The sequence below is a fragment of the Stenotrophomonas thermophila genome (assembly GCF_001499715.1).
Lineage (GTDB): Bacteria > Pseudomonadota > Gammaproteobacteria > Xanthomonadales > Xanthomonadaceae > Stenotrophomonas > Stenotrophomonas hibiscicola.
Genome location: NZ_CVIW01000025.1, coordinates 1 through 48979, shown reverse-complemented (window position 1 = coordinate 48979; position 48979 = coordinate 1). Strand labels below are relative to the sequence as shown.

45 protein-coding genes, 1 tRNA gene and 1 pseudogene are annotated in these 48979 nt (G+C 66.4%); 33 read left to right on the top strand and 14 right to left on the bottom strand.

Going from position 1 to position 48979, the window contains the following annotated elements:
• Window positions 1-505 precede the first annotated feature (505 nt).
• Window positions 506-2116: a SulP family inorganic anion transporter gene (locus BN1263_RS12720; protein WP_058981581.1), complete on the top strand. Its 1611-nt coding sequence runs from the start codon at window positions 506-508 to the stop codon at window positions 2114-2116.
• Between the two features lie 165 nt (window positions 2117-2281).
• Here the strand turns inward: BN1263_RS12720 and BN1263_RS12715 are convergent, their stop codons facing one another.
• Window positions 2282-2992 carry a glutathione S-transferase gene (locus BN1263_RS12715; RefSeq protein WP_058981578.1) on the bottom strand — a complete coding sequence of 237 codons (711 nt, stop codon included), beginning with the start codon at window positions 2990-2992 and terminating at the stop codon, window positions 2282-2284.
• A 169-nt stretch (window positions 2993-3161) separates the two neighbouring features.
• Between BN1263_RS12715 and BN1263_RS12710 the strand changes: the two genes are divergently transcribed.
• Together BN1263_RS12710 and clpB are read left to right on the top strand one after the other, a co-directional pair.
• A complete protein-coding gene (locus tag BN1263_RS12710) occupies window positions 3162-3983 on the top strand; it encodes a DUF3014 domain-containing protein (protein WP_058981576.1) in 822 nt (273 codons plus the stop codon).
• Between the two features lie 181 nt (window positions 3984-4164).
• Complete coding sequence (gene clpB, locus BN1263_RS12705) at window positions 4165-6750, top strand: ATP-dependent chaperone ClpB (protein ID WP_058981575.1); 2586 nt, start codon at window positions 4165-4167, stop codon at window positions 6748-6750.
• Between the two features lie 72 nt (window positions 6751-6822).
• Here clpB and BN1263_RS12700 read toward each other — a convergent pair whose 3' ends face one another.
• The 3 genes from BN1263_RS12700 to BN1263_RS12690 all read right to left on the bottom strand — a co-directional run bounded on the left by BN1263_RS12700 (window position 6823) and on the right by BN1263_RS12690 (window position 9787).
• A complete protein-coding gene (locus BN1263_RS12700; RefSeq protein ID WP_058981573.1) occupies window positions 6823-7623 on the bottom strand; it encodes a MipA/OmpV family protein in 801 nt (266 codons plus the stop codon).
• Window positions 7624-7763: 140 nt separating this feature from the next.
• A complete protein-coding gene (locus tag BN1263_RS12695; protein ID WP_058981571.1) occupies window positions 7764-9053 on the bottom strand; it encodes an ATP-binding protein in 1290 nt (429 codons plus the stop codon).
• Complete coding sequence (locus tag BN1263_RS12690; protein WP_058981569.1) at window positions 9050-9787, bottom strand: winged helix-turn-helix domain-containing protein; 738 nt, start codon at window positions 9785-9787, stop codon at window positions 9050-9052. Before BN1263_RS12690 ends, BN1263_RS12695 begins: the two co-directional genes overlap by 4 nt.
• Before the next feature lie 182 nt (window positions 9788-9969).
• Here BN1263_RS12690 and BN1263_RS12685 point away from each other — a divergent pair, with 182 nt between their 5' ends.
• Window positions 9970-11256, top strand: a complete 1287-nt coding sequence (locus BN1263_RS12685; RefSeq protein ID WP_058981568.1) for an O-acetylhomoserine aminocarboxypropyltransferase/cysteine synthase family protein — start codon at window positions 9970-9972, stop codon at window positions 11254-11256.
• Window positions 11257-11658: 402 nt separating this feature from the next.
• Here BN1263_RS12685 and ybaL read toward each other — a convergent pair whose 3' ends face one another.
• Window positions 11659-13356, bottom strand: coding sequence for a YbaL family putative K(+) efflux transporter (gene ybaL, locus BN1263_RS12680; RefSeq protein WP_058981566.1), 1698 nt, complete (start codon window positions 13354-13356; stop codon window positions 11659-11661).
• Between the two features lie 209 nt (window positions 13357-13565).
• Window positions 13566-15953: a TonB-dependent receptor plug domain-containing protein gene (locus BN1263_RS12675; RefSeq protein ID WP_058981564.1), complete on the bottom strand. Its 2388-nt coding sequence runs from the start codon at window positions 15951-15953 to the stop codon at window positions 13566-13568.
• A gap of 335 nt (window positions 15954-16288) precedes the next feature.
• On the opposite strand from BN1263_RS12675, the gene BN1263_RS12670 reads away from it, so the two are divergent.
• A complete protein-coding gene (locus tag BN1263_RS12670) occupies window positions 16289-18154 on the top strand; it encodes an ABC-F family ATP-binding cassette domain-containing protein (RefSeq protein WP_058981562.1) in 1866 nt (621 codons plus the stop codon).
• Between the two features lie 77 nt (window positions 18155-18231).
• Here the strand turns inward: BN1263_RS12670 and ampR are convergent, their stop codons facing one another.
• Complete coding sequence (ampR, locus tag BN1263_RS12665) at window positions 18232-19098, bottom strand: LysR family transcriptional regulator AmpR (protein WP_058981560.1); 867 nt, start codon at window positions 19096-19098, stop codon at window positions 18232-18234.
• A 175-nt stretch (window positions 19099-19273) separates the two neighbouring features.
• Here ampR and blaL2 point away from each other — a divergent pair, with 175 nt between their 5' ends.
• The 3 genes from blaL2 (at window position 19274) to BN1263_RS12650 (ending at window position 22180) form a co-directional block, all read left to right on the top strand.
• Window positions 19274-20185 (top strand): L2 family extended-spectrum class A beta-lactamase, encoded by a 912-nt coding sequence (gene blaL2, locus BN1263_RS12660; RefSeq protein WP_058981558.1) that lies wholly within the window; start codon window positions 19274-19276, stop codon window positions 20183-20185.
• A gap of 85 nt (window positions 20186-20270) precedes the next feature.
• Complete coding sequence (locus tag BN1263_RS12655) at window positions 20271-21485, top strand: cation:proton antiporter (RefSeq protein ID WP_058981556.1); 1215 nt, start codon at window positions 20271-20273, stop codon at window positions 21483-21485.
• A 53-nt stretch (window positions 21486-21538) separates the two neighbouring features.
• Window positions 21539-22180 (top strand): hypothetical protein, encoded by a 642-nt coding sequence (locus BN1263_RS12650; RefSeq protein WP_058981554.1) that lies wholly within the window; start codon window positions 21539-21541, stop codon window positions 22178-22180.
• 49 nt (window positions 22181-22229) lie between these two features.
• Here the strand turns inward: BN1263_RS12650 and BN1263_RS12645 are convergent, their stop codons facing one another.
• Entirely contained in the window at window positions 22230-22970 is a 741-nt protein-coding gene (locus tag BN1263_RS12645) for a DUF3011 domain-containing protein (protein WP_058981553.1), read from the bottom strand.
• 157 nt (window positions 22971-23127) lie between these two features.
• Here BN1263_RS12645 and aspS point away from each other — a divergent pair, with 157 nt between their 5' ends.
• The 18 genes from aspS (at window position 23128) to queC (ending at window position 39291) form a co-directional block, all read left to right on the top strand.
• Window positions 23128-24879, top strand: coding sequence for an aspartate--tRNA ligase (gene aspS, locus BN1263_RS12640; protein ID WP_058981551.1), 1752 nt, complete (start codon window positions 23128-23130; stop codon window positions 24877-24879).
• 16 nt (window positions 24880-24895) lie between these two features.
• Entirely contained in the window at window positions 24896-25216 is a 321-nt protein-coding gene (locus tag BN1263_RS12635) for a hypothetical protein (RefSeq protein WP_049441305.1), read from the top strand.
• Between the two features lie 31 nt (window positions 25217-25247).
• Window positions 25248-25769 (top strand): GNAT family N-acetyltransferase, encoded by a 522-nt coding sequence (locus BN1263_RS12630; protein WP_058981549.1) that lies wholly within the window; start codon window positions 25248-25250, stop codon window positions 25767-25769.
• 75 nt (window positions 25770-25844) lie between these two features.
• Window positions 25845-26477, top strand: coding sequence for an esterase/lipase family protein (locus BN1263_RS12625; RefSeq protein WP_019660134.1), 633 nt, complete (start codon window positions 25845-25847; stop codon window positions 26475-26477).
• 247 nt (window positions 26478-26724) lie between these two features.
• Window positions 26725-27456, top strand: a complete 732-nt coding sequence (locus BN1263_RS12620) for a YebC/PmpR family DNA-binding transcriptional regulator (protein WP_019660133.1) — start codon at window positions 26725-26727, stop codon at window positions 27454-27456.
• Window positions 27457-27561: 105 nt separating this feature from the next.
• Entirely contained in the window at window positions 27562-28083 is a 522-nt protein-coding gene (gene ruvC, locus BN1263_RS12615; RefSeq protein WP_019660132.1) for a crossover junction endodeoxyribonuclease RuvC, read from the top strand.
• Between the two features lie 13 nt (window positions 28084-28096).
• Complete coding sequence (gene ruvA, locus BN1263_RS12610) at window positions 28097-28690, top strand: Holliday junction branch migration protein RuvA (RefSeq protein WP_019660131.1); 594 nt, start codon at window positions 28097-28099, stop codon at window positions 28688-28690.
• A 49-nt stretch (window positions 28691-28739) separates the two neighbouring features.
• A complete protein-coding gene (locus BN1263_RS12605; protein WP_058981547.1) occupies window positions 28740-30659 on the top strand; it encodes a potassium transporter Kup in 1920 nt (639 codons plus the stop codon).
• A gap of 126 nt (window positions 30660-30785) precedes the next feature.
• Window positions 30786-31826 (top strand): Holliday junction branch migration DNA helicase RuvB, encoded by a 1041-nt coding sequence (gene ruvB / locus BN1263_RS12600; protein WP_019660129.1) that lies wholly within the window; start codon window positions 30786-30788, stop codon window positions 31824-31826.
• Window positions 31816-32247 (top strand): tol-pal system-associated acyl-CoA thioesterase, encoded by a 432-nt coding sequence (ybgC, locus tag BN1263_RS12595; RefSeq protein ID WP_058981545.1) that lies wholly within the window; start codon window positions 31816-31818, stop codon window positions 32245-32247. Before ruvB ends, ybgC begins: the two co-directional genes overlap by 11 nt.
• A 10-nt stretch (window positions 32248-32257) precedes the next feature.
• Window positions 32258-33037 carry a protein TolQ gene (gene tolQ / locus BN1263_RS12590; RefSeq protein WP_005410752.1) on the top strand — a complete coding sequence of 260 codons (780 nt, stop codon included), beginning with the start codon at window positions 32258-32260 and terminating at the stop codon, window positions 33035-33037.
• Between the two features lie 24 nt (window positions 33038-33061).
• Window positions 33062-33490 (top strand): protein TolR, encoded by a 429-nt coding sequence (tolR, locus tag BN1263_RS12585; protein ID WP_006438804.1) that lies wholly within the window; start codon window positions 33062-33064, stop codon window positions 33488-33490.
• Window positions 33480-34535, top strand: coding sequence for a cell envelope integrity protein TolA (gene tolA / locus BN1263_RS12580; RefSeq protein WP_058981543.1), 1056 nt, complete (start codon window positions 33480-33482; stop codon window positions 34533-34535). Before tolR ends, tolA begins: the two co-directional genes overlap by 11 nt.
• A 282-nt stretch (window positions 34536-34817) precedes the next feature.
• A complete protein-coding gene (tolB, locus tag BN1263_RS12575; RefSeq protein WP_019660126.1) occupies window positions 34818-36137 on the top strand; it encodes a Tol-Pal system beta propeller repeat protein TolB in 1320 nt (439 codons plus the stop codon).
• A 64-nt stretch (window positions 36138-36201) separates the two neighbouring features.
• The gene (gene pal / locus BN1263_RS12570) at window positions 36202-36720 is read left to right on the top strand and encodes a peptidoglycan-associated lipoprotein Pal (RefSeq protein ID WP_005418510.1); all 519 of its coding nucleotides are present in this window, start codon (window positions 36202-36204) and stop codon (window positions 36718-36720) included.
• A 3-nt stretch (window positions 36721-36723) separates the two neighbouring features.
• Complete coding sequence (ybgF, locus tag BN1263_RS12565) at window positions 36724-37542, top strand: tol-pal system protein YbgF (protein ID WP_019660125.1); 819 nt, start codon at window positions 36724-36726, stop codon at window positions 37540-37542.
• Between the two features lie 303 nt (window positions 37543-37845).
• Entirely contained in the window at window positions 37846-38547 is a 702-nt protein-coding gene (queE, locus tag BN1263_RS12560; protein WP_005410746.1) for a 7-carboxy-7-deazaguanine synthase QueE, read from the top strand.
• Between the two features lie 78 nt (window positions 38548-38625).
• Window positions 38626-39291 (top strand): 7-cyano-7-deazaguanine synthase QueC, encoded by a 666-nt coding sequence (gene queC / locus BN1263_RS12555; RefSeq protein WP_058981542.1) that lies wholly within the window; start codon window positions 38626-38628, stop codon window positions 39289-39291.
• A gap of 63 nt (window positions 39292-39354) precedes the next feature.
• On the opposite strand, the gene BN1263_RS12550 is transcribed toward queC, so the two are convergent.
• Entirely contained in the window at window positions 39355-40353 is a 999-nt protein-coding gene (locus tag BN1263_RS12550) for a DUF2268 domain-containing putative Zn-dependent protease (protein ID WP_058981540.1), read from the bottom strand.
• Window positions 40354-40531: 178 nt separating this feature from the next.
• Between BN1263_RS12550 and BN1263_RS12545 the strand changes: the two genes are divergently transcribed.
• From BN1263_RS12545 to BN1263_RS12535, 3 genes are all read left to right on the top strand, one after another.
• A tRNA-Lys gene (locus BN1263_RS12545) sits at window positions 40532-40607 on the top strand.
• Window positions 40608-40747: 140 nt separating this feature from the next.
• Window positions 40748-41227 (top strand): Pycsar system effector family protein, encoded by a 480-nt coding sequence (locus tag BN1263_RS12540; protein WP_527059171.1) that lies wholly within the window; start codon window positions 40748-40750, stop codon window positions 41225-41227.
• Between the two features lie 17 nt (window positions 41228-41244).
• Complete coding sequence (locus BN1263_RS12535; RefSeq protein ID WP_058981536.1) at window positions 41245-41982, top strand: adenylate/guanylate cyclase domain-containing protein; 738 nt, start codon at window positions 41245-41247, stop codon at window positions 41980-41982.
• On the opposite strand, the gene BN1263_RS20485 is transcribed toward BN1263_RS12535, so the two are convergent.
• Window positions 41943-42275 carry a site-specific integrase gene (locus BN1263_RS20485; RefSeq protein ID WP_144435355.1) on the bottom strand — a complete coding sequence of 111 codons (333 nt, stop codon included), beginning with the start codon at window positions 42273-42275 and terminating at the stop codon, window positions 41943-41945. The two genes, BN1263_RS12535 and BN1263_RS20485, sit on opposite strands and share 40 nt — an antisense overlap.
• A 104-nt stretch (window positions 42276-42379) precedes the next feature.
• Here BN1263_RS20485 and BN1263_RS12530 point away from each other — a divergent pair.
• Window positions 42380-43066: pseudogene (locus tag BN1263_RS12530) on the top strand (DNA-methyltransferase).
• A 268-nt stretch (window positions 43067-43334) separates the two neighbouring features.
• Here the strand turns inward: BN1263_RS12530 and BN1263_RS20480 are convergent.
• Window positions 43335-44105, bottom strand: a complete 771-nt coding sequence (locus tag BN1263_RS20480; protein ID WP_144435354.1) for a glycosyltransferase family protein — start codon at window positions 44103-44105, stop codon at window positions 43335-43337.
• Between the two features lie 237 nt (window positions 44106-44342).
• Window positions 44343-44660 carry a hypothetical protein gene (locus BN1263_RS12520; protein ID WP_058981532.1) on the bottom strand — a complete coding sequence of 106 codons (318 nt, stop codon included), beginning with the start codon at window positions 44658-44660 and terminating at the stop codon, window positions 44343-44345.
• 597 nt (window positions 44661-45257) lie between these two features.
• Between BN1263_RS12520 and BN1263_RS12510 the strand changes: the two genes are divergently transcribed.
• The gene (locus tag BN1263_RS12510; protein ID WP_058981528.1) at window positions 45258-46097 is read left to right on the top strand and encodes an alpha/beta hydrolase; all 840 of its coding nucleotides are present in this window, start codon (window positions 45258-45260) and stop codon (window positions 46095-46097) included.
• Window positions 46098-46179: 82 nt separating this feature from the next.
• Window positions 46180-47118, top strand: coding sequence for an alpha/beta hydrolase (locus BN1263_RS12505; RefSeq protein ID WP_058981526.1), 939 nt, complete (start codon window positions 46180-46182; stop codon window positions 47116-47118).
• A gap of 76 nt (window positions 47119-47194) precedes the next feature.
• On the opposite strand, the gene BN1263_RS12500 is transcribed toward BN1263_RS12505, so the two are convergent.
• Together BN1263_RS12500 and BN1263_RS12495 are read right to left on the bottom strand one after the other, a co-directional pair.
• Entirely contained in the window at window positions 47195-47617 is a 423-nt protein-coding gene (locus tag BN1263_RS12500; protein WP_021203157.1) for a response regulator, read from the bottom strand.
• A gap of 92 nt (window positions 47618-47709) precedes the next feature.
• On the bottom strand, window positions 47710-48477 hold the full coding sequence (locus BN1263_RS12495) for a CPBP family glutamic-type intramembrane protease (protein WP_058981524.1): 768 nt from the start codon (window positions 48475-48477) through the stop codon (window positions 47710-47712).
• A 150-nt stretch (window positions 48478-48627) separates the two neighbouring features.
• On the opposite strand from BN1263_RS12495, the gene BN1263_RS12490 reads away from it, so the two are divergent.
• Complete coding sequence (locus tag BN1263_RS12490) at window positions 48628-48936, top strand: TFIIB-type zinc ribbon-containing protein (RefSeq protein ID WP_058981523.1); 309 nt, start codon at window positions 48628-48630, stop codon at window positions 48934-48936.
• Window positions 48937-48979: the final 43 nt, after the last annotated feature.

Below are 48979 nucleotides of genomic sequence, written 5' to 3'. Positions count from 1 at the left end.
ATGGGCTCACGCCCCCGCAACCGGACCCACCCCGCCTTAGACAGATCATCGCGATCTGCCGGTAGATCCACGCCATGCGTGGATTGCGTGGAAATGGTCGAATCGTTCTTGTAGAGCCGAGCCATGCTCGGCTCAGAGGCTTGGCGTACAGCAGCCGAGCATGCGCTCGGCGCTACAACGAGAGCCTGCCTTTATTTTTGATCTTTTGATTCTCTTCCGTGGCTGGTACGCGCAGGAAATTGTCAGGGGCCGGTCGGGTAGGCTGCGCAGGGGCGTGAGCCGCAAGGATGCGGCGATCGAGCTTACAGGGACGTACTTGCAGCGCCCCCTGCGTAGCCTACCCGACCGGCCCAACTGGCAATGCCAGTCGACTAACAGTCGACTCTACCCGCGCCCAGCCACGAGGGGCCCCGCCGTTGGCTGGAACCCATCATTCCACGACGGAATTGGCGCGCCGGCCCCGCTGGGCCTACCATCGGCGGTCCCCACCCCCACCGCCCCTTCCATGTCCGCTCCCGCTTCCGCCGCACCGCGTCGCTGGTTCGTCGCCGGTGACTTCAACGGCTTCTTCGGCCTGGTCGTCGACAACCTCTCCATCCTCGGCTTCATCGCCATGGCCCTGGTCGGGATCTTCCAGTTCCCCGCCGACGTGGTGTTTGGCCGCATGTTCCCCGGCACCGCCTTCGGCGTGCTGGTCGGCAACCTGCTGTACACCCTGATGGCACGCCGGCTGGCCGCGCGTACCGGCCGCGACGACGTCACCGCCATGCCGCTCGGTCTGGATGCACCGACCAGCATCGGCATGGCGCTGCTGGTGCTCGGCCCGGCCTTCATCGCTTTCAAGCAGCAGGGCATGGACCCGCACGCGGCGGGCATCGCCACCTGGCAGCTGGGCATGGCGGCGCTGGTCATCATGGGCGTGCTCAAGTTCGTGCTGTCGTTCTTCGGTGAAGCGGTCACCCGCGCCCTGCCGCGTGCCGCGCTGCTGGGTTCCATCGCCGGCATCGCGCTGGTGCTGATGGGCCTGCTGCCGCTGCTGGAAACGCTGCGCTCGCCGCTGGTCGGCTTCACCACGCTGGGCCTGCTGCTGTATGTGCTGATCGCCAAGGGCAAGTTGCCGGTGCGTGGCCCGGGCGTGCTGCTGGCCTTCGTGTTCGGTACCGTGCTGTATTACGGCCTCGGTCTGGCCGGGCTGGGTGCGCCGGGCTTTCATGTGCCGGCGTGGGTGCCGCCGCAGGTGGTGCTGCCGCTGCCGACGCTGGGCTTCCTCGACGGCCTGCCCACCGCGATGACCTACCTGCCGCTGCTGCTGCCGTTCGGCCTGCTGATGGTGGTCGGTGGCATCAACGTATCCGAAAGCGCGCGTGCGGCCGGCGATGACTACCGCACCCGCGACATCCTGCTGGTGGAAGCGGTGGCCACGCTGGTGGCCGGTGTGTGTGGCGGCGTCGCGCAGACCACGCCGTACATCGGCCAGCCCGCCTACAAGCACATGGGCGCGCGCAGCGGCTATACGCTGCTGACCGGCCTGTTCGTCGGCATCGGCGGCATGCTCGGCATCATCTCCGGGCTGGTGCAGTGGCTGCCGCTGGCGGTGCTGGCACCGATCATCGTGTACGTGGCCATCGACATCACCACCCAGGCGTTCCAGGCCACGCCGCGCCACCATACCGGCGCGATGGTGTTCGGTTTCCTGCCGTCTGTGGCCTACCTGCTGGCGATCAAGGCACCCGGCTGGATCGCACCGGATCAGCTGCCGCAACTGCTGACGAAGCTCGACGGCCACGGCCTGCCGGAGCTGGCGGTGATCTTCACCCTGGGCAATGGCTTCATCATCACCTCGATGCTGTGGATCTCGGCCGTGGCGGCGATGGTCGATGGCCGCCTGCGCCGGGCCTGCGGGTTCCTGCTGGTGGCGGCGTTGCTGACGCTGTTCGGGCTGATCCACTCGGTGGATCCGCGCGGTGGCATCTATCTGCCGTGGGAGCTGGAAGGATTGGCGCGCATCATCAGCTGGCAGTTCGCGGGCGCCTACGTGGCGCTGGCGGTGCTGCTGGGATTGTTGTCACTGCAGAAACAGCCGGTGAAGCCGCTGGGCGATCGCACCGATCATTGACCGGTGACGCCGGGCATGGCCCGGCGCTACCGCTCCTTCCACTTCTGGTGCTCTGTAGAGCCGAGCCTGCGCTCGGCTGCTCTGAGCCGAGCATGGCTCGGCCCTACAGGGGCGTGTTGCAGGCGGCGAATGATCACAGCGCGCTCTGCCGGCCAGCGGCTGGCACTACCGTTCGGCGTCCAGTTCCGGGTAGTGGCGGAAGATGCCGTTGGTGTTGAACGGCAACCGCCGCTCCGAGGCCAGATAGGCGGCGATGTTCGGCCGCTTCGCCACCCGCGCCTGCAGCGCACGCAGCAGGGGCACGGTGTGGGCAAGTGCCTGCATGCGGCGTGGAAACATGTAGTCCAGCCCGCTCAACAGCTGGAACAGCGACAGATCCACATACGAATGCTCGCGCAGTGCGTGGCGGCCACCGTTGGCGGCCAGCACCTGTTCGAAGTAGCCCAGGAACTTCGGCAGCCGCTCGCCGCGCAGGGACGCAGCGCGCGCCTTGGCTTCGGTCTTCTGTTCTTCGTAGTACTTCGACGCGGCGATCGGATGGTGGGTGTCGTGCACCTCGGCCACCAGATCGGCGATGGTCAGCTGCAGTTGCAGCGCCTGCATCCGCCGCGAGGCCGCCTGTGGCACCAGGTCCAGCGTCGGGCCGAGGAAATCCAGGATCGCCGCGACCTGCGCGATGACCTGGCGGCCGGCCTTCAGGAACGGCGGTGCAAAGGGCTGTGGCCCGTCACTGCTGCCATCCAGGAATGGCTGCATCACCGCATCGCCGTGCACCCGCGCCATGTCGATGTAGTTGGCGCCGGCATCCTCCAGCGCCAGGCGCACGAACTCGCCGCGGCCCTGGATGCCGGTCCAGTAATACAGCGCGTACTGCATGGCAGTGCCTCCACATGAAAAGACCCACAGCGTCGCGCGGGACATGCAAAGCAGGCGTGAGCGCGGTTCTGGTGCAGGCCGAACCCGAACGGCAGCGGAACAGGTGGGGAACCCGCTGGAATCAGTGGGGTCCCACCTTGTCCATGCGTGTGAAACGAGGTGCTGCATCATGCAGAGTGGAAAGGCGGTATGGCCCAGGGTGTTGGGCGTGGTGGTGATCGGTTGCGCGGGCGGTTGGTTGTTCCGCGATCAGCTGAAGCGCCTGGCCGACGGTGTTTCGGTGCCGGTTCAATCAACCCCCGCCAGTACCAGCGCACCGCCACAACCGCAGGCAGCCGTAGAACCCGCGCCAGCACCGCCGTCGATCAGGCACCCGCTGGATACCGAGGCCGCCGCCGACCCGGCGCTGCCGAAACTGGCTGACAGCGATGCCGCGGCCTGGGGCGCACTGAGCCAACTGTTCCAGGGCGAGGGGCCGATGACCCTGCTGCTGCGCGATCACCTGATCCAGCGCCTGGTCACCCAGGTCGACAACCTGGACAAGCCAAGCGTGCCGCCGACGGCGCTGGCCGCACGGCCGCTGCCGGGCAACCTGCAGGTCGAGCCTGGCGAGGGCGGGGAACGCATCGCGGCAAGCAACTCGGCACGTTATGCGCCCTATGTGCAGGCTTTCACTGCGCTGGATCCGGCGGCAATGGCTACCGCGTACAAGCGCTTCTATCCGTTGATCCAGCAGGCCTACGTCGACCTGGGCCGGCCCGACGGATATTTCAATGATCGCCTGGTCGCGGTGATCGACCATCTGCTGGACACCCCGGAACTGGACCAGGCGCCTGCGGTACAGCGCGATGAGCGCGGCCGCTATCGCTTCGTCGATCCCACCCTGCAGTCACGCTCGATCGGGCAGAAGGCCCTGCTACGCATGGATCCTGCACAGGCGCGGGCGATCAAGCAGCAACTGCGGGCGATCCGCAGCGCGATCACCCGCTGAGCCCGTCCACCGTGCGGAACTGATCGGGATCAACGCGCCGACCACACGCGCTCCGGCATGCTGGCCGCAGGCTGACTGGCCCCGGGGTGCAGTCGCAGTCACCCTTGAAACCGGGTGGGGCAACCGCATCTTTCCAGCATTGCCGGCCCAGGCCGGCCCTGAAGACCGATGAGGATTCGCAATGCGGATGGACAAGCTCACCTCGCGTTTCCAGCAGGCGCTGGCAGACGCACAGTCGTTGGCCGTGGGCCGCGACAACAGCATCATCGAACCGGTTCACCTGTTCAGCGCGCTGCTGGACCAGCAGGGTGGCAGCACGCGCCCGCTGCTGGCCCAGGCCGGGGTGAACGTGCCCGTCCTGCGCGAGCGCCTGACCGAGGCGCTGGACGCACTGCCCAAGGTATCCGGCCAGGCCGGCAATGTCTCGATGGGCAATGATCTGGGGCGCCTGCTGAACCAGACCGACAAGCTGGCGCAGCAGCATGGTGACGCCTTCATTGCCAGCGAGTGGTTCGTGCTGGCGGCGCTGGACGATGGCGGCACGCTGGGCATGGCGCTGCGCGCCGCTGGTGCCGACAAGACGCGCCTGCAGGCGGCGATCGACAAGCTGCGTGGCGGCGAGAACGTGCAGTCGGAGAATGCCGAGGAGCAGCGGCAGGCGCTGGAGAAGTACACCATCGACCTGACCGCGCGGGCCGAGAGCGGCAAGCTCGACCCGGTGATCGGCCGTGACGAGGAAATCCGCCGCACCATCCAGGTGCTGCAGCGCCGGACCAAGAACAACCCGGTGCTGATCGGCGAACCCGGCGTGGGCAAGACCGCGATCGTGGAAGGGCTGGCCCAGCGCATCATCAACGACGAAGTACCCGAGGGCCTGCGCGGCAAGCGCGTGCTGTCGCTGGACATGGGCGCGCTGATCGCCGGCGCCAAGTTCCGCGGTGAATTCGAGGAGCGCCTGAAGGGCGTGCTCAACGACCTGGCCAAGAACGAAGGCCAGATCATCCTGTTCATCGACGAGCTGCACACCATGGTCGGCGCCGGCAAGGCTGATGGCGCGATGGATGCCGGCAACATGCTGAAGCCGGCGCTGGCACGCGGCGAGCTGCACTGCATCGGTGCGACCACGCTGGATGAGTACCGCAAATACATCGAGAAGGACGCTGCGCTGGAGCGCCGCTTCCAGAAGGTGTTCGTGGGCGAGCCGTCGGTGGAGGACACCATCGCGATCCTGCGCGGCCTGAAGGAAAAGTACGCCGTGCACCACGGTGTGGAAATCACCGACCCGGCCATCGTGGCTGCAGCCACGCTGTCCAACCGCTACATCACCGACCGCCAGCTGCCGGACAAGGCCATCGACCTGATGGACGAAGCCGCCTCACGCCTGCGCATGGAGATCGACTCCAAGCCGGAGGAGCTGGATCGCCTGGAACGCCGGGTGATCCAGCTGAAGATCCAGCGCGAGATGCTGAAAAAGGAGAAGGACGAAGCCTCGCGGCAGCGCCTGGCCGATCTGGAGAAGGACATCGATGCGCTGGAGCGCGAGTTCTCCGATCTCAATGAAATCTGGAAGTCGGAGAAGGCCGCGCTGCAGGGCGCAACCAAGATCAAGGAACAGGTCGAGCAGGCCAAGCTGGAGCTGGAAGCCGCGCAGCGCCGCCAGGATTTCGCCAAGATGAGCGAGATCCAGTACGGCCTGTTGCCACAACTGGAAAAGCAGCTGGCTGCGGCCCAGGAAGCCGAGCACAAGGACTTCAAGCTGGTGCAGGACCGCGTGACCGACGAGGAGATTGCCGAAGTCGTATCGCGCTGGACCGGCATCCCGGTCAACAAGATGCTCGAAGGCGAGCGCGACAAGCTGTTGCGCATGGAAGAGGTGCTGCACAACCGCGTGGTCGGCCAGGAGGAAGCGATCAAGGTCGTCTCCGATGCCGTGCGCCGCTCGCGTGCAGGCCTGTCCGATCCGAACCGTCCGGCCGGCTCGTTCCTGTTCCTCGGCCCGACCGGCGTCGGCAAGACCGAGCTGTGCAAGTCGCTGGCCGAATTCCTGTTCGACAGTGCCGACGCGATGATCCGCATCGACATGAGCGAGTTCATGGAGAAGCACAGCGTCGCCCGCCTGATCGGCGCGCCTCCGGGCTATGTCGGCTACGAGGAAGGTGGCTACCTGACCGAGGCCGTGCGTCGCCGTCCGTACTCGCTGATCCTGCTGGACGAAGTGGAGAAGGCGCATCCGGATGTGTTCAACATCCTGCTGCAGGTGCTGGACGATGGCCGCCTGACCGACGGCCAGGGCCGCACCGTGGACTTCCGCAACACCGTCATCGTGATGACCTCGAACCTGGGCTCGCACCAGATCCAGGACATGAGCGCCGACGACAGTCCGGAGGCCTACACGCAGATGAAGGCGGCGGTGATGGGCGTGGTGCAGGCGCACTTCCGTCCGGAGTTCATCAACCGCCTGGACGACATCGTGGTGTTCCACCCGCTGGACAAGCAGCAGATCAAGCAGATCGCGCGCATCCAGATGCGCGGGCTGGAGAAGCGCCTGGCCGAGCGCGGGTTGAAGCTGTCGGTCTCCGATGCGGCGTTCGATCTGCTCGGCAACGTCGGCTTCGATCCGGTCTATGGCGCGCGCCCGTTGAAGCGTGCAATCCAGTCGCAACTGGAAAATCCGCTGGCGCAGCAGATCCTGTCCGGCGCCTTTGTCAACGGCGACACCATCGAGGTTGGCAACGACGGCGGTCGCCTGGTGTTCGCCAAAGCGTGATTCACACGGGGCGCCGCCTGGCCGCAGCGCCCCGTTTCCTGCGAGGTATGCCGGGCCATGCCCGGCGCTCACTCAGAAGCGGTGCGTATAGCCGCTCATCAAGCCGAACTGGTTCGCCTTCTGCACGATCGGGCTGTCGGCGGCATCACCGAGCAGGCGCGTGCCTTCGGCCGAGATGTACCAGTTGCCGTTGCGGCCCACGCGGTGGCTCCACTTCAGGCCGACACCGGCACTGACCAGGCCGGCCTTTGGCTTGTGCTCGGCAAAGCCGGTACGCGCCGCCTGTTCCGGGCTGACGCCGTACCAGGTCTGCATGTAACCGCGGTTGCCGTAGTCGGTGGACACGCTGCCGCTGACCACGCCGCCGGCCAGGTCGAACAGCGGCATGCTCAGGTTCAGATGGATCTGCTGGGTGGCCAGGCCGTTCTCGGCCTTGTCCTCGTCCTTGCCGGTGAACTGCCAGGAGCCGCTCAGCACGGCTTCGCCCAGCGTATAACCAGCCGAGACGCCGACCAGGGGACGGGTATCGATATCACCCATGCCGCGCAGGAAGTCGGAACCGCCGAGCAGCGAGTCCTTTTCCTTGCGGATGCCGCTGGCGCCGACATACGCGCGCACGCGGGTGTGCTCGCCGATGGAGGTGCCCCAGCCAATGCCAGTGGTGCCCAGAAACCATCCACCCGGCGAGGTGACATCAAAGGACAACGACGGCGTCGCACGATACTCCTCGCTGCCGCTGTAGCGCGGCGCCACGCCACCGCCGGCAGCGAGCTCGAAGGTCCAGTGGTCATCCCTGGCGTGGGCGATCGGTGCGGCGAACAGCGGCAGCAGGGCCAGGCAGAGCAGGGCGGGGGAACGGCGAAGCTGGGACATGGAAACTCTCGACAATGGGAGGAAGGCAGCGCGCGCATCCGGCGAGTGCTGCAGGGTCGCTAGCGTGGCGATACGCCGGCGACCGATCCGTCCGCAGTTGTGCGGGAGTTGTAATCAACTGTAATTGCGCCCAAGGGCGTTCAGCTGGCAGCCAGCGGCCAGTGCATCTCCAGGCGCGCGCCGCCCAACGTGGCGCGGCTGATGCGAAGCTCGCCGCCGTGGCGGACGGCAATGCGGCTGACGATGGCCAGGCCCAGGCCGAAGCCTCCGGTATCGCGGCTGCGGCTGTCATCCAGGCGGGTGAACGGGCGCATCACCTTCTCCCGATCGGCTTCGGCGATGCCGGGGCCATCGTCATCCACGCGCAGGCAGGCGCGGCCGCTGACACCGACCAGCGAGACTTCCACCTGCGAGCGCGCATGGCGCAGCGCATTGCCCACCAGATTGCTGAGTGCCAGCTGCAGCAGGCGCGGCTCGGCATCCACCCGTGGCAATGCACTGGGTTGCACGCGCAGGACCACGCCGGCGCGTTCGGCATCACGGCGTGCATCGGCCAGGCAGGCCTGCAGCCAGTCGTTGGCTTCGATGCGCTGCATCGGCTCGCCTTCGCTGGGATGCTCCAGGCGCTCATAGGCCAGCAGTTCGCTGACCAGCCGGTTGAGCTCGGCCAGATCGCCGTGCAGGCCCTGTGCCAGCCGTTCGCGGCGTTCGCGGTCATCGCTGTCCTGCATCAGGTCCAGGCCGAAGGCAACGCGCGCGATCGGCGTGCGCAGCTCGTGCGAGATCGCATGGGTCAGGTCGCGCTGGCGCTGCACCAGTTCGGCCACGCGTGCCGCCATGCGGTTGGAGTGGTCGACGATGACCCGGATCTGCGAGCGTGGCGAGACCTGCGCACGTGCCTGCAGATCGCCAGCGCCGATGCGGTCGGCGTGCAGGCGCAGCGCTTCCAGGTCGCGCCAGAGCAGGCGCACCCACGCGTACAGGCTGGCGCCCACCAGCAGCAGGATGCTGAGGTAGGCGGCGATGGTCATGTACGTCGTCATCTGCACCGCGCCAGGCAGGCGCAGGTGCAGCCAGCGGCCATCGCTGCCCTCGATGGGCAGCAGGACCTGCTGGTATTGATCGCGCACGATGAAACCATCGGCCTTCACGGCCACCTCTTCCTGCGCGTCGAGTGCGGGAGGTTTGTCGAGCAGGGTCAGGGCGATGCCGTAGTGTGGCTGCCACTGCTGCAGGCGCTCACGCTGCTGGTCGGCATCCAGGCCGGCCAGGCCACTGCGCAGGGCGTACACCTGACCACGCACCTGCTGGACGAAGACGCGATCCTGCACGGGCGTGTAGATGCCGTCCAGGATGTGGTTGAGGAAGAACACCGACACCAGGAAGCAGGCACCCGTGATAAACCACAACCACAGGAACAGCCGCTTCATGCGGTCCAGGCCGACGGATTGAACTGGTAGCCACGGCCCCACACGGTCTTGATCCGCCGCGGTTCGCGCGCATCATCGCCGAGCTTGCGGCGCAGCTTGCCGATGCTGACATCGACACTGCGGTCCAGGCCGTCAAAGCCGATGCCGCGCACCGCCTGCAGGATATGGTCGCGCGACAGGATCTGCCCCGGCTGGCTGGCCAGCAGCCACAGGATCTCGAATTCCGTGGTGCCCAGCTCGACCTGCTGACCGTGCAGGTGCACTTCGCGCTGCATGCGGTCGATCAGCAGTTCGCCATGCATCAGACGGCTGGGTGTGCCGGTGTTGCTGCTGCCATGGCGGCGGCGCAGCAGGGCGCGCAGGCGGGCCAGCAGCAGGCGCGGCTCGATCGGTTTGTGCACATAGTCATCGGCGCCCGATTCCAGGCCCAGCACCTGCTCGATGTCGTCTTCGCAGGCGGTCAGCATCAGGATCGGCACGTCGGAGAAACTGCGGATCTGCCGGCACACGTCGATGCCGCCGAGGCCGGGCAGCATCAGGTCCAGTACCACCAGCTCGGGCGCATGCTGGCGGCAGGCCGCGCCGGCAAGGTCACCGCGCGCCACATGCTGCACGGCGAAACCATGTTCGTGGAGATAGTCGCTGACCAGCTCTGCCAGGCGACGGTCGTCCTCCACCAACAAGACCTGGGTCGGGGTACCGTTGGCGGTGGGTGTCCAGGGGGATGGCTGCATGCGCGTGGGGCCTCCGTGCCCGGGCAGGAGCGCCCGGCGGCGAAGCCTATCAACGCCCCGTGACCGCTGCCTGAATCGCGGCCAACCTGATAACCCCCGGTATGGGCGTCATCGCCAGCAGCTTTCAGCGGCGGGCGACGGCTGGCCTATGGTGGCGGTTTCCCCGGATGGAGCCTGGCGCAATGAGCGATCCGCAGTGGCAACTGGAAACCCTGGCCGTGCACGGCGGCTACCGTCCCGACCCGACTACCCGCGCGGTGGCGGTGCCGATCTACCAGACGGTGGCGTATGCCTTCGATGACACCCAGCACGGTGCCGATCTGTTCGACCTGAAGGTACCGGGCAATATCTATACGCGCATCATGAACCCCACCACCGACGTACTGGAGCAGCGCCTGGCTGCGCTGGAAGGCGGCATCGGTGCGCTGGCGCTGGCCTCGGGGCAGGCCGCGATCACCTATGCCCTCCAGACCATTGCAGAGGCCGGCGACAACATCGTCGCCTCCAGCGCGCTGTATGGCGGCAGCCTCAACCTGCTGGCGCACACGCTGCCGCAGTACGGCATCCAAGCGCGCTTTGCTGATCCGGCTGATCCTTCTGCGTTCGCCGCGCTGATCGACGAGCGCACCAAGGCGGTGTTCGTCGAATCCATCGGCAACCCGCGCGGCAACGTCACCGACATCGCTGCGATTGCGGAGGTCGCGCATGCCGCTGGCGTGCCCCTGATCGTCGACAACACCGTGGCCACGCCGTTCCTGCTGCGCCCATTCGAGCACGGCGCCGACATCGTGGTGCATTCGCTGACCAAGTACCTGGGCGGCCACGGCACCAGCCTCGGCGGCGCGATCATCGATTCGGGCCGCTTCGACTGGACCGCACAGCCCCAACGCTTCGCGCGGCTCAACCAGCCCGACCCCAGTTACCACGGCGTGGTCTATACCGAAGCGCTGGGGCCGGCGGCCTACATCGGCCGAGCGCGGGTGGTGCCATTGCGCAATACCGGCGCTGCGTTGTCGCCGTTCAATGCGTTCTTGATCCTGCAGGGCATCGAGACCCTGGCCCTGCGCATGGAACGCATCAACGCCAATGCACTGGCCGTCGCGCAGTACCTGAAGGCGCACGCCAAGGTAGCGTGGGTGCGCTACGCCGGACTGGCCGACGATCCCGAGCACGCCGCCGCGCAGCGCTATCTGGGTGGGCACGGCTCGGGCGTGCTGACCTTCGGCCTGCCGGGCGGGCGCGAGGCAGGCGCACGTTTCCTTGACGCGCTGAAATTGTTCACCCGCCTGGTCAACCTCGGCGATGCGAAGTCACTGGCCACCCATCCCGCCTCGACCACCCACCGCCAGTTGGATGCGGCGGAACTGGCCAAGGCCGGCGTCGGTGAGGACACCGTGCGGCTGTCGATCGGCATCGAACATATCGGCGACCTGCGTGCCGACCTGGAACAGGCCCTGGCCAGCGCCTGATAGCCACACGCTTGGTCGTCATCGCCACAGGCGATCACCACCCGCGCCGCGATGCGCTACGGTGGAACTGCCTCTCCAAGGCGTGGCAACGTGGCGATCCAGATCCCCGGTCGATGCGGGTCGACCGGGGATTTTTTTGTTTCCGGGGTCAGATCCGTTTTCCTGCGGAAAACGGATCTGACCCAATGCACCAACAGCAGCGGGGAACTGTCGAAGGCGGGGTGGGTCCGGTTGCGGGGGCGTGAGCGCCATGGATGGCGCGACCGAGCCTCCATGGACGGATTCACGGCGTCCCCTGCAACCGGACCCACCCCGCCATCCCACGGATAGTCAGCTTTTGCCTTTGCCTTTGCTGTTGCCTCGGCAGGGGCAGGGCTGCAAGCCCTGCCGCACCCACGCCCCTCACACCACCGGAATGCTGTGCTGCCCCAGATTCCGGTACGGCGGTGTGGACATGATCATCTCCGCCAGCGAGTACGCCAGCTCACGTTCGGCCATCACCGTGCCATCGGCACCGTGTTCCAGCAAATGCTTCACTTCCGCATCGCTGTGCGCGCGCGCCAGCAGGGTCAGGCCCGGGTTGATCGCACGCAGCTTGGCCAGCGCCTCACCGGCTTCCAGCGGCTGCGGAATCGCCAGCACCGCAATCTTCGCCCGCTCAGGATGGGCCTCGGCCAGCACCCGGTCGGCCGCCGCACTGCCGCGGATCGCCGCCAGGCCCTTGGCGTGCGCCGCCTCCACGTGTTCCTTGTTGTCATCGATCACCAGCACCGGCACGCCACGATCGCTCAGCACCTGCGCCAGTTCGCTGCCCACCCGGCCATAGCCGATCACGATGGCGTGGTCATGCAGGTCCCGTGACGGGCCGATGGCTTCAGGCGGCTCGGGTGCCTGCGGGGACTGCTCCTGCTTGGCCTGCCAACGGTCCAGCAGCCCGAATACCAGCGGGTTGAGCATGATCGACACCAGCGCACCGGCCAGCACCAGCGACTGGCCTTCCTTCGGCAGGATCTGCAGCGCCACGCCGAGGCCGGCGATGATGAAGGCGAACTCGCCGATCTGTGCCAAGCTGGCCGAGATGGTCAACGCGGTGCTGGTCGGGTGGCCGAACGCACGCACGATGAAAAATGCCGCCGCCGACTTGCCGAACATGATGATGGCGACGGTGGCCAGCACCTGCCACGGATGCTGGACGAGGATGTTGGGGTCAAACAGCATGCCGACCGACACAAAGAACAGCACCGCGAACGCATCGCGCAGCGGCAACGAATCATGCGCGGCCTTGTGGCTCAGCTCCGATTCGTTGAGCAGCATGCCGGCGAAGAACGCGCCCAGCGCGAACGAGACACCGAACAACATCGCCGAACCGAACGCCACGCCCAGCGCGATCGCCAGCACCGACAGAGTGAACAGCTCACGCGAACCGGTACCGGCGATGCGCTCCAGGATCCACGGGATGACCCGGCGCCCGACCACCAGCATCACCGCCACGAACAGGCCCAGCTGCACGAAGGTCCAGCCGATGTCGGCCAGCACGCTGCCGAGCGAGTGCGACTCCTTGGCCGCGTCGGGGCCGAACACGCCGGCCATCACCGGCATCATCACCAGTGCCAGCACGCAGGCCAGGTCTTCCACGATCAGCCAGCCGACCGCGATCTTGCCGCGCATCGTCTCCAGCAGGCGGCGTTCCTCCATCGCCCGCAGCAGCACCACGGTACTGGCGGTGGCCAGCGAGAAACCGAAGATGACGCCGTGGATGGCCGGCCAGCCCATCAGCGAGGCCACACCCCAGCCGAGCAGGGTGGCCACCGCGATCTGGCCGATGGCGCCGGGGATGGCGATCGCCTTGACCGCCATCAGGTCCTTCAGCGAGAAGTGCAGGCCGACGCCGAACATCAGCAGCATCACGCCCAGTTCGGCCAGCTGGTTGGCCAGCGCCTGGTCGGCGACGAAGCCGGGGGTGAACGGGCCTACGCAGATGCCAGCAATCAGGTAACCGACCAGGGGAGACAAGCGGAGCTTGTTGGCCAGCGCGCCGAAGATGAAGGCGAGCCCCAGGCCAACGGCAACGATGTTGATCAGGTCGGTGTCATGGTGCATCGGCACTCGCAGGCAAACGGGGGGATGCCCCGATTTTCACCGATGAAGCCAGATACGGCAAACCCGCCGTCCACGTGCCGTGGCCGGCGGGTTTGCCCACGCATTTCTCCTCTACCCCCGCCTTCGGCGCGCCCCTTCAACAAGAAGGGGCTCTCCTCCAGATGCGGCCCGGGGTTGCCGGCCCGCGGCCGGCACTACCAGAGCCTCGCTTACCAGGTGTACTTGATCCGCCCGTACACATACGCGCCGTTGAAGCCGAACGGCGAGTAGTTGCTGTACGGCAGCATGCCGAAGGTGGAGTTCTGCAGGTCTTCGGTGCGGTCCGGGTACTTGTCCAGCAGGTTGTCGGCGCCCACGGTCAGGGTCCAGTTGCTGCTCGGCTTGTAGCTGGCCGAGGCATCCACCACCCAGGCATCGCCGTAGGTCTGGTCACGCAGGGCGGTGGCCGAGTTGCGCACGGTGAATTTGCCGTAGCGGGTGGCGGCCAGGCCCAGCTCCCAGTGGTCCGAACGCCAGGTGCCGCTCAGGATCGCCTTGTCGCGCGGGTAGCTGTCCTCGATGCGGCCAATTTCATCGCGACCGATCAGCGACTGGGTCAGGCCCAGCGTGCCGAACACCGGCGGGGGGCCGCCGACACGGCGCACTTCGGTGTCGTTGTAGCTGTACGCAGCGGTCAGCTCCAGGCTGCTGGCGCTGAACGGCACCGTATAGCTGGACACGAAGTCGACGCCACGGGTGCGCGTATCCAGGCCGTTGGTGAAGTAGGAGAACGCGGTCACCTGCGGCAGGCCCAGGGTGCCCAGCAGCGCGCTGGTGGCCGCGTTGGTGGTGATGCTGGACGACAGCGCGATGCGGTCATCAATGTCGATCTGGTAGGCATCGACGGTGATGTACAGGCGGTCGACCGGCTGCAGCACCAGGCCCAGGCTGTAGGAGGTGGAGGTTTCGGCCTTCAACGGCGAGGCGCCCAGCGCCTGCGCGGCCGGGCTGGTGGTCGGGAAGGTGCCACGCTCGACGAACACGCCATTGAGGAACTGGCTGGTGACCGCCTGGTAGCCCTGCTGCGCCAGCGAGGGCGCGCGGAAACCGCTGGAGGCGGTCGCACGCAGCGCGACCTTGTCGGTGAACGCATAGCGCGCCGACAGCTTGCCGGAGAAGCGGTCGCCGAAGTCCGAGTAGTCCTCGTAGCGGCCGGTGATGCCGGCCGAGAACTTCTCGGTCAGGTCCGCTTCCAGGCCAGCATAGACCGCGTAGTTGTGGCGGTCGGCATGCACTTCATTGGTCGGGGTGAAGCCCGCGAAGCCCTGCGCGCCGCTGCCGGTGTACGAGTTCAGTTCGCCCGGGTTCTGGTCCCACTTCTCCTTGCGGTACTCACCGCCAAAGGACAGCGTGACCGGGTAGGCCAGGCCCCAGTCCAGCGACTTGGTCAGATCGGCATTGAAGATGTCCTGCTGGTACTTCAGCGTACCGTCGTAGAACGAGCGCGGGCTGGTCGCACCGAGGCTGTAGTTGATGCTGTTGCGGGTGTGGAAGTCGAGGGTGTTCTCGCCGTGGTTCAGGCTCAGGTCCCAGGTCCAGCCGCTGTCGGTGTTGCCCTTGACGCCGGCCACCAGCGAGCGGTCCTTGGAATACTGGTTGATCTCCGGCACGTAGCCGTCCGGGTAGGTCTGCGCCAGCAGCGCGCTCTGCCCGCTGTGGTTGCGCGAGCGGTAGAACGCAAACGAGGTGATGTCGCGGTTGCTGAGCAGCGCGCTGGCGTAGCCGGTCACGTGGTCGCTGAAGTCGAAGCTGGCGTTGGCCGAGGCGGCGGTGGCATCCACGCGCGGGTCGCCGACGATGAAGGTCTTCTGGCCGATGCTCGGGAAGTTGCCGGTGTTCGGCGTGGTGCCGCGGTACGGGCCGGCGCGGTTGCTCTCGTCCTGCTGGCTGATCTGGCCGGCCACGTGCACCCGGCCGCGGCCGTTGCCGAACTCGACGCCGGTATCGCCGGAAAGCTGGTACTTGTTGCCGTCACCGGCCGAGTACTGGCCGTAGTCCACGGCCAGGCTGCCGCCACGGCCGCTGCCCTTGAGCACGATGTTGATGACGCCGGCGATGGCGTCCGAGCCGTACTGTGCCGACGCACCGTCGCGCAGCACTTCCACGCGCTCGATGGCGGCAATCGGGATCGCATTGATGTCCACCGCCGACGAGCCACGGCCGATGCTGCCGTTGACGTTGATCATCGCCGAGGTGTGGCGGCGCTTGCCGTTGACCAGCACCAGCACCTGGTCTGGCGACAGGCCGCGCAGCTGCGCCGGGCGCACGCCACTGGTGCCGTCGGTCAAGGCCGGGCGCGGGAAGTTCAGCGAGGGCAGGGCGCGCGACAGTGCGGTGGCCAGCTCACTGGTGCCGGTGGACTGCAGCACTTCAGGGGTGATGATGTCGATCGGCGACTGCGATTCGGCGACCGTGCGGTCGGCCACGCGGGTGCCGGTGACGATCACCGTGTCCAGGGTATTGGCGGCGGTGCCGGCCTGTTGGGCGGCGGCAAGGAACGGAGAGCCACCGAGTGCGACAGCGACGGCGGCGGCGATCAGGCTGGTCTTGCGGGTCATCGGGATGGGGCTCCGGTTGGCGGGGGCGGCACCGGAATCGACATCACGGGGGTGAGGCGGACGGCGGTTGTTGCGGTGCGCAATACAGCAATTAACGGGATATTCAGTGCCTGTCAAATGCCGGTCATTGAAAAAAACGTTGCAGCAGCAACCATTTAGCCAGGACCGGCACCGGCGGGGGGGAGACCCGGGACGCGCGCGGCGAGGACGTGGGAGAGAGGAACGTCGGCCACTGCGCATCCCGGGGCGCGTCAAGTATTCGTTAACGCTAGAATTACGTCGCAGGAACAGTGCTCACCAGCACATTCCATCCGGTTATATGGACCCCTCCCCCGATGATCTCCCTTCGTAATTTCGCCTTGCGCCGCGGCGAGCGGCTGCTGTTGTCCAATGTCGACCTGACCCTGCACGCCGGTTACCGGGTAGGTGTGGTCGGCCGCAACGGTGCTGGCAAGTCCAGCCTGTTCGCGGCGGTGAAGGGCGAGCTGGAGGCCGACAAGGGTGACGTCGACCTGCCCGGCAAGGTCCGTATCGCCAGCGTGGCCCAGGAAACCCCGTCGCTGCCGGACCCGGCGCTGAGCTTTGTGCTGGGCGGCGACACCGAGGTGGCCGCGGTGCTGGCCGAAGAGGCCGAGGCGACCGCCCGCGAAGACTGGGAGGCGGTGGCCAACGCACACACCAAGATGGCCGAGATGGGGGCCTACGACGCCGAAGCGCGCGCCGGCAAGCTGCTCCACGGCCTTGGTTTCCCGGCCGAGACCCACCACCGCGCGGTCTCCTCGTTCTCCGGCGGCTGGCGCGTACGCCTGAACCTGGCCCGCGCGCTGATGATGCCCAGTGACCTGCTGCTGCTGGACGAACCGACCAACCACCTGGATCTGGACGCGGTGTACTGGCTGGAACAGTGGCTGCTGAAGTACCCCGGCACCCTGCTGTTGATCTCGCATGACCGCGAGTTCCTCGACAACGTGGCCACCCACACCCTGCACCTGCACGGCGGCGGCGCCAAGCTCTACCCGGGCGGCTACACCGATTTCGAGCGCCAGCGCGCCGAACAGCTGCGCCAGCAGCAGATCGCGCACGAGAAGGAACAGGCCGAGCGCGCCCACCTGCAGAGCTTCATCGACCGCTTCAAGGCGCAGGCCAGCAAGGCCGCGCAGGCGCAGAGCCGCATGAAGCGCCTGGCCAAGCTGGCCGGCACCGAAGCGGTGCGCGCCGAACGCGAGTTCCGGATCGAGTTCGCGCCTCCGGCCAAGCTGCCGTTCTCGCTGATCCGCCTGAACCACGTCGAGGCCGGCTATGGCAAGGACGCGGTGATCCTGCACAACGTCGGCTTCGGCCTGGAAGCGGGCCAGCGCATCGGACTGCTCGGCCCGAACGGTGCGGGCAAGACCACCCTGGTGAAGACCCTGGTGGGTGAACTGGCGCCGATCGTCGGCGAGCGCATGGCGCACCCGGACCTGAAGATCGGCTACTTCGCCCAGCACACGGTGGAGTCGCTGCACGAAGGCCAGTCGCCGATGGAGCACTTCCGCGAGATCGCCCCGGACGCACCGAACCAGTCGTTCCGCGACTTCCTCGGCAAGTGGAACTTCCCGGGTGACCGCGCGTTCGAGCCGGTCGACGGCTTCTCCGGTGGCGAGCGCGCACGCCTGGCGCTGGCGCTGATCGCCTGGCAGCAGCCGAACGTGCTGCTGCTGGACGAACCGACCAACCACCTTGATCTGGAAATGCGCGAAGCGCTGGCCGAAGCATTGGCCACCTTCGAAGGCGCGATCGTGATGGTCTCGCACGACCGCCATCTGATCGGCCTGGTCTGCGATACCTACTGGCGCGTGGCCGATGGCGTGGTCGAGCCGTTCGATGGCGACCTGGATGCCTACGCCGCGTGGCTGCGTACCCGCCCGCAGGCGCAGGGCACCAAGGCGCGCATGGAACAGGTGGAAGAGCCGGTGGTGGTCAAGACCGCCCCGGTGGCGCAGGTGGTGCAGAAGAAGCCGGTGAACCCGCACAAGCTGGCGGCCGCCGAGGCCAAGGTGGCCGAACTGGAGAGCGCGCTGGCCGAGCTCGACCGCCAGCTGGCCGATCCGGCCAACTACGCCGATGCCACGCGCATGGCCGTGCTTGGCCGCGATCGCGAAACCGCCGCCGCACAGCTGGAAAAGGCCGAAGCCGCCTGGATGGAACTGCTCGAGTCCTGACCTCGCAAAAAAGGGGACGGAGGGGATTAAGTCGTTTGTGGCGCAAACGACTTAATCCCCTCCGTCCCCTTTTTTTGTTACGCGCCCTGTGCCTGCAGCCACTCGCGGAACCGCTTTGCCGGCTCGCGCTCTGCACGCGAGCGCAGCCGCGTCAGCCAGTAGCGTCCCAGCTCCAGTGTGGTGCCGAACGGCTGCAGCAGGCGGCCTTCGGCCAGCTCCTGCTCGAACATGCGCAGCGGCAGCAAGGCCACACCGGCGCCACCGGCGGCCGCCATCGCGACCGTCAACGAGGAATCGAATACCGGCCCGCGCGCTTCCACGCCACTGACGCCTGCCGCCTGCAGCCAGCGCGGCCATTCGTCGCTGCGGTAGGAGCGCAGCAGCGGCAGCGTGCCCAGGTCGCGCGGCTGTTTCAGGCGCCGCGCCAGTGCCGGCGCGCACAGCGGCGCGAACGGCGCGTCGAGGATCGCCGTGCAGGCCTGGCCCTGCCAATCGCCATCACCAAACCGGATGGCCAGGTCCAGGCCTTCGCCGGCCAGGTCGATGCGGTTGTTGTGGGTCTGCAGGCGCAGCTCGATATCCGGGTGCGCGGCCTCGAATGCGGCCAGCCTTGGCAGCAGCCAACCGGTGGCGAAGGTGCCGACTACGCCCAGCGTGAGTACTTCGCGGGCCGGCCCGCCGGTATAGCGCGCGATGCTGGCCGAGATGCGTTCAAACGATTCGTTTAGCACCGGATACAGCGCCGCGCCTTCTTCGGTGAGCGCCACGCCGCGCGGCAGGCGATGGAACAGGCGGATGCCGAGCCGGTCCTCAAGCCCGCGGATCTGGTGGCTCAGCGCGGCCTGGCTGACACACAGCTCCAGCGCGGCACGGGTGAAGTTCTGGTGGCGGGCGGCGGCCTCGAAGGCGCGCAGCGCGTTCAGGGGCAGGGTAGGGTGCAACATCGCGCAGTCGTGAGCTGGAGTGATGGCTGATCCTAACGCTTCAACCATGGATTTCGGAAAATTAAGGGGTTGAATGCGTCAGGCATTAATTTACTTCATGCCTCCTGTTGATTTTTTGCGCTGGTCGCCCCCGATCAAGGCTTCAATAATCGAGCAGTCCCCCAGGAGAACCCGCATGCTCGCCCGTCGCCGATTCCTGCAGTTCAGTGGTGCCGCCGTGGCTTCCTCGCTTGCCTTGCCGCTGCTGGCACGTGCAGCGGGCAAGGCCACCGCCAACGCACCCATCGATGCCGCCATCACCGCCGCCAGTGATTTCGCCGCGCTGGAAAAGGCCTGCGCCGGACGCCTCGGCGTGACCCTGCTGGACACTGCCAGCGGTCGCCGTTTCGGCCATCGCCAAGACGAGCGCTTCCCGATGTGCAGCACCTTCAAGAGCATGCTGGCCGCGACCGTGCTCAGCCAGGCCGAACGCGTGCCGGCATTGCTGGACACCCGCGTGCCGGTGGGCGAGGCCGATCTGCTCTCGCATGCACCGGTCACCCGCCGCCACGCCGGCAAGGACATGACGGTGCGCGATCTGTGCCGTGCCACGATCATCACCAGCGACAACACCGCCGCCAACCTGCTGTTCGGCGTGGTCGGTGGCCCGCCCGCAGTGACCGCGTTCCTGCGCGCCAGTGGCGATACGGTGAGCCGCAGTGACCGCCTGGAGCCGGAGCTGAACAGCTTTGCCAAGGGCGACCCGCGCGACACCACCACGCCGGCGGCGATGGCCGCGACCCTGCAGCGCGTGGTGTTGGGCGAGGTACTGCAACCGGCTTCGCGGCAGCAGCTGGCCGACTGGCTGATCGACAACGAAACCGGCGACGCCTGCCTGCGTGCGGGCCTCGGCAAGCGCTGGCGCGTTGGCGACAAGACCGGCAGCAATGGTGAAGACGCGCGCAACGACATCGCCGTGCTGTGGCCACTGGCAGGCGGCGCACCGTGGGTGCTGACGGCTTATCTGCAGGCGGGCGCGATCAGCTACGAGCAACGCGCCAGCGTGCTGGCACAGGTGGGGCGGATTGCCGACCGGTTGATCGGATGAGGTAACCGGGGGCATTCAAACGTGGGTTGCCGGATCGGTTCGGCGCGCGCATCCTGCGCGCGTTCGAACCACACGGAAGTCCCCCATGAGCCATGAACTGATCTACCTGCTGCTGATCTTCGCGCTGCTGGTGATCCCGCGCGCGCTGCAGCGTTTCAGCCTGCCCGCGCCGCTGACCTGCCTGCTGTTCGGCATCATCGGCATGCTCTGGCTGGGCGACCAGGCCCACGATTCGGTGATCGGCCTGCTGGCCACGCTGGGCATTTCCTCGCTGTTCCTGTTCGCCGGCCTGGAAGTGGACTTGCAGGCGCTGCGGCGGGGCATGTGGCCGCTGCTGGCGCATCTGGTGATCCGTACCGGCACGCTGTTCGGCGTGGGCTGGCTAGCCTGGCGCTACGCGGGATTGCCCTGGCAGGCCGCCGGCCTGCTTGCACTGGCGCTGCTGACACCGTCCACCGGTTTCATCATGGATTCGCTGTCGCGGCTGGGCCTGAGCGAGGACGAGCGGTTCTGGGTGACCAGCAAGGCCATCGCCGGCGAACTGCTGGCGCTGGCGGCGTTGTTCGTCGTGCTGCAGGCCGGCGATCCGGGGCATATGGCGCTGTCCAGCCTGGCGCTGCTGGCGATGATGGTCGGCCTGCCGTTGCTGTTCATCGCGCTGGGTCGCTGGGTGGCACCGCATGCGCCCGGCTCGGAATTCTCGCTGCTGGTGATGGTCGGCATGGTGGCGGCCTACATCACCTACCTGCTGGGCGTGTACTACCTGGTTGGCGCGTTCATCGCCGGCCTGGTCGCGCGCCTGCTGCACCAGCGCATGCCGCTGCTGGCCTCGCACGAGAACCTGCACGCGCTGCGCCTGTTCGCCTCGTTCTTCGTGCCGTTCTACTTCTTCAACGCCGGCACCAAGGTGCCCGCCGAAGCGCTGAGCTTCGAGGCGCTGGGGCTGGGCATCGTGATCACCCTGGTGGTGCTGCCGCTGCGCATCGGCGTGGTCTGGCTGCAGCGCCGGGTGATGTTCGGCGAGAGCTTCCGCAGCAGCCTGCGGGTCTCGCTGGCGCTGGCACCGACGCTGATCTTCACCCTGGTGCTGGCGGCGATCATGCGCGAGCGCTTCCAGATTCCGGCGGTGCTGTTCGGTGCGCTGCTGCTGTACGCGGCGCTGACCACGCTGTTGCCGTCGCTGGTGTTCCGTACACCGTTTGACGTTGATCCGGTGGAGCAGGAGCCGGCCGGCGAGGGCGAGGCCGCACCGGTGGCGGCGACCGAAGCACTGCCGACAGCACCGTCTGCCGAGCGCTGAGCGGGACTGGCGCGCGGTTTGCGCCCATCGTCCATGGCCGTTAGGGTTGGGGCATGAGATCGATTGCCGTTGCCACTACCGCCGCCCTCCTGCTCAGCCTCGCTGCGTGCACGCAGCGCTCCGATACGGTCGCCCATGATCTGGCGACCGCACCGGCCGACGCCTTCATGGCCGCCATCGCTGCACATTGCGGCCAGGCCTACGCCGGCAAGGTGGTGGAGGACACGCCTGCACCGACCGGCAAGGATCCGTTCGCCGGGCAGCGCCTGGTCATGCATGTGCGTGGCTGCGCCGACCCGGCGCATGAGCTGCGCATCCCGTTCCACGTGGGTGATGACCACTCGCGGACCTGGGTGCTGACCCGCACCCCCAACGGCCTGCGCCTGAAGCACGACCACCGCCACGAAGATGGCAGCCCCGACGCGATCACCCTGTACGGTGGCGACAGCACGCCACCGGGCACCGCCGAGCGCCAACAGTTCCCGGCCGATGCCGATTCGGTGGCGATGTTCCGCCGTGCCGACATGCTGGCTTCCACGCATAACACCTGGGCGATGGAGATCGATCCGGACCAGACGTTCGTCTACGAACTGACGCGCCCGGACGGCCGCCGCTTCCGCGTGCAGTTCGACCTGAGCAAGCCGGTCGACCTGCCACCGCCACCGTGGGGCGACGACACAGCACCCGCGCCGTGATCCCGGGGTCGGATCCCTCCTGCGGAGGGCTCTGACCCCGGCCGTGCTCTCACCGCGTGCCGAAACGCGCCCGGCAGCCATTGCTCACCCACACCTGCCCACGCGAGTAACCCCAGCTGCGGCCTTCCTGGCAGGCGCTGCCGGACAGCTGCTGCTGCAGCACCGGGCGGCCTTGGCGCTCATCCCAGTCGCAGTTCTGCGTGCGGTTGTTGTTGCTGCTGCAGGTGATCGAGTAGTTGCTGTTGCCGCCGCCCCAGCCGCCGCCACCGCCCCAGCCGCGGGCCTCGGCGAATTCGGCACGGCAGCCGTTGCTGACCCACACCGCGCCATTGCGCACGCCCCAGGTACGACCTTCGTCGCAAGGGCTGCCGGACAGCTGGCGGACCAGGCGGGCATTGCGCCAGCCGACCGGGCAGCTGCGCTCGCGGTTGTTCTGGCTCTCGCAGCGGATGGTCTCGCCGGGCCGGCCGTTGTTGCCGCCCCAGCCGCCCCCGTTGCCTCCGCCCCAGCCGCCACGGGCCTCGACGAACTCCGCGCGGCAGCCGTTGCTGACCCAGATGCTGCCGTTACGGCTGCCCCAGGTGCGGCCTTCGTCGCAGGCGCTGCCGGACAGCTGGCGGACCAGCTGCGCATTGCGCCAACCGGTGTTGCAGACCCGTTCGCGGTTGTTCTGGCTTTCGCAGCGGACCACGCCGCTCTGCGCATGCGCGGAAGGGGTGGGCAGGGCCAGGGTGCCCAGCGCACCCAGGCTGAGGGTTACGGCCAGGCTGGCCAGGGACAGCGGTTTCATGGCGGCATCCCATACGGTGGTAGGTGCCCGACTATAGGGAGGGAGGCGATCAAGCCGGTGTGACTGGCCGGATTTGCCCCGGCCGGGGCCTCGGCCGCAGAATACGAGGCTTTCCGGCCCCCATCCGGTGCCGGCGTTCTCCAGCGGAGCTTCCCCCATGCGTACCCACTTCTGCGGCCTGGTCGATGAGACCCTGATTGGCCAGACTGTCACCCTCGCCGGCTGGACCGACGTGGCCCGTAACCAGGGCGGCGTCTGCTTCATCGATCTCCGCGATCATGAAGGCATCGTGCAGGTGACCGTGGAAGTCGACAACACCGACGTGTTCGCCGTGGCCGCGTCGCTGGGCTATGAGGACGTGCTGCAGGTGGAAGGCGTGGTGCGTGCACGCCACGCGGTGAACGACAAGATGCGCACCGGCAAGGTGGAAGTGATCGCCACCGCCATCACCGTGCTGAACAAGGCCGCGCCGCTGCCGTTCCACGCGCACGAGAACCCGGGCGAGGAAACCCGCCTGAAGTACCGCTACCTGGACCTGCGCCGTCCGGAAATGCAGCGCATGCAGCGCACCCGAATCAAGCTGGTGCAGGCCCTGCGCCGCCACCTGGACGAGAAGGGCTTCCAGGACATCGAGACCCCGATCCTGACCAAGGCCACCCCGGAAGGCGCGCGCGACTTCCTGGTGCCGGCGCGCATGCACCCGGGCGAGTTCTATGCCCTGCCGCAGAGCCCGCAGCTGTTCAAGCAGATCCTGATGGTGGCCGGCTTCGACCGTTACTACCAGATCGCGCGCTGCTTCCGCGATGAAGCACTGCGTGCCGACCGCCAGCTGGAGTTCACCCAGCTGGACATGGAATTCGCCTTCGTGCGCGAGCGCGACGTGCAGGACTTCGTCGAAGACATGATCCGCGCCATCTTCAAGGAAGTGGTCGACGTCCAGCTGGATGCCAGCTTCCCGCGCATGACCTGGGCCGAGGCGATGCGTCGCTACGGTTCGGACAAGCCGGACCTGCGCATCGCGCTGGAGCTGGTCGACGTGGCTGAACTGGTCAAGGACAGCGAGTTCGCAGTGTTCACCGGCCCGGCCAACGATGCCGAAGGCCGCGTCGCCGCGCTGCGGATCCCGGGCGGCGCAGCGCTGAGCCGCAAGCAGATCGACGAGTACGCCGCGCACGCCGCCAAGTACGGCGCCAAGGGCCTGGCCTACATCAAGATCGCCGACAACGGCGAAGTCAGCTCGCCGATCCAGAAGTTCTTCAGCGAAGAGCGCTTCGCGGCGCTGGTGGCCCATGTCGGTGCCGGCAACGGCGATATCGTGTTCTTCGGTGCCGGTGGCTACAACAAGGTCTCCGACTTCATGGGCGCGCTGCGCCTGAAGGCCGGCAAAGACTTCGGCCTGGTCGCCGACGGCTGGGCGCCGCTGTGGGTCACCGACTTCCCGATGTTCGAATGGGACGAGGAAGAACAGCGTTACGTCGCCCTGCATCACCCCTTCACCGCGCCGGCCGTGGACGACATCGCCGACCTGCGCGCCAACGCCCGTACCGCCGTTTCGCGCGGCTACGACATGGTGCTCAACGGCAATGAGATCGGCGGTGGTTCGATCCGTATCCACCGTCCGGACATGCAGAGCGCGGTGTTCGAGCTGCTGGGCATCGGTGCCGAAGAGGCCCGCGCCAAGTTCGGCTTCCTGCTCGACGCGCTGAACTACGGCGCGCCGCCGCACGGTGGCATCGCCTTCGGCATCGACCGCATTGCCGCGCTGATGGCCGGCACCGAGTCGATCCGCGACGTCATCCCGTTCCCGAAGACCACCGGTGCACAGGATCTGATGACCGACGCGCCGTCGCCGATCGTCGACGCGCAGCTGGCCGAAGTGCACATCCAGGTTCGCCCCAAGACCAACTGATCAGGAGATCCAGGCAATGACCGAGTTTGCGTTTTCGCTGGAGTGGGAAAAGCTGGGCAATGAAGGCTCCGAGGCCAACCTGGTCACCGAGCGTGCACGGGTGTTCGGTGGTTGGCTGGTCCGCGTCGGTACCAACCCGGCGGCGATGGCCCTGACCTTCGTCGCCGACGGCGAAGGCCGTTGGGACGGTGAAGACTTCGGCGTCGAGGATTACGAGGACGACGAAGAGGAAGAGTACGACGAGGACGAGGAAGGCGAGGAAGAAGAGGACGAGGACGAAGAGGAATACGAGGAAGAGGACGAGGAAGAAGAAGCGGAGTCGCCTGAAAAGGCTTGACCCCTGCTTCGCCCTGGCGTCAACTTCCTGCATGTATTCGATCCGCCGCGCCACTGTGGACGACGCGCCGACCCTGTCGGCGCTGGCCGCCCGCACGTTCACTGAAACCTTCGGCCATCTGTACCCGCCGCAGGACCTGCAGGCCTTCCTGGAGGAGGCCTACGCGGTCGAGCGCCAGCGCGTGATCCTGGCCCACCCCGATTACGCGGTGTGGCTGCTGGAACTGGATGGGGAGGCGGTCGGCCATGCCGCCGCCGGCCCCTGCGGCCTGCCGCACCCGGACGTGAAGCCCGGTGACGGCGAACTCAAGCGCCTGTACCTGATCAAGACGCAGCAAAGCTGCGGCTGGGGCAGCCGCCTGCTGGAAACCGCGCTGGCCTGGCTGGAGCGCGAAGGCCCGCGCACGCTGTGGTTGGGCGTGTGGTCGGAGAACTTCGGCGCACAGCGCTTCTACGCCCGCTACGGTTTCGAGAAGGCCGGCGAATACCTGTTCCCGGTGGGCGACACCAACGATCTCGAATTCATCCTGCGCCGCGCACCGCGCGCGGCCTGACGTTCACCGCCGCTTGCTGCGCGCGCGTGTTCAATCCCCTCACGTTCCTGCCCCGCTGACCGCCAGGCTGTTTGCATGACTCCCCCCGTATTGCTGCTGCATGGCATCTGGAATGCCCGCGCCTGGGTCGGGCCGCTGGCCTGGCGCCTGCGCGCGCGCGGCTTCCAGGTGCACGCGTTTGGTTATTCCTCGGTGTTCGGTGGCCCGGACGTGGCCGTACCGCAGCTGCTGGAGCGGCTGGCCGACGCCGGCCCGCTGAGTTTGGTCGGCCACAGCCTGGGCGGGCTGCTGGCGCTGGAAGCGCTGCGGCGCAATCCGCAGCTGCCGGTGCAGCGCGTGGTCTGCCTGGGTTCGCCGCTGCGCGGCAGTGGTACCGCACGCTCGTTGTCCGAGCACGGCTGGGGCCTGGCGCTGGGCCGCAGCAGCGAGCTGCTGCTCGATGGTCTGCCGGACTGGCAGGGCCGGGCGGAGGTTGGCCTGATCGCCGGCTCGGTACCGCATGGGCTGGGCAGCCTGCTGGGTGCCATCGACGATGCCTCCGACGGCACCGTGGCACTGGCCGAGACCCGCCTGCCGGGGCTGGCCGATCATTGCGTGGTGCGCACCAGCCACAGCGGCCTGGTGGTATCGCCCGACGCCGCGCGGCAGACCGCGCATTTCCTGCGTCATGGCCGTTTCGACCACAGCCGCGACGCCGCCGCCGCGTAAGTTGGTGGGAGCGAACGGCCTGCCAGGGTGCGTGCGAACGGCACCAGGGTGGGTGCGAACCGTTGGTTCGCACGCTCTTCGCCGGGCATGGCCCGGCGCTACCGGGAAAAGCACCACCAGATCGCCAGCGGTAGCGCCGGGCCATGCCCGGCGAGCGCAGCGGCATCCATCGGGCCTAGACACGGTTGCAGCGCCCGATCAGGTAGAATCCGCGCCTTGATCCTGAAGCAGCCAGACGGTAGCACCCATGGGTAGAGGCCCCTCCATCGAAGCCCGCAAGAACGCGTCCGACGCGAAGCGCGGCAAGATTTTCACCAAGATCATCCGCGAGATCGGCGTCGCCGCGCGCGGCGGTGGAGGCGACCCCAACAACAACCCGCGCCTGCGCGTGGCGGTGGACAAGGGCCTGGCCGTGAACATGTCCAAGGACGTGATCGAGCGCGCCATCAAGAAGGCCACCGGTGAACTGGAAGGCGTCGATTACGAGGAAGTCCGCTACGAGGGCTACGCCCCCGGTGGCGTGGCCGTGATCGTCGACTGCCTGACCGACAACCGCGTGCGCACCGTGGCCGATGTCCGCCATGCGTTCAGCAAGTGCGGCGGCAACATGGGCACCGAAGGCTCGGTGGCGTTCATGTTCAAGCGCCTGGGCGTGCTCAGCTTCGCCCCGGGCGCCGACGAGGAGGCCATCACCGAAGCCGCCATCGAGGCCGGCGCCGATGACATCGTGGTCTATCCGGACGACGGCTCGATCGACGTGGTCACCAGCCCTGACGCCTTCAACGCGGTCAAGGACGCGATGACCGCCGCCGGCCATGTCGCCGATCACGCGGAAATCACGTTCCGCGCGGACAACGACATCAAGGTCGAGGGCGAGGTCGCCCTGCAGGTCAAGAAGCTGCTGGACATGCTGGAAGATCTGGACGACGTGCAGGACGTGTACTCCAACGCCGAACTGGGCGCCGACGCCTACGCCTGAGCCGTCCTCGACGGCCTGGGCGCGGGCCGTTGAACGGTCACCGCGGACAGTCATGAGCCCATACGCCTGCCAGCGCACCCCGTTCCACCCTGCCAGGAGCGCAGCATGACCCGCATCCTCGGCATCGACCCCGGTTCACAGCGGACCGGGGTCGGCATCATCGATGTCGACGCCGCCGGGCGCGTCACCTACGTGCACCACCAGCCGCTGGTGCTGCTGGGCGCGGACGATTTCCCGCAGCGCATGAAGCTGCTGGTGCTCGGCCTGGCCGACCTGTGCCGCGAGTTCCAGCCGCAGGAAGTGGCCATCGAACGCGTGTTCATGGCCCGCAACCCCGATTCGGCGCTGAAGCTGGGCCAGGCCCGGGGCGCGGCGATTTCCGCTGTTGTGCTGCGCGACCTGCCGGTGCATGAATATGCCGCCAGCGAGATCAAGCTGGCGGTGGTCGGTCGTGGTGGTGCCGAAAAGCAACAGGTTCAACACATGGTCGGGCTCATGCTCAACCTGAAAACCAAGCTGCAGGCCGACGCGGCCGACGCGTTGGCGGTGGCGATCACCCATGCCCACGTAAGGGCAACGGCCAACCGCCTGGGGCTCAGTGCCCGCCAGGCGTGGGGCCGCAAATGAGGAGCTGCACGCAATGATCGGTCGACTGCGCGGCATCGTCGCCTACAAGGCGCCGCCGTGGCTGGTGGTGGACGTGAACGGAGTGGGCTACGAGCTGGAGGCGCCGATGAGCACCTTCTATGACCTGCCCGAACTCGGCCGCGAGGTCACCCTGTACACCCATTACGCCCAGAAGGAAGACAGCGTCTCGCTGTACGGCTTCCTGCGCGAGGGCGAACGGCGGCTGTTCCGCGACGTGCAGAAGGTCAGTGGCATCGGCGCGAAGATCGCGCTGGCCGTGCTGTCCGGGGTCACCGTCGAGGAATTCGCGCGCATGGTCCAGGCCGGTGACATCACCGCGCTGACCCGCATTCCGGGCATCGGCAAGAAGACCGCCGAGCGCATGGTGCTGGAACTGCGCGACCGCGCCGCCCAGTTCGGTGCCGGCGGCGCGCTGCCCACCGGCAGCGGCCCGGCCGCGGCCGACCCGCTTTCCGATGCCACCGTGGCGCTGCAGCAGCTGGGCTACAAGCCTGCTGAAGCGGCCCGCATGGCCCGCGACGCCTTCACTGAAGGCGATGAAGTGGCCACCGTGATCCGCAAGGCGCTGCAGTCCGCGCTGCGCTGAGTCGGCTTCCTTTCTCTCAACGAACCGCCTGAGCCTCGCCAGGAGTCCCATGTCCAGCAGTCAAACCACGCACGCAGCTGCCCCCGGCGGCCACGGTCACGCTCCTCCCGCCGGAGGCCTGGCGCTGATCATCGGTGCGATCGGCGTGGTCTTCGGTGATATCGGCACCAGCCCGCTGTACACCCTGAAGGAAGCGTTCTCGCCGCACTACGGGCTCAACAGCGACCACGACACGGTACTGGGCGTGCTCTCGCTGGCGTTCTGGGCACTGAACATCGTGGTCACGCTGAAGTACGTGACCATCATCATGCGCGCCGACAATGACGGCGAGGGCGGCATCATGGCGCTGATGGCGCTGACCCAGCGCACCCTGCGCAACGGGTCGCGCTCGGCCTACGTGGTGGGCATCCTTGGCATCTTCGGCGCCTCGCTGTTCTTCGGCGACGGCGTGATCACCCCGGCGATCTCGGTGCTTGGCGCGGTCGAAGGCCTGGAGGTGGCCGCGCCCGGCCTGCATGCCTTCATCGTGCCGATCACGGTGGTGGTGCTGCTGATGGTGTTCGCGGCGCAGCGCTTCGGCACCGAAAAGATCGGCAAGGCGTTCGGCCCGATCACGTCGGTCTGGTTCATTTCGCTGGCGGCGATCGGCATCTACAACATCGTGGATGCGCCGGAAGTGCTGAAAGCCTTCAACCCGTGGTGGGCGATCCGCTTCTTCATGGAGCACAGCTGGCACGGCATCTTCATCCTCGGTGCGGTGGTACTGGCGGTGACCGGCGGCGAAGCGCTGTACGCCGACATGGGCCACTTCGGTGCCAAGCCGATCCGCCATGCCTGGTACTTCTTCGTGCTGCCGTGCCTGGTGCTGAACTACCTGGGGCAGGGCGCACTGGTGCTCAACCATCCCGAGGCGCTGAAGAACCCGTTCTTTGAGGCAGTGCCGTCGTGGGCGCTGTACCCGATGATCATCCTGGCCACCATGGCGGCGGTGATTGCCTCGCAGTCGGTCATCACCGGTGCGTTCTCGGTCTCGCGCCAGGCGATGCAGCTGGGCTACATCCCGCGCATGCGCATCAAGCACACCTCGCATGACACCATCGGACAGATCTACATCCCGGGCATCAACTGGGGCATCGCGGTGATGGTGATCGGCCTGGTGCTGGCCTTCCGCAGCTCGTCCAACCTGGCCGTGGCCTACGGCATCTCGGTGTCGGCCACCATGCTGATCGATACCCTGCTGCTGGCCCTGGTGGCCCGCTCGTTGTGGCCGAAGGCACGCGCCTGGCTGCTGCCCCTGTGCGTGGTGTTCTTCATCATCGACCTCGGCTTTGTCATCGCCAACGGCGCCAAGCTGCTGCAGGGCGCCTGGTTCCCGGTAGTGCTGGGCATCTTCCTGTTCACCATGATGCGTACCTGGCGCCGGGGCCGCGAGCTGCTGCGCGATGAGATCCGCAAGGACGGCATCCGCCTGGATACCTTCCTGCCGGGCCTGATGCTGGCGCCGCCGGTACGCGTGCCGGGCACCGCCGTGTTCCTCACTGCGGATCCGACCGTGGCCCCGCACGCACTGATGCACAACCTCAAGCACAACAAAGTGCTGCACGAACGCAACGTGTTCCTGCATGTGGAAACCCTGCCGATCCCGTATGCGATGGAAGGGCAGCGGCTGAAGATCGAATCGGTGGGCGACGAGTTCTACCGGGTCTATGTGCGCTTCGGCTTCATGGAGACCCCGGACGTCCCACTTGCGCTGATGCGCTCGTGCGACCACGGCGGCATCTACTTCGACCCGATGGACACCACCTTCTTCGCCAGCCGCGAGACCATCGTGGCCACCGCCAACCGCGGCATGCCGATCTGGCGCGACAAGCTGTTCGCGCTGATGCATCGCAACGCCGCCCCGGCCACCGGCTTCTTCCGGATTCCGGGCAACCGCCTGGTCGAACTCGGGGCCCAGGTCGAGATCTGAGGTCTGGTAGTGCCGGCCGCTGGCCGGCATCCGCCGCACCACCGGTGTTCATGGGGTTGCCGGCCAGCGGCCGGCACTACCGTGCTTCCGGCCCCGGAATGCAACCATTTACCGCATAATCACGGTATGACCGACGACCGCATCATTGGCGCCGGCGCCACCCGCGAGGATGACGCCGCCGACGCCAGCATCCGCCCCAAGCGCCTGGCCGACTATCTCGGCCAGGCCCCGGTGCGCGAGCAGATGGAGATCTACATCGAAGCGGCCAAGGGGCGCGGCGACGCGCTCGACCACGTGCTGATCTTCGGGCCGCCCGGCCTGGGCAAGACCACGCTCAGCCACGTCATCGCCAACGAACTGGGCGTGGCCCTGCGCGTGACCTCCGGCCCGGTGATCGAGAAGGCTGGCGACCTGGCTGCGCTGCTGACCAACCTGCAGCCGCACGACGTGCTTTTCATCGACGAGATCCATCGCCTGTCGCCGGTGGTGGAGGAAGTGCTGTACCCGGCGATGGAAGATTTCCAGATCGACATCATGATCGGCGAGGGCCCCGCTGCCCGCTCGATCAAGATTGACCTGCCGCCGTTCACCCTGATCGGTGCCACCACCCGTGCCGGCCTGTTGACCGCACCGCTGCGTGACCGCTTCGGCATCGTCCAGCGGCTGGAGTTCTACAGCGTCGAAGAGCTGACCCGCATCGTGCGCCGTTCGGCGGCGATCCTGGCCATCGACTGCACCGCCGATGGGGCAGGGGAGATCGCGCGCCGCGCGCGTGGCACCCCGCGTATCGCCAACCGCCTGCTGCGCCGCGTGCGCGACTACGCGCAGGTCAAGGCCGGCGGCCACATCGACGAGGCCGTCGCACAGGCTGCGATGCAGATGCTGAAGGTCGACCCGGAGGGCTTTGATGAGCTCGACCGGCGCCTGCTCAGGACCATGGTCGACTACTTCGATGGCGGCCCGGTCGGTATCGAATCGCTGGCCGCGGCCCTGTCCGAGGAGCGTGGCACGCTGGAAGACGTGGTCGAGCCCTACCTGATCCAGCAGGGCTTCCTGGTGCGTACCGCGCGTGGCCGCATGGCCACCCACAAGGCTTACCGGCACATGGGCCTGAAGCCGAAGAACCCGCCGCAGGACCTGTTCGCGGAGGTTCCCGATGTTGGTTGAGCCACTATTCAGTTGGCCGACACGCATTTACTGGGAAGATACCGACGCAGGCGGCGTGGTCTACCACGCCCGCTACGTGGCCTTCATGGAACGGGCCCGGACCGAATGGATGCGTGCGCTCGGCTACGGCCAGGAGCGCATGCGCGCCGAGCATGGGATGGTCTTCGCGGTGCGCTCGATGCAGATAGATTTCATCAGGCCGGCACGGCTGGATGACACCCTGCAGGTGAGCGCCCGTCTGGTCCAGCTGAAGAAGGCCAGCATGGTCTTCGACCAGCAGATCCTGCGCGACGGCGAGTTGCTGCTGTCGGCCCAGGTCCGCATCGCCGCACTGGACGCGGCCAGTTTCCGCCCGCGTGGCATGGACGAGGCCGTCCTTGCCGTGCTGCAACCCCACCTCCACCCCGAATCCGAACACTGAGGAACAACGGATGATCGCAACGCTCCTGGCCCTGCAGGCCACGGTCACCGAGGCACTGCCGGCCGACGTCAGCAACGCCGCGACACAGACCCTTGCCCAGGCCACCACCGGCGGCGGCATCAACTACCTCGAACTGATGGCCAAGGCCAGCCTGCCGGTGAAGATCATCGTGCTGCTCCTGCTGGTCGGCTCGTTCGTCAGCTGGGTGATCATTTTCCGCAAGGCACGCGTGTTCAAGCAGGCCACCCGCGAAGCCGATGAGTTCGAGAACCGCTTCTGGTCAGGCGCCGACCTGGGCAAGCTGTACAGCGCAGCCACCGACCGCAGCCGCAGCGTGACCGGCCTGGAAGCCATCTTCGAAGCCGGGTTCCGCGAGTACACCCGCCTGCGCGACAAGCGCCGGCTGGATGGCCGTGCGCAGCTTGAAGGCGCGCAGCGCGCCATGCGCACCACCTACACCCGCGAAGTGGACCAGCTTGAGCGCAACCTGGAACTGCTGGCCAACATCGGTTCGACTGCCCCGTACGTGGGCCTGGTCGGTACCGTGTTCGGCATCATGGTGACCATGCACGACATGATCAGCAGCGGTGCGCAGGCCGGTATCGCCGCCGTCGCGCCGGGCATCTCCGAAGCGCTGTTCGCCACCGCCATCGGCCTGTTCGTGGCGATCCCGGCGGTGTGGGCCTACAACCGCTTCACCACCCGCGTGGAGCGCATGTCGGTGCGGTTCGAGACCTTCGCCGAAGAGTTCAGCTCCATCCTGCAGCGCCAGAGCGCTGGCGACGAGTAAGCGCCTGACCCGGGAGTCCAAGCCATGTCCGCTGCCATCGGCCGCCGAAAGCGCCGCAAGCTGAAATCGGAAATCAACGTCGTCCCCTACATCGACGTCATGCTGGTGCTGCTGATCATCTTCATGGTCACCGCGCCGCTGCTCACCCTGAGCTTCGACGTCGACCTGCCGCAATCCAACGCCAAGGCGCTGGAAAGCAAGCAGGACCCGGTGATCGTCTCGGTGCGCCAGGACGGCCAGCTCAGCCTGAAGCTGCCCGACGCCAAGGAACCGGCCGCCGTGTCGGCCGAGGAACTGGAAGGCCGCCTGGCTGGCATTGCCGCCCAGGACAAGGGCGTGCGCGTGATCGTCGCCGCCGACCGCGCCGTGGCCTATGAGAAGGTCATCGCCGCGATGGATGTGATCAAGCGCGCCAAGGTAGACAAGGTAGGCCTGGCCACCGATGCACGCTGACGCCCTGCCACCTTCGCATCAGCGCGAACCCGGCTGGGGCCTGCCCCTGGCACTGGCACTGCTGGTGCACCTGCTGGTCGCGCTGGTCTTCATCGTGGCCTGGTTCTGGTCACCTGAGCGCAACACCGATGCCGCCGCCGGTGACCCTTCGGTGGAGGCCAGCCTGGCGCTGTCCGCGTCTGAGGCGTCCGCCGCGCGCCAGGCCCTGCGCCAGTCGGAAAAGCTGGAAGACCTGCCGCCGCCGGTGGCCGAGCCGATCCCGGTGCCGGAAGACACCATTCCGCCGCCGCAGCCGATTCCCGAGCCGCGCCCGCAGGACGCGCCCACGCCCCAGCAGCAACAGGCGCAGGAGCGCGTCGCGCAGCCGGATACCAAGGACCAGGAAGCGGTGAGCGCACTGGCCATCTCGCAGGAGAAGGCCAAGCAGGAACAGGAAGCCAAGCGCCGCCAGGAGCAGATCGACCTGACCGAACGCAAGCGCCAGGAAGAAGCGGAGCAGAAGCTGCGCCTGGCCAAGCAGCAGGAAGCGGACGAGAAGAAGAAGCAGGCCGATCAGGCGCGTCAGGCCGCGGACAAGGCCGAGGCCGAGAAGCAGAAGAAGATCGCCGAGATCCGTGCCCGTCGTGAGCAGGCCGAGAAGGAAGCCAAGCTGGCCGAGCAGAAGCTGCGCCAGGTGGCTGCTGCGCGTAATGCCGCCGGCAGTGCCGCTGCCGGCTCCAGCGGCGCTTCCCAGCCGGCGGCCGGTGGTGGTGGCAACAGCGACGATCTTTCAGCCAAGTACGCCGCAGCGATCCAGGCCAAGGTGCTGTCGCAGTGGGTGCGCCCGGATACGGTGCCGCTGGGCCAGCGCTGCCAGATCACCATCACCCAGATTCCGGGTGGCACAGTGATGCAGGCCAAGGTCAGCCCGAACTGCCCCTACGACGAGGCCGGCAAGCGTTCGATCGAGGCCGCGGTGCTCAATGCGCAGCCACTGCCGTACCGCGGCTTCGAGTCGGTGTTCGCGCGTACGCTCAACTTCACCTTTACCGCCCAGGATCGCTGAGGCGGGCAGGGCAGGGGGGCTCGGGCCACTCCTGCCCACGGATGTCGCGCTTGCCTCTGGTGTGCTCGGTTTCGGCCGGGCAGGCTTTAGGCTGCTGTCGAACACCGCCCCGCTGGGTGGCGTGACCGGGGCAGGCGGTGCGATGTTAGCCACGACGTTAACGGTGCGTGAGAGGACGGGCTGGAACTGACCCGGAATTCACGTACCCTTGGTTCATGATTGCGAAGCGGTTCACTCCTGCTTTGCTATCCCTCGTTCCGGTTTCCCCCTATTGAGCGCTCCATGAAAAAGATGCCTCGCTGGCTTGCCGTGTTTGCGGCCCTGTTGCTGCCCTTTGCTGCCGTCGCGCAGCAGAAGGGGCTGGATATCGACATCATCGGCGGCAATGCCTCCGCGCTGCCGATCACCATCGTGCCGATGCCCTACCAGGGTTCGTCGGCCGCTCCGCAGACCGACGTCGCCGGCGTGGTCCGTGCCGACCTGGAGCGTTCGGGCCAGTTCCGCACGCTGCCGGAAGCGCAGATCGTCGAAAAGCCGGTGCGTGGCGGCGACATCCAGTTCGCCACCTGGCGCGCGCTGAAGCAGAACTACATCGTGGTCGGCCGCGTGCTCGACGCCGGTGCCGGTGCCTACCGCGTCGAATACGAACTGTTCGACGTGCCCAAGGGCGAGCGCCTGCTGGGCCTGGCGATGACCGCCCGTGGCAACGCCATGCGCGACGTCGCCCACCAGATGGCCGACGCCATCTACGAGAAGATCACCGGCATCCGCGGCGCCTTCTGGACCCGCATCGCCTACGTGACCGCCAGCGGCAAGGGCGACGCCATGCGCTATGCGCTGATGGTGGCCGACTCCGACGGCTTCAACCCGCAGACCATCGTGCGTTCGGCCGAGCCGCTGCTGTCGCCGTCGTGGAGCCCGGATGGCAGCAAGCTGGCCTACGTCAGCTTCGAGCGTGGCAATTCGGCCATCTACATCCAGAACATCGGCACTGGCGCGCGCGAGCTGGTCACCAGCTTCCGTGGCATCAACAGCGCCCCGGCATTCTCGCCGGACGGCCGCAAGCTGGCCCTGACCCTGTCGCGCTCGGGCAACCCGGAGATCTACGTGATGGACCTGGGCAGCAAGCAGCTGACCCAGCTGACCAACCACTTCGCCATCGATACCGAGCCGACCTGGGCACCGGACGGCAGCGCGGTGTACTTCACCTCCGATCGCGGCGGCCGTCCGCAGGTCTACAAGGTCGGTGCTGGTGGCGGCAGCGCCGAGCGCGTGACCTTCCAGGGCAACTACAATGCCAAACCGTCGGTGTCCTACGACGGCAAGAAGATCGTCGTCGCCCAGGGTTCTGGCAACAGCTACAAGATCGCGATGATGGACAGCTCGCTGGGGTCGCCCCGCTGGAGCACGCTGTCCCCGGGTTCGCTGGATGAATCGCCGAGCTTTGCGCCCAACGCAAGCATGGTGCTGTACGCCGCCCGCGAAGGTGGCCGTGGTGTGTTGTATGCCGTTTCGGCCGATGCGCGGGTTCGCCAGCGCCTGGTCCTGGCTGACGGTGATGTGCGCGAACCGGCATGGTCCCCATACCGTACCCAGCGCTAAAAGAGTGTTAATATTTTCGTTGTCTTGAACCCCTCATCGGCTTAGGAGCCACAAAGGTATCGCCATGAACAAGTCCACCCGCGTTCTGCTTGTTTCCCTGCTGTCTGTGGCCGTCCTGGCCGGTTGCTCGAAGAAGGTGAAGGAAGAGCCGGCAGCCCCGGTCGACACCGGCACCTCGACCACCACCCCGACCGGTCCGTCGACCTCCGGCCTGTACGGCCCGGGCGACCTGGACACCGACGCTTGCCTGCGCCAGCGCGTGGTCTACTTCGACCTGGACAAGGAAGACGTGAAGCCGGAATTCCAGGCCATCATGGCGTGCCACGCCAAGTACCTGCGTGACCGTCCGTCCTCGCGCATCACCCTGCAGGGCCACACCGACGAGCGCGGTTCGCGCGCGTACAACCAGGCCCTGGGTGAGCGTCGTGGCAACGGCGTCAGCTCGGCCCTGCAGGCCAACGGTGGTTCGGCTTCGCAGCTGACCGTCGTGTCCTACGGTGAAGAGCGTCCGGTCTGCACCGAGTCGAACGAGTCCTGCTGGTCGCAGAACCGTCGCGTCGAAATCGTCTACACCGCGCAGTAATCCATGCGCATTGGCATCAAACTGATGCTGGTCGTTGCGGCAGCCCTCGTGGCTGCCGCACCGGCGCACGCACAGCGACAGAGCCTGGCTGACCGTGTCGGCGCGCTCGAGCAGCAGATGTACAACAACAGTGCCAACCAGGACCTGTTGAACCAGATCAATCAGCTGCGGCAGCAGGTCACCAGCCTGCAGGCTTCGATCGAGCAGTTGCAGCACGACAACGCCCAGCTCAAGCAGTCCGCCCAGGACCAGTACCTGGATCTGGACAGCCGCCTGAACCGGTTGGAAGGGGGCAACGCCGCCCCGGCCCTGCCGCCCGTTCCGGCGAGCGCGCCCAAGGCCGCACCGGCCCCGGCAAAACCCGCAGCGGCGGCCACTTCCGAGCGGCCGCCTTCCGTCCATGGTGATGCCGGCAGCCTCGCCGCCACCGGTGACGAGCGCACCTCCTACAACGTTGCCTTCGATGCCTTGAAGGCCGGCAGGTACGACGATTCGGCGCAGCTGTTCCTGAGCTTCCTGGAGTTGTACCCAAATGGCGTCTACGCGCCGAACGCGCTGTACTGGCTGGGCGAGAGCTACTACGCCACCCGCAATTTCCCGATGGCCGAGACCCAGTTCCGTGAACTGCTCTCGCGCTATCCGACCCACGACAAAGCCGCGGGCGGCCTGCTCAAGATCGGCCTCTCGCAGTACGGCGAGGGCAAGGTAGACCAGGCCCAGCAGACGCTGGAGACCGTCGTGGCGCAGTACCCCGGCTCGGACGCCGCGCGCACCGCGCAGGACCGTCTGCAGTCCATCCGCCTGGGCAAGCAGATCCGCTGATCCGCTGACCGGGCGTACAATGGGTGCCCTGTAGAGCCGAGCCCATGCTCGGCTGCTTTCGTTTCCGGACCGGCAAACCCGCCCGGATCCGGTAGCGCCGGGCCATGCCCGACGGCTCGTGTCACCGGCAGGGATATGCCCGTTTGGTTGCTGTTGTAGAGCCGAGCCCACGCCCGGCTGCTTTCGTTACCGGCTGGGCCATGCCCGCCCGGTTGTTGTTGTAGAGCCGAGCCCACGCTCGGCTGCTTTCGTTACCGGCCACGGTAGCCCACCCGCCACGTGCCCCACCAAGAAGTACCCGCCATGACCGCCGTTACCCCGTCAAACGCCGTCGCCACCCCCAGCGACATCGTGCAGTCGCCGCTGCCGCGCCTGAAGATCACCGAGATCTTTACCTCGCTGCAAGGCGAGGCCGATACCGCCGGCTGGCCGACCGTGTTCGTGCGCCTGACCGGCTGCCCGCTGCGCTGCCAGTACTGCGACACCGCCTATGCCTTCCACGGCGGCACCTGGTGGGACATCGACGACATCGTGGCCGAGGTGCTGGCCCAAGGCGTCCGCCACGTCTGCGTGACCGGGGGGGAGCCGCTGGCGCAGAAACGCTGCCTGGTGCTGCTGCAGAAGCTGTGCGACGCCGGCATGGACGTCTCGCTGGAAACCTCCGGCGCGCTGGACGTCAGCGCGGTGGACCCGCGTGTATCGCGCGTGGTCGACATCAAGACCCCGGGGTCGGCCGAAGTGGCGCGCAACCGCTGGGAGAACCTGCCGCTGCTGACCGCACGCGACCAGATCAAGTTCGTCATCTGCAGCCGCGAGGACTACGACTGGGCCAAGGCCCTGGTCGCCGAGCACGAGCTGGTGAAGCGCTGCACCGTGTTCTTCTCGCCCAGCAAGGGCGAGATCACCGCGCGGCAGCTGGCCGACTGGATCGTCGAAGACCGCCTGCCGGTGCGCTTCCAGATGCAGTTGCATAAAATCCTGTGGAACGACGAGCCGGGCCGATGAGCCCAGGCAACGTTCCCTGATGTAACTCCGGCGCGGGACAGCGTGCTGGCTTTCCCCTCCCAACCGGATGTTTTACCCATGAAGAAGGCAGTCGTGCTTCTCTCCGGCGGCATGGATTCAGCCGCCGTCATCGCCATGGCCCAGGAACAGGGCTTCGCCGTGCATGCCCTGAGCGTGCGCTACGGCCAGCGCCACACCTCCGAACTGGACGCCGCCGCCCGCGTGGCCAAGGCCCAGGGCGTGGTCGCGCACAAGACCGTGGACGTGGACCTGCGCAGCATCGGTGGCTCGGCACTGACCGACGACATCGACGTACCCGAGGCCGGCGGCGCCGGCATTCCGGTCACCTACGTACCGGCGCGCAACACCATCATGCTGTCGCTGGCCCTCGGCTGGGCCGAAGTGCTCGGCGCCAACGACATTTTCTGCGGCGTCAACGCCGTGGATTACTCTGGCTACCCGGACTGCCGCCCCGAGTTCGTGGCCGCGTTCCAGGCGCTGGCCAACCTGGCCACCAAGTCGGGCGTGGAAGGTGCGGGCATCAAGGTACACGCGCCGCTGCAGTTCCTCAGCAAGGGCCAGATCGTCAGCGAAGGCGTGCGCCTGGGCGTGGACTTCGGCCTGACCGTGTCCTGCTACAACGCCGAGGCCAACGGCGCCGCCTGCGGCCACTGCGATGCCTGCCGCCTGCGCGCGCAGGGTTTCGCCGAAGCCGGCGTGCCGGACCCCACGCTGTACGTCTGAGGTGATGGGGCTGATGCCCCAATGGTGGGTGCGAACCGTTGGTTCGCACTCTCTGTCCCGGCGCTACCGGCGGCTGGAGTCTGGTAGTGCCGGCCGCTGGCCGGCAGCCTCATCAGGCAACCACCCCGATGCCTCGATGAACGCCCGCACCGCCCCCGCATCGGTATAGTCCAGCTCGATCATCCGCGCGATACCGGCCTTCTCGCCGGCCTGCTGGCGCATGTACTCCTGCGCGATGCGATACCCAGCGTAGTACCCCACATCACTCACCCCGAATGGATTGCGGGCGCTGTTGTAGAGCCAGTTGTCGAGGTTACCCCCGTCCATCTCGGCAATGAAGCGCGTGCGGATTTCCGGCTCGTGCGCGGGCCCGTAGGCATACAGCGGCAACGCCGGCCGACGCCCGCTCAGCCGCTCGGCCACGTACTCGGCCACACCCTCGCGCACCACGTACTGCGCCAGGCTGCCGGTGGTCTCGCGCTGCTGGGTATGCACGTACTCGTGCAGGTTGTTCTGCGCGTTGTTCGCCCCCGGACGGCTGTCGTAGAAGATCCGTAGCCGGTCGCGCATCTTTTCGGGCAGTTCGCTCACGTCCACGCGCTCATCGCCCAGCGCCATCTCGGCACCGATCAGCACCTTGTCACCCAGCGTGGTGCCGCCGGTGCGCAGCACACCGACTGCGTAGGTGATGGTGGCCGGGCGCAAAGCCGGGTAGAGCGCCCGGAATCTGGAAAGATCCCGTTCCAGGGTGGCGCTGGCCTGCTGCGCGTTGGCGGTCAATGGGCGTACCGACGTCCAGAAGCGCGGCCACGCGCGCATGGCCTCGGCGTATTCGCGGGCGGTATAGTTGCGGACCTGCGTCAGCGCATGCAGGCCGGGGCTGCCTGGATCGATGTAGCGCTCCTGCACGAGCGCGACCTGGCGTTCAACGTCGGGCTCGGCGCGCACCGCGTCATAGGTGGCCCAGAAGCGGCCGATGTCGTCGGTGACGACCTGGGATGGGGTGGCCAGTGCCGTACAGGGCAGCAGCAGGGCGGCAACGAGGCAGAGGGGCAGGCGCATCCGTGGCTCCGGGCAGGAATCACAGCTGGGATGCGCGTGAGGCCCGGAAGGTTTAAGCCGGTTCGCCAGATCGGGTAGTGCCGGCCGCTGGCCGGCATCCTCGACACGCTGGGGTTTCACCCGGCCCGCCAAAGTAGGGTAGAATGCCCACCCCGCCGAAAGGCTGGGGCAGTGCAATGGGCCGTTAGCTCAGTCGGTAGAGCAGAAGACTTTTAATCTTTTGGTCGAAGGTTCGAATCCTTCACGGCCCACCATTGCAATCAATGACTTAAAGCGCCCTAGTGGCGCTTTTTTCGTCTTCTCCGTAATGCCCTCCGTGAAACGACCCGCAGAGCAGTTGCATTGCGCGCTGTGAGAGTCAGAATCTCACGGTAAAGATCAGGGCGGACGGGGCATGGAGTCATCGCAAAGAGCTTGGACGCATCTTCAGGTAGTGCTGAGCATCTTTCCTCGCGTGGATGCAATGCTTGCGGTGCTGCTTGGTGTGAACACAGCAATGTCAGGTGTTCTTTTCTCCAAGTGGCCTGAGGCCGCCCACGCAAGCTCCGCCTTGGTGATCCTGACGACGGCCTTCTCCTTGTTCTCTGGCCTGTCCTACCTCGCCATCTATCGTGCGGCATTTCCAAATGTCGATCCGGCAGGCAAGTCAACCATTTTTTTCGGGCATGTGGCGAAGCTCACGTCCGCGGAATACGCGCGACTGTTGCTCGACGTATCTGATCGAGACCTTGCAGTGGAGATTGCTCACCAGGTTTGGAGGAACGCTTCAATCCTTACTGCTAAGTACAAGCATCTTCGCCGGGCATTCGGATGGCTACTTGCGTCTATCGTTCCGTGGGTTGTTTCGTTGCTCTCAATCTCAATCGCCGCCTAAGGCAAAAGGATTTGCACATGGGACTGAAGGAAAATATCGAGGCAGAGGTGGATGGTGTACTGGCGACTTCATGGTTTCCCCGCGACGGTAGAGACGTTCCGGAAGCAGAAGACGTCGCGCTAGGTTCTGGGGCAGTGAAGCTGGATGCTGCGATGCTCTATGCTGACCTCGCTGAGTCCACCAGAATTGCCATGACTCTCCCTGCTTGGTTGGCCGCCGAGATCGCGAAGGCCTTCCTGGCTACAAGCTGTCGAATTATTCGGTACCACGGCGGTCACATCCGTAGTTTCGACGGGGATCGCGTCATGGGCGTCTTCATCGGAGACGACAAGTGCGTCAGGGCGGCAAAGGCTGCGTTTCAGATCAACTGGACCGTTATCCACGTACTAAGGCCGAAATTCAGCAAGTACAGCCACCTTGCGGAGAACGGAATAATTATTAAGCACGGGACCGGGATAGATGCCGGTCAAGTGTTTGTCGCAAGAACGGGAATTCGCCGGAACAACGATCTTGTCTGGATCGGGCGCGCACCCAACATCGCCGCAAAGCTGGCTTCTGTGCGCGAGAGCACCTATGCGACTTATGTCACCGACGCTGTCTTCTCGCAACTGGATGAACGCACGTATTACCACTTTCCGCCAGACGGAAGTGCTAAGCGAATCATGTGGGAGCTTTGGGAATGGCGAGCCGCGCCGGCTAAATTGAGGGATGTCATCTACCGATCGAACTGGTGGTGGCAACCACCCGGTGGGTAAGAGCTAGGTGCCCCGGACGGCTTCACCCGAGGAACGCTTTTGTCGTAGACCTTCATCATGGCGTCTGTGACGCCCAAAGCATCTTGCCTGTCGGCGCGGTTGCCGACAGTATCCGTGCCGCCTTTTCGCTTGAGGTCGTGCAGGCTGAAGCGTTCCTCTGCCACGATGACTCCGGCGGTGATAGCGAGTTGGATGAAGCGCTGCCAGGTGCTGTCCAGGCTGGTCTTCTGTAAGGGCTCGCCTTGCTCTGTAAGGAAGAGGTGGCGCTGATCGGCCCGCAGCTGAACCGGCAAGCTGTGGCGCTCGATGATGGTTCAGGGCGGGCGACCGCGGCATCCCATGCGTGCCGTACCCGCGGGGTCCACTCCACTAAGTTGTCGCGACTGGGCTTCCGGCGATTAGTGTGCAGCCCCTGCCGACCCTGCCGACCGCGAGCTTCGACGCCCTCATCACTGATCCGCCGTATGCCAGCGGCGGCGTGCATGCCGCCTCGCGGCAGCAGGCGCCATCAAGCAAGTACGTACGCAGCGGTTTGCATGACGACTTTGTAGGCGACGAGCGCGACCAGCGCTCGCACCTGGCATGGATGCGGCTGTGGCTGGCCGAATGTAACCGTGTTTTGAAGGATGGCGCCCCTGTGTTGCTTTTCACGGACTGGCGGCAGTTGCCGCTCACCACCGATGCACTGCAGTGCGCCGGGTTCACCTGGCGCGGTGTGGCCGTGTGGGACAAGACGGAGGGTGTGCGCCCTCAGCTTGGGCGCTTTCGCAACCAAGCCGAGTACGTGGTGTGGGGCAGCAAGGGCAACATGCCGCTGGGCCGGCGCGCCCCGGTATTGCCAGGTGTGATCCGCGAGAGCGTTCGAAAGGCCGATAAGCATCACGTGACCGGCAAGCCCACGGACCTGATGCGACAGTTGGTGCGGATCTGAGAGGAGGGCGGCCGAATTCTCGACCCGTTTGCTGGCTCAGGCACTACGTTGGTTGCGGCGAATCAGGACGGCTATAGCTGGACCGGAATTGAAATGACAGAGCACTACTACGCTGTTGCCAGCGATCGCCTTGTGGGCGCTGATATGAATTGACGCGCCACGGGGTTGGGCGCACTCCGAAGGGAGGGGAGGTTGGTCCGCCGCACCTCCCCGCCCCTTTACGATTCCGCCCGGGTACTACTAGCCTGCACGCGAGATCAAAGTCCTCGAGCGAGTAGTGAGGCCGAAATAGCCTGCTGTGTCTCGCCGCGGAGGACCCGCCCGCACATCGTCAGGCGAGCACTCCTCTTACTCCCGGGTTATCTGCGGCACGATGAGGCACTGTCCATTGCTGCCGCCGGCCGCGCGACTGCCGCTGGTATCAGCCGAAATGCAGCGTGCCATCCACGGGATTGTTGCAGGCCACGGCGTCATAGTCCGCTACATGCTCGTAGTACCAGGTGTTAGCGTTGATCTCCACTTGACGGCCGAACCATAGTCGCCGATAGGGCTGGCCTTCGAAATCGAAGTGGCAGTAGATGTGCGCGTAGCCGTAGTACTCGTCGCCATCAAGGTTGACCGATGCGATGGAGTCGTAAGGAATGTCACCCAGCAGATACACCACATGGTCGCCCTTCTCGCCATTGATCCAGTCGACAAACCGATAGCCCGCTTCGCATTCCTTAAGGCCGCCGATACGCAGGCCCACTACGATTCCCTTGTCGTAGGTGTCGACAAGGCCGACACGGAACCAGGGCGAGATTCCGTCTCCCCCGAGTGCGTCCGGGTAGCTGTCCATGCGTGACAAGTCGCGCACCACAACATCTTGCCGCAACTGCTCTCGCCGACGCCGGTAGATCTCGCCTTGTAGCACCTGGCGCATCGCCTCTCGAAGCTGCGCACGTGCCGCATCCGACGCGAATCGCTCAGGCGTCGGTGGTCTGAGCCAGTTGAAAGTCTTGCCGAGAACCATGATGAGGAACGCTGAAGCTGTTAGCCAGCGCTCCCAAGGCCCATCCGGGTTGAGTAGCAATGCCACGATCAGGCCGGCTGTAATTGCCCATCCTAGGATCTCGCCCCAACGCCGAACTGTTCCCTGCTTCTCCCCGTCCCTTTTGGTGTACGCGCGGCCCAGGCTCGAAGTATCGCGCACGGAGAGACGGGGCGGGAAAAATGGACATACCCCCGATATGTCGCAGGGGTTTCACGGTGCCGCGCCGGGAAAAATGGCTGAGGTAACCATTTGATTTTGTGGGGAAGAGTGGGCGCCTTTTAATCTTTTGGTCGAAGGTTCGAATCCTTCACGGCCCACCAATTGCATCCAATGACCCAGGTCATTCAGAAGGGCACCGCAATGCGGTGCCTTTTTTGTTGCGCTTCTCCACGGCAACTACTTCGTCCGCGCAGTCTTCGCTTTAGCCGCCGCCGCGTCAGCAGCCTTCTGTGCGGCCGTTGCTGCTGCATTCGCAGAACGTGCCGCCTCCGCTCTTGCCGCCTCGAAATAGGTGAGCCGCTGCAGACTGGTTCTGCGTTCCAGTTCCATTGCTGCGGCGAAGCTCTCCGGATGCTTTGCAGCACAGGCCTCCTGCACCAGTTGCACGGCACGATCAGACAGCCCGGGCTGGACGTTGCCGAGCAGGCAATCGGCATACGGTACGGGCGCGGCCGAGCTGGCAGCCAGCGCGGCGATGAGCAGGGCACTCAACATGCAAACCTCCTTGTAGGTTTCGAAGGGACTGGCAACCAGTCCGTCCCAAGTATGGACCGGATCTGGGTGCAACGGCGGCTACGCCGGCCCGATTAGCCCCTCATCCAGATGGCGGTCGGGCGTGGCCCTCGACCGGCAGCGTTCCGCGGCGTGCAGCATTTCCGCCACGGTCAGCATGCAAATGGCGGCACGCTCCGCGTGTGCCATGGCCTGTTCCCGCCCGGGCGGCAGATCGGTTTCCGGCCAGGGCAGACCGTCGGCGCCGTCGCCATCGCGAATGCCCTTGAGGCATCCCCACAATGCGCATCCACGCATGGCGTGGATCTACATTCGCCTGAGAACAATCGCTGCGATGACGGCTGCGATGCCGACCGGGATCAGGACGACCGCCAGAAGAATGATCCAGTGCCAAATGCTGAATCCCCCCATGTCCCAACTCCTTGTAGGAAACGATGAATGTTAGCAAACCCGATTGCAGTCATTTCCCGATACAGTTCAAGCATCGCGCAGCGCCGTAGCATACGTGCAGGCATGCCGAGTCGGCCGACGCCTTGGCCTTGGCGTTATGCTCGGCACTTTCCCAGGATGGGCCGCTCCATGCGTCTGATCGTGCTGTCGCTGTTGTTGTCCGCTGTCTCCGCCGCGCCGCTGATGGCCGCCGAAACCGCGCCGCCCGCTGCCGCCTCGCCTCTGGTCATCGGCGAGACCTTCACCATCGGGTCGAAGGCGCTGGGCGAAACCCGCCGCATCAATGTTTACCGCCCGCAGCCGTGGGGCCTGGATCCGAAGGCGCCGCTGCCGGTGCTGTACATGGCCGATGGCGGCATCGGTGAGGACTTCCTGCATGTGGCCGGGCTGGTGCAGGTGCTGAGCGGCAACGGCAGCATGCGTCCGTTCCTGCTGGTTGGCATCGAGAACACCGAGCGCCGCCGCGACATGACCGGCCCCAGCAACGACCCGCAGGACCGGAAGATCGCGCCGCGCATTGGTGGTTCGGCGGCCTACCGCGCGTTCCTGCGCGAAGAGCTGATGCCGCAGGTGCGCCAGCGCTACCCGACCACCGACGAGCGCGCGCTGATCGGTGAATCGCTGGCCGGCCTGTTCGTGGTCGAGACGCTGCTGCAGGAGCCAACGTTGTTCAACAGCTACATCGCGCTGGACCCCAGCCTGTGGTGGAACCGTGGCGCAATGCTGGCCGGCGCAGCCAAACAGCTGCCGGCGGTGACGCGTGCGCAGCCGCGCGTATTCCTGGCCAGCAGTGGGCAGCCGGAGCTGGCCGCATCCACTGCACGACTGGCCGAGTTGCTGCAGCAGGCTTCGCCGTCGCCGCTGGTGAAGTACCTGCCGTTGCCGGAAGAAACCCACGCTACGATCTATCATCCGGCCGCATTGCAGGCGCTGCGCACACTGTTCCCGGCGCCGCCGGCCTCGCCCTGACCGCACTGGCAGTGGATTGCGCACCATGCAAGGATGCGGCAGCGGCGCCATCCGGTGCGCCGCCCGCAATGGGAGCGTGTGGATGCAGCGTGTGCGTGGATGGAGTATGGCGGCCTGCCTGGCCGTGAATGGCTGTGCGATGTCGGTGGCGCCACCGGCAACGCAGAATGAAGCGAAGGAGAGCCCGGCCGCCGCAGTGTCGGGCGTGGTGCTGCCGGATACCGAAGCGCTGCGCGTGCACGATCCGATCGGCCGCGATTATCCGGTCTGGGTAGCACTGCCGGCTGACTACGCGGCGCATCCGGAGAAGCGCTATCCGGTGCTGTACGTGACCGATGCGCTGTACAGCTTCCCGCTGGTGCGCAGCGTGCGCAACATGGTGGGGCAGAAGGGCGTGAACCTGGAGGATTTCATCCTGGTCGGGCTGCCGCCGCAGGAAGGCCTGACGTCCAAGCAGAGCCGCTTGCGCGATTACACGCCCAGCGATCCGGCGCGCACCGATCCGCGTGACTACAGCGACGACGTCAGCTACGGCGGCGCGGCGCACTACCGCGATTTCCTCGCTGGGCAGGTGCTGCCGATGATCGATGCGCGCTACCGCACCGATCCGGCGCGGCGTGCCTATGCGGGTCATTCCTATGGTGGCCTGTTCGGCGCCTACGTGCTGACCACGCGCCCGGATATGTTCCGCACCTACATCCTGTCCAGCCCATCGCTGTGGTTCGACGACCATCGGGTGCCGCGCATGCAGGCCGAAGCCAAGGCGCCGGCGCAGCCGACCACGGTGGTGCTGTCGGTGGGCAGCTTTGAAACGGTCAAGCCCGAACCGCGTTATTTCACCCGCAACGACATGCTGCGCCACAACGCAGAATTCGCCGAGCAGCTGCGCAGCAGCGGGCGATCATTGAAGGTGGAGAACATGGTGATCGATGACGAGGATCACTTCACCGTCTACCCGGACACGATCACCCGTGCGCTGCTGAAGGTGTTCCCGGGTAGCGGGCCGTACAGCAGCGGTTGATGATGGGCGCCATCCACGCATGGCGTGGATCTGCAGAGCCATTGCAGTAGATGCACGCCATGCATGGATGAACGCCTCAGGCCGCCTGTGCATCCGGCCCGGTCAATACGCCCACATCGGCATGCCGGAAGCACAGCCGGATGGCGTCGAGCAGCTCGCTCATGTTGTACGGCTTGGGCAGGAAATGGATGCCGTCGCGCAGCTGCGGCAGCACCTGGTGCTGGTCCATGCCCGACGTCACCAGGATCGGCAGCTGGGGATACAGGCCGCGGACCCGGTTGGCGGCTTCAATGCCACTGATTGCACCCAGATTCACGTCGGTGAACAGCAAGTCGAAACGCTCACCGGCGGCCAGCAGGCCCAATGCCGCTTCGGCAGAGCTCACGCCCGCCACGTGGCAGGCCTGGCTTTCCAGCGCCAGTCGACTCAGTTCGCGGGTTTCCTCGGCGTCCTCGATGAGCAGGACGCGGGGTTCGACGTGGCGCTTGGACAGCAACATGACGCGACAACTCCGGACAGCAACGGTGAAATGGCGCGCAAGTATGCGCAAGCCAGTAGTGATCCCGACGTGCACGGCAGGCTAAGTGGGCGTTACACCCGCATCTGGCGCCGGCGATGCACGTGCCAGGCCAGCACCGCGACCGCGAGCAGGGCGGTGCCGATGCGCAGGCTGGTGGCCTGCCAGCCCAATGCGAGGGCGTCATCGAGGCTGAACACATTCCAGGCCAGGTTCATCGAAACGTGCAGGGCCAGGCCGCACCACAGCGTGTCGCCGTCAAGGTGGTCGAGCCAGGCGAAGATGAAGCCGCCCAGGGCGATCACTGCGCCGACGAACAGCGCGATGCCGCCGCCGTCGAACCCGCCGAAACCCAGCCAGTGCACCCAGCCGAACAGCAGCGCCTGTGGCAGCGCGAGCAGGGGCCATGGCCCGCGCATGAGCTTCACCAGCAGCACGAAGCCGAGGCCCCGGAACAGCACTTCCTCGGTCAGCGGGAACAGCACTGCGAGCATCGTGGCGTCCAATGCGGTCAGTGCCTTGTTTGGTGTGCCGAGCAGTGCCAGGCCCAGCCAGCACGGCAGGGTGGCCAGCAGCACCCACATCGGGCCGCCCCAGCCATTCCCGCGCAGCCCGAGGCCGGCCAGCAGGCTTGTTCCACGGGGGCGCAGCAGCGCGGCCAGCAGCAGTGCTACCAGCGCCGCCAGCGCGTTGTCCACCAGGCTGCCGCCATAGGGGATGGGCAGTGCGGGAATCGGTGTGCCTATGGCCGCGGCGATATCGCGCAGGTTCAGGCCGAGGCCAACGCCCAGCAGTACCAGCCCCATGCGCACGGCGTTGGGTAGGCGGGACAACCTGGTCATGTACGCACTCCTTGCGGAACAGGGGGCCCAGTGTGTGCGACTGCCGTGGCACGGGCACGCGTCGGAAGTCCCCGTGCCATCGGTCATGGGTTGCCGCACAGTCATCACAGGGCAGGTAGAGTCATTGCCAGACCGACAGGAGCAATGCCGATGCTGTGCCCCGTGTGCAAGACCCAGACCCTGCAGATGGCCGAACGCCATGGCATCGAAATCGCCTATTGTCCTGGCTGCCGAGGTGTGTGGCTGCATCGTGGCGAGCTGGACAAGATCATCGAACGTGCGGGCGCCGGTGCTGCGGTACCTCCGCCAGCGCCCGTGCAGGCTCAGCCGGCGTCCGCGCCGCCACCGGTGATGCACCGTGATACCCGCCACCTCGGCCAGCGCTACGAGGACAACCGGGGGCACGGCTACAAGAAAAAGAAGAAGGACAACTTCCTGTCTGAGTTGTTCGATTTCTAGTTTGTAGCGTCGAGCCATGCTCGACTTTTGGCGGTAACAGTCG

What these genes read in the sequence shown, in the direction of transcription:
- BN1263_RS12720 (WP_058981581.1), top strand. Translation starts at nt 506, where the DNA reads ATGTCCGCTCCCGCTTCCGCCGCACCGCGTCGCTGGTTCGTCGCCGGT.
- BN1263_RS12715 (WP_058981578.1), bottom strand. Translation starts at nt 2,992, where the DNA reads ATGCAGTACGCGCTGTATTACTGGACCGGCATCCAGGGCCGCGGCGAG.
- BN1263_RS12710 (WP_058981576.1), top strand. Translation starts at nt 3,162, where the DNA reads ATGCAGAGTGGAAAGGCGGTATGGCCCAGGGTGTTGGGCGTGGTGGTG.
- clpB (WP_058981575.1), top strand. Translation starts at nt 4,165, where the DNA reads ATGCGGATGGACAAGCTCACCTCGCGTTTCCAGCAGGCGCTGGCAGAC.
- BN1263_RS12700 (WP_058981573.1), bottom strand. Translation starts at nt 7,623, where the DNA reads ATGTCCCAGCTTCGCCGTTCCCCCGCCCTGCTCTGCCTGGCCCTGCTG.
- BN1263_RS12695 (WP_058981571.1), bottom strand. Translation starts at nt 9,053, where the DNA reads ATGAAGCGGCTGTTCCTGTGGTTGTGGTTTATCACGGGTGCCTGCTTC.
- BN1263_RS12690 (WP_058981569.1), bottom strand. Translation starts at nt 9,787, where the DNA reads ATGCAGCCATCCCCCTGGACACCCACCGCCAACGGTACCCCGACCCAG.
- BN1263_RS12685 (WP_058981568.1), top strand. Translation starts at nt 9,970, where the DNA reads ATGAGCGATCCGCAGTGGCAACTGGAAACCCTGGCCGTGCACGGCGGC.
- ybaL (WP_058981566.1), bottom strand. Translation starts at nt 13,356, where the DNA reads ATGCACCATGACACCGACCTGATCAACATCGTTGCCGTTGGCCTGGGG.
- BN1263_RS12675 (WP_058981564.1), bottom strand. Translation starts at nt 15,953, where the DNA reads ATGACCCGCAAGACCAGCCTGATCGCCGCCGCCGTCGCTGTCGCACTC.
- BN1263_RS12670 (WP_058981562.1), top strand. Translation starts at nt 16,289, where the DNA reads ATGATCTCCCTTCGTAATTTCGCCTTGCGCCGCGGCGAGCGGCTGCTG.
- ampR (WP_058981560.1), bottom strand. Translation starts at nt 19,098, where the DNA reads ATGTTGCACCCTACCCTGCCCCTGAACGCGCTGCGCGCCTTCGAGGCC.
- blaL2 (WP_058981558.1), top strand. Translation starts at nt 19,274, where the DNA reads ATGCTCGCCCGTCGCCGATTCCTGCAGTTCAGTGGTGCCGCCGTGGCT.
- BN1263_RS12655 (WP_058981556.1), top strand. Translation starts at nt 20,271, where the DNA reads ATGAGCCATGAACTGATCTACCTGCTGCTGATCTTCGCGCTGCTGGTG.
- BN1263_RS12650 (WP_058981554.1), top strand. Translation starts at nt 21,539, where the DNA reads ATGAGATCGATTGCCGTTGCCACTACCGCCGCCCTCCTGCTCAGCCTC.
- BN1263_RS12645 (WP_058981553.1), bottom strand. Translation starts at nt 22,970, where the DNA reads ATGAAACCGCTGTCCCTGGCCAGCCTGGCCGTAACCCTCAGCCTGGGT.
- aspS (WP_058981551.1), top strand. Translation starts at nt 23,128, where the DNA reads ATGCGTACCCACTTCTGCGGCCTGGTCGATGAGACCCTGATTGGCCAG.
- BN1263_RS12635 (WP_049441305.1), top strand. Translation starts at nt 24,896, where the DNA reads ATGACCGAGTTTGCGTTTTCGCTGGAGTGGGAAAAGCTGGGCAATGAA.
- BN1263_RS12630 (WP_058981549.1), top strand. Translation starts at nt 25,248, where the DNA reads ATGTATTCGATCCGCCGCGCCACTGTGGACGACGCGCCGACCCTGTCG.
- BN1263_RS12625 (WP_019660134.1), top strand. Translation starts at nt 25,845, where the DNA reads ATGACTCCCCCCGTATTGCTGCTGCATGGCATCTGGAATGCCCGCGCC.
- BN1263_RS12620 (WP_019660133.1), top strand. Translation starts at nt 26,725, where the DNA reads ATGGGTAGAGGCCCCTCCATCGAAGCCCGCAAGAACGCGTCCGACGCG.
- ruvC (WP_019660132.1), top strand. Translation starts at nt 27,562, where the DNA reads ATGACCCGCATCCTCGGCATCGACCCCGGTTCACAGCGGACCGGGGTC.
- ruvA (WP_019660131.1), top strand. Translation starts at nt 28,097, where the DNA reads ATGATCGGTCGACTGCGCGGCATCGTCGCCTACAAGGCGCCGCCGTGG.
- BN1263_RS12605 (WP_058981547.1), top strand. Translation starts at nt 28,740, where the DNA reads ATGTCCAGCAGTCAAACCACGCACGCAGCTGCCCCCGGCGGCCACGGT.
- ruvB (WP_019660129.1), top strand. Translation starts at nt 30,786, where the DNA reads ATGACCGACGACCGCATCATTGGCGCCGGCGCCACCCGCGAGGATGAC.
- ybgC (WP_058981545.1), top strand. Translation starts at nt 31,816, where the DNA reads ATGTTGGTTGAGCCACTATTCAGTTGGCCGACACGCATTTACTGGGAA.
- tolQ (WP_005410752.1), top strand. Translation starts at nt 32,258, where the DNA reads ATGATCGCAACGCTCCTGGCCCTGCAGGCCACGGTCACCGAGGCACTG.
- tolR (WP_006438804.1), top strand. Translation starts at nt 33,062, where the DNA reads ATGTCCGCTGCCATCGGCCGCCGAAAGCGCCGCAAGCTGAAATCGGAA.
- tolA (WP_058981543.1), top strand. Translation starts at nt 33,480, where the DNA reads ATGCACGCTGACGCCCTGCCACCTTCGCATCAGCGCGAACCCGGCTGG.
- tolB (WP_019660126.1), top strand. Translation starts at nt 34,818, where the DNA reads ATGAAAAAGATGCCTCGCTGGCTTGCCGTGTTTGCGGCCCTGTTGCTG.
- pal (WP_005418510.1), top strand. Translation starts at nt 36,202, where the DNA reads ATGAACAAGTCCACCCGCGTTCTGCTTGTTTCCCTGCTGTCTGTGGCC.
- ybgF (WP_019660125.1), top strand. Translation starts at nt 36,724, where the DNA reads ATGCGCATTGGCATCAAACTGATGCTGGTCGTTGCGGCAGCCCTCGTG.
- queE (WP_005410746.1), top strand. Translation starts at nt 37,846, where the DNA reads ATGACCGCCGTTACCCCGTCAAACGCCGTCGCCACCCCCAGCGACATC.
- queC (WP_058981542.1), top strand. Translation starts at nt 38,626, where the DNA reads ATGAAGAAGGCAGTCGTGCTTCTCTCCGGCGGCATGGATTCAGCCGCC.
- BN1263_RS12550 (WP_058981540.1), bottom strand. Translation starts at nt 40,353, where the DNA reads ATGCGCCTGCCCCTCTGCCTCGTTGCCGCCCTGCTGCTGCCCTGTACG.
- BN1263_RS12540 (WP_527059171.1), top strand. Translation starts at nt 40,748, where the DNA reads ATGGAGTCATCGCAAAGAGCTTGGACGCATCTTCAGGTAGTGCTGAGC.
- BN1263_RS12535 (WP_058981536.1), top strand. Translation starts at nt 41,245, where the DNA reads ATGGGACTGAAGGAAAATATCGAGGCAGAGGTGGATGGTGTACTGGCG.
- BN1263_RS12520 (WP_058981532.1), bottom strand. Translation starts at nt 44,660, where the DNA reads ATGTTGAGTGCCCTGCTCATCGCCGCGCTGGCTGCCAGCTCGGCCGCG.
- BN1263_RS12510 (WP_058981528.1), top strand. Translation starts at nt 45,258, where the DNA reads ATGCGTCTGATCGTGCTGTCGCTGTTGTTGTCCGCTGTCTCCGCCGCG.
- BN1263_RS12505 (WP_058981526.1), top strand. Translation starts at nt 46,180, where the DNA reads ATGCAGCGTGTGCGTGGATGGAGTATGGCGGCCTGCCTGGCCGTGAAT.
- BN1263_RS12500 (WP_021203157.1), bottom strand. Translation starts at nt 47,617, where the DNA reads ATGTTGCTGTCCAAGCGCCACGTCGAACCCCGCGTCCTGCTCATCGAG.
- BN1263_RS12495 (WP_058981524.1), bottom strand. Translation starts at nt 48,477, where the DNA reads ATGACCAGGTTGTCCCGCCTACCCAACGCCGTGCGCATGGGGCTGGTA.
- BN1263_RS12490 (WP_058981523.1), top strand. Translation starts at nt 48,628, where the DNA reads ATGCTGTGCCCCGTGTGCAAGACCCAGACCCTGCAGATGGCCGAACGC.